Here is a 56679-nt window from a genome sequence, read left to right on the forward strand (position 1 = left end):
CGCTTCCTCCGCCGCGGGAATGGTCGTGCTAGGTTCGGCATTATGGTTGATCAGCGTCGATTTATCGCTGGCGAACGCGTCGTAGGCGAAGTCATCAACGGTGAGCATTTCCAGCACTTTTGTTTCAAACTCGCGCATGAACGCCGCATCGTCTTCGCTAATCAGGCCTTTTTCCACGCCGGCCTCGATACGCTGCTCCGGGTGTAGCGCCGTCTGGGGCAATTCGCCCTTGGCGTAGGCTTTGTTGAGAGTACGGTAGATCGTTTCGGCGCGCTCGTAATCGTGCAGCAAGGCGTTGTAGCGGGCCAGCGGGTTATTCTCGTCGCCATCGTCTTTATCCCAAGTATTATCCAGCAGCTTAGCGCGCAGGGCTGAGTCGGTGGACACACGCTTGGCGATAGCGCGGGCAAAGTCGTCGTGGGGTTTATCCCAGCGGCGCCCGGTGGGCATCACCATCACTTTTAGCGTTTTGCCCAGCGCCCGATTGGGCAGGTTAGCGAAAATCTCGACGAACGCCTGCTCGGCGCGCTGGAGTAAGAAGCGGCAGCTGTAGTGCAGCAGGGCTTCTTCACCCTCTACGTGTCCACCCTCTGCTTGCTGCCCCGCTTGCCACTGCTTGAGCACCATGGAGGCCAGGTAAAGGTTGGAGAGCACATCGCCCAAGCGCGCGGAGAGCATTTCACGCTTTTTCAAGGCGGAGCCCAGGCTTGCCATGGCCGCATCGGCACACAAACCAAAGCCGGCGGAGAGGCGAGCGATGTCCTGGGCGTACGCTTTGGCGGGGCCTTCAAAGGGAACGGCCGGTTTGCCTAGTCCGAACCCTTGGGTAAAGGCTCGCGCGGCGTTACCGAAGATCAGGCCCGCGTGGCTAAAGAATGCCTTATCGAACGCTTGCATGTCGTTGGCATCTTTCGCGGCGAGCTCGTTGAGAACGTAAGGGTGGCAGCGAATGGCGCCCTGACCAAAGATCATCAAGTTACGCGTCATGATGTTGGCGCCTTCCACCGTGATCGCCACCGGATTGGCGCTATAGCCAATACCCAGATAGTTACGCGGGCCCAGCGTGACCGCTTTACCGCCGTGAACGTCCATCGCGTCGCTTAACAGGTCGCGCTGGAACTCGGTCAGCTGGCTTTTCAAAATTGCCGACGGTACGGCGGGTTTCTCACCGTGATCGATCAGGTTCGCCGTTTGATAGACGGTGGCGGCCGAGATATAGGCCAGAGACGCCATGCGCGCCAAGGGCTCCTGCACCCCCTCCATCTCCGCGACGGGCACGTTGAACTGGCGACGAATGCGGGTAAAACCGCCGCTCCAGCCCAGGGCGTAACGGGCGGTGCCGGCGGCACCGGAAGGCAGCGTGATGCAGCGCCCCACCGAGAGACACTCCACCAGCATGCGCCAGCCTTCGCCGATCATTTTCTCTCCGCCGATGATGGTCGTGAGCGGGACAAATACGTCTTTCCCCTTGATCGGGCCGTTCATGAACGGGCTGCCAATCGGAAAGTGTCGACGACCGATTTCCATGCCCTCGGTATCGCGCGGAATCAGCGCGAGCGTAATGCCGCGATCCTCTTCGTCGCTCAGCAGCTTTTCAGGGTCGAAAAGGCGGAAGGCGAGGCCGACCACGGTGGCGATCGGGGCCAGCGTGATCCAGCGCTTTTCAAAGTTGAGCCGCACGCCGAGCACCTCTTTGCCGTCGATCGTCTGCTTGCAGACCATCCCGGTATCGGGGAGCGAGGTGGCATCAGAGCCCGCACGCGGGCCGGTTAAGCCAAAGCAAGGAATTTCTCGGCCATCGGCTAAGCGTGGCAGGTAATGATCTTTCTGCGCTTGAGTGCCGTATTTCAACAGCAGCTCGCCAGGGCCGAGCGAGTTAGGCACGCCCACGGTCACCATCAGCGTTTCGCTGACCGCGAGCTTTTGCAGCACCAGGGACTGTGCTTTGGCGGAAAAGCCCAAGCCGCCGTACTCCTTCGGGATGATCATGCCGAAGAAGCCCTCTTTTTTCAGGTAGTCCCAAAGCGCTTGAGGGAGATCGGCGCGCTCTTGGGCAATGTTCCAGTCGTTACACATGCCGGCGGCCTTGGCGCATTGCGTCTCAAGAAATCCTTTTTCGTCGTCGCGTAAGCCATCATCCGTAAACGCCAGCAGCTTCTCCCACTGAGGCTTGCCCGAGAAAAGCGCGCCATCCCACGAGACGCTACCCGCTTCAAGCGCGGTGCGTTCGGTATCGGAAACTTTGGGCGCGACTTTCTTGAACAGCGCAAACAGGCGCGGGGTTAGCCACCGGCGGCGCAGGGTGGGTAGGCCGGTAACCGCGATAGCGGCCGCGCCTATCAAGAGCAGTATGGCGATTATGGTGGCATCAACCATCAGGCCAACAACGCCTAGCACGGCGAGTACCGCCAACGCGGCAGCCGCACCCGCCTCGCGGCGCATCACCATCAGCAGGCCGGCAGCGGCCAGGACAATCAGTAGTAGGGTGAACATAGCATCACTCCTTTGTATGTATCATTATGAGGGAGCGCGTTGAGGTGGCACACGCTTTTAAACAGATGTTTGAATACTGGCAGACCGGCGCCATTTAGTGCAAGCGTTGTGTGAGGCTGATGCGCATAAAAAAACGCCGTGGCAAAGGCCACAGCGTTTTGAGGTCGGCGCTAAACGTTAGCGCTGTCGAGCGGGGGCGCCATCGGCAACATAGTAGTCGACGTTGGCGCGGGGCAGCGGGTCGCGGCCTCTGATCCGGTCGGCGATTTTTTCCGCCAGCATAATGGTCGGCGCGTTGAGGTTGCCGGTGGGAATCACGGGGAATAGCGAGGCATCCACCACGCGCAGTCCTTCCAGACCATGGACCCGACCCTCGCCATCGGTGACGGCCATCTCGTCTTCGCCCATCCGGCAGCTGCCGCAGGGGTGATAGGCGGTTTCGGCGTGCTGCTTGACGAAGTTATCAAGCTCGGCATCGCTTTGCACCTCCGGCCCGGGGGAGATTTCGCGGCCGCGATAGGGGTCAAACGCCGGCTGTGCCATGATCTCGCGGGTAATGCGAATCGCATCGCGAAATTCTTGCCAATCTTTGTCCGTCGACATGTAGTTGAACAGAATGCTGGGCGCGGCGTGGGGGTCTTTGGACGTCAAGCGAATTCGCCCACGGCTATCGGAGCGCATGGAGCCGACATGCGCCTGAAAGCCGTGCGCCTGTACCGCGCTTTTGCCGTTGTAGCTAATCGCGATGGGCAGGAAGTGGTACTGCAGGTTGGGCCACGGCTCTTCATCGCTGGTCCGAATAAAGCCACACGCCTCGAACTGGTTGCTAGCGCCGATGCCGGTGCCCTTGAGCAGCCACTCGGCGCCGATTTTGGGCTGGTTGTACCACTTAAGCGCCGGATAGAGCGAAATAGGCTCTTTGCATTCGTACTGAATGTACATTTCCAGGTGGTCTTGCAGGTTTTCCCCAACGCCGGGCAGTGCGTGCACCACCGGGATATCCAGGGCGTTGAGGTGTTCGGGGTTACCCACGCCCGAGCGCTGCAGGATTTGCGGCGAGGCAATGGCACCGCCACAAAGCAGCACTTCTCGCCGCGCAAACGCCTTTTGCGGCTGGCCTTTGCGTTCATAGCGCACGCCGACGGCGTGTTTGCCGTCAAACTCGATCACATCGGTGACCGCGTGGGTCTCGATGGTGAGATTATCGCGCTGCTTAGCCGTGTCGAGATACCCGCGCGCCGTGGAGGCACGGCGCCCGCCGGGCGTAACGAAACGGTCCATGGGGCCAAAGCCCTCTTGCTGGTAGCCGTTCACATCCTCCGTTTCGGGGTAACCCGCCTGCTTGCCGGCTTCGATAAAGGTGCGATACAGCGGGTTGTTCCCCTCTTTGGGCGTGGTGACGCTCACCGGGCCTTCGCCGCCGTGATAAGCATTGGGGCCAATATCGCGGCTTTCGCTTTTTTTGAAGTAGGGCAGACAGCTTAAGTAATCCCAATCCTCAAGCCCTGGCGCTTTCGCCCAGTTGTCGTAATCCAGGGCATTGCCCCGGATATAGCACATGCCGTTGATCAGTGAGGAGCCGCCTAAGCCTTTGCCGCGACCGCACTCCATGCGGCGGCCGTCCATGTGCGGCTCCGGGTCGGTTTCAAACGCCCAGTTATAGCGCTTGCCCTGTAGCGGGTAGGCAAGCGCGGCGGGCATTTGGGTGCGAAAATCAAAGCGGTAGTCCGGCCCACCGGCTTCCAGCAGCAGTACGCTAACGTCGTGGTCTTCGGTAAGGCGTGTGGCCAGGACGTTACCCGCTGAGCCCGCACCGATAATGATGTAGTCGAATTCGCGTGATTGCGACATAAAAGCTCCTTAAAACAGACGTCTTAAAACACCGACTCAAACGGGCCCATTTCGATCTGCACGGATTTGGTCTGGGTGTAGTGGGCAAGTGTCTCAACGCCGTTCTCACGCCCAATACCGGACTCCTTATAACCACCGACCGGCATTTCGGCGGGGGACTCGCCCCAGGTATTGATCCAGCAGATGCCCGCTTCCAGCTGATGAATGACGCGGTGCGCGCGGTTAAGGCTTTCGCTGAAGACACCGGCGGCCAAGCCGTACGGGGTATCGTTGGCGCGGCGGATCACCTCGGCTTCGTCGTCAAACGCCAAGACTGACATCACCGGGCCGAAGATCTCTTCGCGTACGATGCGCATATCGTCGCTGCAGTCGGTAAAGACGGTGGGGGCGGCCCAGGCACCATTCGCGTAGTGGCCGCTGTTCCACTCATCGCCACCGACCAGTACCCGCGCGCCTTCCTCTTTGCCCAACGCAATGTAGGAGAGCACTTTTTCCTGATGCTCAAAACTCACCAGCGGGCCGAAGTTAACCGCGGGGTCCATGGGGTCGCCCGCTTGAATGCGTTCAACGCGCGCTTTGATTTTGGCTTCAAACGCCTCTTTGACGCTTGCCTCGACAAAGACGCGGGTGCCGTTGGTGCAAATTTGTCCGCTGGAGTAAAAATTGGCCATCATGGCGGCGTCCGCTGCGCGGTCAAGGTCGGCATCATGAAAGACGATCAGCGGTGACTTGCCGCCCAACTCCATGGTGACGTCCTTGAGCGTCGAACTCCCGGCGGCGGCCATGACTTTCTTACCGGTGCCCATCTCGCCGGTGAACGTCACTTTGGCGATGTCCGTGTGCTCGGTAAGCATCGCGCCGACGCGGCCGTCGCCTTGCACGACGTTGAACACGCCATCCGGCAGGCCCGCCTCGGTCAATATCTCGGCAAGCTTCATGGTGGTGAGCGGGGTGACTTCGCTAGGCTTGAATACAATCGCGTTGCCGGCGGCCAAGGCGGGCGCGGCTTTCCAGCAGGCGATTTGAATCGGGTAGTTCCACGCGCCGATGGCGCCAATCACACCGAGCGGCTCACGGCGGGTATAGACAAAGGAGCTATCACGCAGTGGGATCTGGCTGCCCTCGATGGCGGGAGCAAGGCCGGCGTAATACTCCAGTGCGTCGGCGCCGGTCACGATGTCCACACTCGCGGTTTCGCTAATCGGCTTGCCGGTGTTGCGGGTTTCAAGTTCCGCTAGCTCATCGTTGCGCTCACGCAAAAGCGCCACGGCGCGCAGCAAAATGCGCGAACGCTGCATACCGTTCATCGCGGCCCATTCGCGCTGGCCACGCTTGGCGGCTGCCACGGCGCTGTCGACGTCAGCTTGGCTTGCTTGGCCTACCGTCGCCAGAAGGCTGCCGTCAAAGGGGTTGGTGATGTTAAATGTCTCACCAGAGGTGGCCTCTACACGGCGGCCGTCGATGTAAAGCGGAAGGGTGTCTTGTGCAGCCATGCGGTGCTCCTTTTCATGTAAAAAATAGGGGGTACGGCGAAGCCTTAAACGCTTTCAAGCCGTTGGCTGAGCGGATGTTTGAGACAACAACTGATCGAGATAGGCGTGGGCCAGCGTGCGCGCTTGTTCAGCGTCCAAGCCTTCTGGCGTTAGCGCGCCGCGCAGCCACAAGCCGTCGATCATGGCGGCCAAGCCGCGTGCCGCGTTACGCGCTTGAGCGCGTGGCATGACGCGTCGAAACTGGTAACAAAGGTTGGCGTAAAGGCGTCGGTCGTTGACGTTTTGCAGCCGCTGAAGCATCGGCTTATGCATGCTGCTGGCCCAGAAGGCGAGCCAGGTTTTGGCCGCGGGCCCGGTCACCTGGGTGCGGTCAAAGTTGCCTTCGATGATGGCGCCAATGTGCGCGCGTGGTGAGTCTTCGCTGAGTACGCGACGACGCGCCGCTACCGCTTCGCTGAGGTCGGTCAGAATCTGGCGCATGGTGGCTTCTAAAAGTCCGTCTTTGCCGCCAAAGTAGTGGCTAATAATGCCTGCCGAGACACCCGCATGACGGGCAATACGCAGCACGGTGGCTTCAGCGAGCCCCACCTCGTCAATCGCGGTCATGGTCGCGTGAATCAATTGCTGGCGGCGGATGGGTTCCATTCCAATTTTCGGCACACTGTTCTCCTGATCAACGTTCGGCAGCAGCGATTATCTGTTCGGTATCGTGAGTGTGTCAGCGTTAAAGGCGCACTAACGGACTTGAAACTCACCTTGAAGCGTGATTACCTGTGTAGTGTGACATTTTTTTATTGAACGTTCAATCAATAAAAAGATTTCAGTAGATGAATCGCTCGGCGTGCCACGCTGGGTCGCTTGCCAACTTGTTTAAGGAGTTTGATATGACACTGCTATCTTCCCGCTATCGTTTGATGGGTACGCTGCTGGTTGCCGCCGGCCTACCGATTACCGCTCAAGCCAACCAGTGTGAAACGGTACGTTTTGCCGAGGTGGGCTGGACCGATATCACCGCCACGACAGCGGTGGCAAGCGAAGTGCTTGAAGCGCTGGGATACGAAACCCGTGTTGATACGGTTTCCGTGCCGATTGCGTATTCGGGAATGAAAAACGGCGATTTTGATGTCTTCTTGGGCAATTGGATGCCGTCAATGGCGTCGATCAGCGACCCCTATGTGGAAGAGGGCAGCGTCGACCGGTTATCCGCCAACCTAGAGGGCGCCAAGTACACCCTGGCCGTACCCCAGTATGTCTATGAAGCAGGCGTGACCTCGGTGGAAGACTTGGACGAGCACGCCGAAAAGTTCGACAGCCAAATTCACGGCATTGAAGCGGGTAACGACGGTAACGAGCTGATTCAGCAAATGATCGATGACGACGCCTTCGGTCTAGGCGATTGGAGCCTCATTGATTCCAGTGAAGCCGGGATGCTGGCTGAGCTGCGCGCGCGAGTGCCCAATGAAGACTGGATGGTGTTTCTGGGCTGGGAGCCGCACCCGATGAACACCAACTTCGATATCGCCTATCTTTCTGACGCCGATGACTACTTCGGCCCGGACTTGGGCGGAGCGACGGTGTATACCAATACTCGCGGTGGCTATGCCGAAGAGTGCCCCAATGTCGGCAGCCTACTCAACAACATGACGTTCACCCTGGAGATGGAAAACCAGCTGATGGGCGAGATCATGGATGAGGGCGAAGACCCGCGCGACGCGGCACGCGACTACCTTCAGGCCCACGATGAGCTTCTGGATGAGTGGCTTGATGGCGTGACCACCATCGACGGTGAGCCGGGCGCGTCGGCTGTTCGCGCTGCTTTGCAGTAAGACCGACTGAGCTTATCGCGTAATGCAGAAAGGCAAGCCAATATCCGGCTTGCCTTTATCTACCAAGATAGGCATAATCTGCACCCGCTGTGACGGAAAGGCTACGTAGCTCAGTTGGTTAGAGCACATCACTCATAATGATGGGGTCCCCTGTTCAAATCAGGGCGTAGCCACCACGTCAAGCGTTTAAGCGCCTGTTTAAGCACAGGGCGCGACTATGGTGGCCCCTTAGGTCCTCCCGCAACGCTAAACTGCAAACCCCGCCAGGCCCGGAAGGGAGCAACGGTAGTGGTGGACGCGTGTGCCGGGATGTGGCTTTTGGGGCCGCCTCCATTTTTGTCGTTTCTCACCTGCCTCACATGAATTCTCCGCTTTTTGACATTAATTGCTTTTCCCGTGGCGTACCTGCTTCCATTTCGACTGCTCTTCCATTGCCATGGCTTTGCTCATCAGTTTTCAAAGCAGTGGCTTATCAGGGATGACGTTCATGCGGGATTTATGTTCTGGTTGATACGAAAGAGATCAGCAGCATGAGAAGGCTCATCCTTTTTCTTGGCACAGTTGCTCACTATTAAAGCGATAAGAGTAGATGATGTCCTTCATAAGAAAGCCGTAACGAGACAGAACCTGTTTCCAATCGCCGTAGTTTTTTAGCTCCCTAAGTTCCCCGTTCACTGCATCGCGTAGCTCTCTGGCATCGTGAGGGAAGGCGAAGCCACCCCAGTAGCGCACCTCCTCACCGTCGATGATAGGGTCAACGAAATTGAATTCCGCCTCCACTGCGGGGCTCATATCCTCCATTTTCGCTACGGTCATGCCGGTGCCGGCGAAGGCATCAACTCGGCCTCGTGTTATGGCATCAACAGCTTCCTTGAGACTCTGCACAATCAGAAGGCGATCCGGGGCGATCCCCATGGCCTTGAACATAGCTTGAGTGGTGGTCCCTTCCTGAACGGCGACCTTGATGTTGTCCGGCCTTTCGATGAAATCTTCGTACGCTATGATGCGGTTGGGGTTTGCGGCGAGTACCAGTAACCCTTCACCGTAAGAGGTGTTGGGATTGGAGAAGAGAACGCGTCGGCAGCGGTGGGGCATAATGGCCATCTCTGCCGCGGCCATGTCGAAACGTCCCACCTCTAGCCCAGGTATAAGGTTCTTAAAGTCCGTTTGCACCCATTCGATACGCTCTATACCAAGACTCTTGAGTATGCGTGTAGCCACTTCCGGCCCCACTCCGAGAGCCTTGCCTTCCTTGTTAAGGTAGCCATACGGCTCTTCGCCAGCGATAGCGATGCGAATAACACCACGGTCTCGTATCTCTTGGAGAGTGGCTGCTTGTGCCAAAGCAGCAAAGGTAAATATGTAAAGCAGAAGGCTTATGAATCCAATGGAAAAAGCCCGGCGGAGTATGGTTGGATAAATCATTGTTATTGCTCCCAAGTATCGGGCGACCCGCCGTTTGTTGTAGGCGGCACTTCTGGTGTCGGATGACGGTGGCGGAGTGCGCCATTATTTATGTCTAGGTATTAATTTTGATTTGTTAAAGCCTTGTTTTGTTATATTCCTATCGACTCTTTTAAGTCGATTCATAAAGCGTAGAACAGCGGATAGAAAAAATCTTTCGGGTGAAAAGCTAAATGTATATGTCAGGTTGAGTGTAATTATAAGCCCCACTTTCGGGCACAAGCTGTGAAGGTAGTTAATCACCAATGTATGTTTATAACGCTACTACTTGCTGTAACAATAGCGTGTCACTTTATTTTAGTTGTATAAGTTGCTGTTTTTTTTAAAAATTTTCGAAATATTAAGTGTTTTCCCAATATAACCGTTTCATAGATGAAGCATTTACACGCCATTGACAAAGATATGTGCCAATGTGTTTTGCATCTTCAAGTGTCAGTCATTTAAATATATTTAACGTTTACAATTAGTTGCAAAGATCAAAGTTTCAGCTGGCATGGATCATGCTCATGAGATGGTGGCTGCGAGCAAGACGCGTTATTCAAGGGCGGGAATTAGCCATTAGGGATAGTGGGTGAGTTCGCAGGCTGCAGCAGACAACTCAAATGGAGATATGGACATGAAAAAGTATCTTATTGTAGCAGGCACGCCTCTGTTGGCCATGGTGATGGCTATTTCAACGGCGCATGCCAATCCAAGTGCAGGATTCGCCGAAGAGGTGGATCAAAACGTGGACGCTCAAGCGACAGCGACTGGAGGCAGCAGTGGTGACGCCAACGGCGGCAAAGGATATGGCAAGGGCTATGGTGGTAGTGTCTATGCCAACGTCGACGGCGAATTCGATGAGAGTTCCGATAACAATACGCTCACCAGTGGTACCGGTACTGGCGGCGCCGCTACCGGCACTGGCACGGGTGGAGCGGGTGGCACTTCAGGCCGGGGCGGTGATGCCTGGGCGATGAGTGAGTCCTACAACACTTCCACTAATGTCATCTCAATGCAGGAGATGAGTTCCGCAGTCAGTGGTGCTCGTATCAATGTCTATGGCGGCAGGGGAGCAGCCGGAGCCGAGGGTGGTGCCGGTGGTGACGCTTATGCCGATAGCTATGGCGAAGGAACCGGTGGCGATGGCGGCAAAGGCCGGGGCGGCTACGGTGGTGAGGCGACTGCCGATGCTGGCGATGGCTATGAGGGTGGCAAAGGTAAAGGCTACGGCAAAGGGTACGGTGAAGGCTTTGGCGAAGGCGGTGACGCTGATGGCACCAATGGAAACACCGATGCCCAAGGTGGTACTGCCCAAGGCTATGCGTCCGTCGCAGCCGACGACTTTGATGACGACAACGCGAATACGGCCACCAATGGTGATAGCACCAATGGCGACGCTACGGCGAGTTCCACAGTGGCGGGTGGAACCGCGGGTAACGGCTCTGGCAGTGGCTCCGGCAGCGGTTCCGGCTCTGGCACCGGCGGTGATGGTGGCGACGGTGGTCAGGCCACGGCTAATAGCGGCAATGGCGGTGCTGGCAGCGGTGGCAACGGTGGCAACGGCCAAGGGACTGGCGGTAGCGCCTCCGCAGTGGCCGGTAACGGTGGAGTGGGTGGCAATGGCGGCAATGGCGGTGCTGCAAGCCTGGCAACCGGTGCGGCCAATGTGTCTGTGGCGGCAGGAGTGTTCGGCGGTATCAACAACATGAACGTCTCCACTGGCCTCTACAACTCGCAGGTGGCGGGTACCAACGTCGCGGCTCACAGCGGCGTGAGTATCGGCAACTGATTAAGGGCGCTAAAAGCGCTTTGCTTTGATGAGCCGGGAGCCGGTGGGGGCGAGTTGATCTCCACCGGCTACCTCAATGCAATAGCCATAGGGACAGGATACGTGGAGCCAAGGCCATGAAAGTGTCAGCAGTCCATTCAGTTCAGTCGACATTAATACGACCCCGCATGCCGTTAGTTGCGATCACACTCATCGTTGTGTTGATCGCTTTCGGGATGACAACAACAAATAGCCACGCCAATGAGCGCCATACGCTTGAGGCGGATGGCTTCGCCACCCTGGAGCGGGTGGATCTTGAGGCAATGGATAAGGCGAGGGCCAGGGAAGGTGAGGGAGTCGTCAATTTCAATACGGTGAAAAGTGTTCAAAACATGAAGGCCTCGGTGACTGATACCGACTTTAATATCGGAGGCGACATGATGTCGGGCAACATTAACTTTGCCTCAGACGCACTGGGAAGCTATAGCGGTACAGGCATCTTTAGCGCCGTGACTGGCAACGGAAACTCTATCAACAATGCCGTAGGCATCAGTGTTTTTATCGCCAATTAAGCCGCGGTAATGCTTGGCACCACCACTTTCTGGCCAAAAGGAAGACTTGCCATGAAATCGATCCGACAACTTTGCTGTGGCATGGCGTCTCTCTCTATCATTGGGGGCGCTCTGATCGCCACTTCACTCGCCCATGGCGGGCAGGTTGCCATCGCCAATCGTTTCGGTAGCTTTCAGGTCGAGGCCAAGAGTCTGCAGGAGAAGGGCTTGGAAAGGGTGGTTTTGCAGCAGTATGACTTCAGTTGTGGTTCTGCGTCTGTTGCGACTCTGCTGACTTTTCATTACCAGCGTGAGACGACCGAGGCAGAAGTCTTTGAGAGTATGATTCGTGCTGGCGATGCTGAGCAGATTCAACGTCATGGCTTTTCCATGCTCGATATGAAGCGGTACTTGGATGCACAGGGGCTTAATGCTGATGGGTTTAAAATCAGTTTGGATGACTTCATTAAAATTGGAGTGCCAGCGATTACCATGGTGGATACAGGGGGCTACAAGCATTTCGTCGTTGTAAAAGGTATCGATGCTAATAATATTTTGGTGGGCGATCCCGCAGTGGGCACCCAGGTGGTGCCCAGGGAGCACTTTGAGTCCATTTGGAACGGCACGGTTCTTGGGGCGCGCGAAGAGATCGAGACTGCCCAGCAATATTTCAACCATGAGCAGGATTGGGCTGTGCGTCCCGATTCACCGCTGGCGAGCGGGGTGAACCGCTCCAACATCGGTGCTAGCCTGCTGACGCTGCCCGCCAGAAATGAGATGGGCCGTTGATAAGGAGATAGAAAATGCCATCTCACACTACGAGTCTGCACAGGCGCATTGGAACACGATGGATTGGGACTATGCTCATGATGGCGGCGGCAGGCACTCAACCTGCTCTGGCAGCAAGTGATGTTGCATTAAAAAAAGACTTATCGTATTGCTTGTGTGATCAATCACCTGTGACTCTCTACACTGAAGTTTTATCATCACCTGCTATAAGAGATGACTTCCATCAAGGCATTGTCATCGCCGAGGCTGAGCTCGATCAGATGCGTGCAGGGTTTAATATCGGTGGGCTCGATGTTGACTTCGGAGCGAGGTTGCAGACGCGCATCGATAACAGTATTGAGCTGGTGTCGGTCGTCAATTTCACGAAAGCGGGAGCCGATATTGTCTCCCAGACATTTCGTAACCCCTCCGGGGCGGCTAGTCAGGTGGGGCCCGGCACGGGGTTATCGGTGACCGATATGACCCCCGCGGGTGTGGAACTCGCGGGACTGGCAGATTTTTCCGGCGCTATTATCAACGACCTCAAGGGGTTCACGGCGGCGCTCCATAATATCACTCAGAACGCTATCGTTAGTGGGGTGGTGAGCAATGCATCCGGGCAAAATATACAACAACGGATCGATATCGATGTGCGGTTAAACAATATTGGAGCACTGCAGGCGGCCAAGCAGCGGGCGGCTATAGTTGACTCCTTTGCAGGTATACTTCGTTGAGGAGGGCTAGCAGATTAATGGCACTGCTTAGCTGACGGGATACTGATTGTTTTGGAGCTGGTGAAGTAGGTGAAGCTGACGTAACGACTGTCTGCAAAGGCAGCCGTTACGTTTTTGCTGATTGGTTAAAAGACGTTCATGCCGATGGGAATGCGCAGCGTTAGGGTGGTATCCGGGGCGTCATCGGTGACACCCAACTCCAAGCCTAGGTTGATGGAGACATCTTGATTTAGTTGATAGGACCAGCCCAGCAAAAGGGAGCCAACATTCAAGGTGTTGGAGTTAACGCGCGTGGTGTTACCGGTGCTGGTATTAAAATATTCCGTCTTGGTCTCGCCAATGAAATCGTTCTTATAGCCTAGGGTAAAGGACGTTTTGGGGTTAATAGAGTAAGCCATACCGAAACTCAGCCGAACGGCATCGCCAGGGTCTACATTGCCTATGCGCAAGTTTTCATCGTCTTGAGTCACTTGTTGGTTGACGTCATCCTCAAGGTGAAAAACGTAACCTAAATTGGCAAAGTAGACGGCTGGGGCAGAGGGAAACAGCACGGTGACGCTGGGTTCGACGGAATGAAAGCCCGTGCCGGTGGTTAATTCAAGGGGAGAGCCGGCACTGTTACGGCGAATATCGAACGGGCCTTCACCGGTGGTGCTTTTGTAGCGCAAATTGCCAATGAAGTAAGGCATTCCATTCAAGCCGCGATTGAGCTGATAGTGCGCGGCTAACTCAATATCACCGAGCGCATCATTAGAGAGTTCCCGATCTAGGGTGAAATCGGGGTCGACTTCAGACACCGTGACGCGGTTCGACTCGTCCCGATAAACATAGGGTACCTTCATCTCAAGCTCTAGGCGGTCGGTAAAGCCCATCCGCCCGGTCAAAGAGGCCGAATAGTTATCCCGGTCAACATCTTGTGCCGTAAAGACCCCGATCAGCAGGGTACTTAATACTTCTACACCTTCGAAGGTCATCCGGTTGATGCTTTCGTGAGAGTATTGAAACTCTGGCTCCAGTACCAGCCTCCCTTTTGGTGTTAGTACACCGCCATACTCTGCCATTGTCTGAACGTCCGGTTGGAGCTCTATCTGCTCGGGTTCCTGACCGACCATCTGGATCTGCATGTCTTGATCTGTTTGCTGGGCAAGTGCCGGCGGGCAACCGATCAAAGATACCAAGCCAATGGTGCAGAGAGTGTTTTTGCCTTGTGAGATCATGGTTCCCTTCCTTTTTTCTTTTTTGCGTAGTGCCTCGCCCTAGCGGGAGAGGTTGGGTTTTGTTCCAGGCGCAATATTTGTTTTGTGTATTAGCAAGATGGGAGAGCTGGCGCCTGTACCGGTTTTTACCATTTTGAGTTAGGTTGCGCGTATGCGGAAATTGCTGGGAATACCCTCTTGCCATCATCGAAACCGGGGGTTTTGTCGATACAATGTTTTTCGAGTAACCGGTATAGCGTCACGCGGGAAACCCCTAGCTCTCGCGCTGTACGCAGCACATTGTGTTTATTGCGTATCAGGGCCGCCTTGATGGCTTCACACTCCGCCATGTCACGCACTTGTTTTAGGGTATCGATATCGCGGAAAAGCATATGACGTCTTTCAAGCCCCATATCGGCAGGTGTGATGAGCCTATGCTCGCACATCACCATGGCGCGCCTGACCCGATTGACCAGTTCGCGTATATTGCCCGGCCAGCAGTGCTGCTTCATGACATTGATACATTCATGGCTGAACCCACGGACCTGAGAGGGTTTTTCGGCGGAGAACTTTTGAAAGAAAAAGTGGGCGAGGGCTTCGATGTCCTCAAGGTGCTCTTTCAGCGCCGGTATCTTGACTTGAAGGACATTGAGCCGATGATAGAGATCCTCGCGAAACTGCTCTCGATCAATCGCTTTCTCAAGGTTAACGTGAGTGGCGGCTAACACCCTCACGTCGACCGCGATCTCCTGGAGCCCACCAACGCGTAGCACCCTGTGGTTTTCCAGAAAACGCAGTAGGTTGACCTGTAGGTTCAAGGGTAGGTCGCCGATCTCGTCGAGAAACAGTGTTCCGCCCTGAGAGTTCTCTATAATGCCGATCTTGCGCTGGCTGGCCCCGGTAAAGGCTCCTTTCTCGTGTCCGAAGAGTTCGGATTGGATAAGCCCCGAGGGTAGAGCCCCACAGTTGACGACATTAAACGGACCATGGCGTCTGGGGGAATGGGTGTGGATAGCGCGTGCTGTGAGCTCCTTTCCCGTTCCCGATTCTCCGGTAATCAAGACGGGTGCATTGGCAGCCGCCACCTTGTGAATAGTCCTATAAAGCTGCTGCATGACCGGACTTTCACCCACCATTTGATATTCATCATCTAGGCAAGAAAGCCGCGGTATCGGATGACCCTCATGGAGGCTTGCCATTGCAAGCGCACTTTGAAGTAGGGTGTCGACTCTTCTCACATCGATGGGATGTACTTGATAGGCATAGCAGGCGCTAAAAATCAGATCGCACGTTTTTACGTGACATAATTCGCTGTGCTTTACGATGGCCACCCATTGCACTAGTGATAAAAGGGAGTTGTTATTGATTTCCAAGGGAAACGCATGTGTGGAAGAGTCGATAGTGATCAGTCCGACTCGAAATACATCATGGTTCAATAACTCTATCGCCCTTTGGGCATTGTCGGCATAACGGATCGTCCAGCCGTAACCAGAAAGCTGTTTTAGGGTGTTCTGAATAGAAGCCGTGTTTCCTACTATCATGAGTTGCCTGGTTGGCTCCATCATCACGTTCCCTCATGGTTTGGCAATATTGCTGATAGTGATTGTCCTGCGAAAGGCGAATACTTTGCCCTGAGCCGGAGGTCTTGACCTTTTTTGTTCACCACCTGCAGCGTCTGCCTTGTTTGCTACTAAAAAAGAATCGCGTAAGGCTTCGAAACGTCGCAGCCATGGTGTGGCTGGAATGGACGGGATTAGTGTTGGTCGTATCAGGGCGATTGTAAAGAGATGTATCAAGCGCTGAAGCACTCCCGTAAGAGGATTAATCCTCCCGATAATTTTAAGAAATTCAAAGCTTAACAGGTGCTTGTAGACGCATTGGATGGCGTTATGGAGAGTTCAAACCGAAATATAAATTAAAAAAATGGTACTTCGACCGAGCAGCATGATCCTGTTGGGTAATGCCGCGGTATAGTTAAATGCGTTGAATGTCTATATTGGCCATCGCCGCGAAGCGCGCTACTGTATGGCGTCGGGTTAGCCAAAATACATCCCATGAAACGCGATGATAGAAAAAGAAGAGGAAACACTATGATGCGGCGTCGAATCCTTTCAGCGGTGCTGGGCTCCATGATGATGGCGGGCGTGGCCCAGGCGGATACCATTAATTTAGGCATTACACAGATTGTCGAGCACCCGGCGTTGGATGCCAGTCGACAAGGTGCGCTTGATGAACTTGCCGAGCGAGGATATGTCGAGGGTGAGAACCTTGATGTAGATTTCCAAAATGCGCAGGGCGATACGGCTATTGCGGCGCAAATCGCGCGCAAATTTGCCGGCGAAAGACCGGATTTAGTGCTGGCGATCAGCACCCCTTCAGCGCAAGCGGCGGCGTCCGCTATGCAGGATACACCGATCGTTTTTACCGCGGTGACAGACCCGCTGATCGCGAAGTTAGTGAGCAATATGGAAGCGCCCGGCGGCCATATCACCGGCGTGGTCGATGCACCGCCCCTAGAAGCACAGCTTCAGCTAATTCGCGATATGTTCCCTGAAGCGGAGCGCTTAGGGGTTATTTATAACCCGGGTGAAGCCAACTCCGTCTCCCAGATCGAGAAACTTCAGGCCATGACGCCGGGGCTTGGTTTTGACCTGGTGGAAGTGACCGCCTCGCGCACTTCAGAAGTGATGGGAGCCGCGCGCAGCCTAGCGGGACGTGCTGATGCGATCTATGTGCCGGTCGACAATACCGTTGTCTCAGCGCTTGAGAGCGTGCTTAAAGTGAGCTATGACGCTGACATTCCCGTGTTCACCGGCGATAACTCCTCCGTGGAGCGGGGGGCGCTGGCCGCCCTCGGCTTTAGTTATTACGATATGGGGCGTCAGACCGGTGAAATGATCGCCCGTATTCTCGAAGGCGAAAACGCCGGCGATATACCGGTCGGCACGGTCGAGAAGCTAGAGCTGATCGTCAACCGTGGCGCCGCCGAGCAGATCGGTTACGAGATTCCCGCCGAGTTCGAAGAGCAAGCCGTCGAGATCTTCGACTAAGGGAATTAGGAAGTACCGATGAGTCTTATCGCTTTTCTTGGGGCCATTGAACTTGGCCTCATTTTTGGGTTTGTGGCGCTTGGCGTCTATCTCTCTTTTCGTGTGCTGGAGTTTCCCGACCTCACCGTCGACGGCAGCTTCCCTCTAGGGGCTGCCGTGGCGGCGGTTTGGATTGTTAACGGGGGTAACCCTTGGGTGGGAACGGCGCTTGCCGTCGTTGCTGGGGGGATGGCCGGTACCGTCACCGCATGGATGGCGGTGAAGCTCAAGATTCTCAATCTATTGGCATCGATTCTGTCGATGATCGCGCTCTACTCGATCAACCTGCGGATAATGGGGCGGCCCAATATTGCCTTGCTGATGGATGACACCATCTTTACCCCGCTGGAAGCGCTGCCGATAAGCCGCTATATCGTCTTTCCGATCGCCATTCTTTTGGGGTTGGCCGTTGTCACGATGCTGCTCAACCGCTTTCTTAACAGCGAAGTGGGCCTGGCCATGCGTGCAACCGGCGAGAATGCCCGCATGGCCTCGGGTAATGGCATCAATACCTCGGTGATGGTGTTGGCTGGCATGGCGCTCTCCAATGCGTTGGTGGCATTGGGTGGTGCGCTTTTTGCTCAAAGCCAGGGCAGTGCCGACGTCACCATGGGGGTGGGCACCATCGTGGTCGGCTTGGCGGCGGTTATCGGCGGCCAATCGCTGATTCCAGGCCGGACGATTTTGGTGGCGACCCTGGCGTGTATCTTCGGCTCTATTCTGTACCGCCTAATGGTGGCGGTGGCACTGAACGCCGATTTTATCGGTCTCAAGGCGCAGGATCTCAACTTGGTGACCGCACTGCTGGTCGGTTTTGCCTTGGTACTGCCTCGGCTTAAGATGGGGAGGCGCGCGGCATGATCGAACTCCAAGATATTCACGTCACCTTTAACCCCGGCACGCCGCTGGAAAACCACGTGCTGAAGGGCGTCAACCTCGCCATCGAGGAAAGCGAGTTTGTCACCGTGATTGGCGGCAATGGTGCCGGGAAATCAACGCTACTCAATGTATTGGCCGGCGAGATCATTGCCCAACCCGGAAAAGTTTTGATCGGAGGCCGCGATGTCACCCGCTTGCCGGCGTTTAAGCGCGCTGATTTGGTCGCGCGGGTCTATCAAGATCCGTTAGCCGGCACCTGCAGCACCCTTACCCTTGAAGAGAACATGGCGTTGGCCTTTTCACGCGGGCGGCGCAGACGACTAGGCCGTGCGCTGGATCGTGCCCTGCGCAGCCGGTTGCGCGACAATCTCGCCCGTTTGGGCCTGGGGCTTGAAAATCGCCTCAATGACAGTATCGGTCTGCTTTCCGGCGGCCAGCGCCAGGCGGTGAGCCTGCTGATGGCGGCGCTACAGCCCATGGAGATTCTGCTACTCGATGAACATACCGCCGCTCTTGATCCGCGCATCGCCAGCTTTGTTCTGGATCTTTCGGCAGAGATCATCCGTGAGCAGCGTCTCACGGCGCTAATGGTGACGCACAGCATGCGCCAGGCATTAGACGTGGGCAGCCGAACCATTATGATGGATCAGGGAGAAGTGGCGTTTGATGTGAAGGGCTATGAGCGCGAGGGCGTTGACGTGCCGGATCTGCTCAAGCTCTTTGAGCGTGCCCGGGGGCAAGAAGTCGACGACGATTCGCTGCTGCTGGGGTGAGTCAAATGGGTGATTAAAAAATGACCCAAGGCACGTTGCGCCATCATAGCATGGTGCGGTGATACAGCGGCAATCGTGTTTGTAGTAGGCTAGTGGGGCTCGTCGGCAGTGGTCGGCGAGCTTTTTTCATCGAAGCTACCAGGATAGGTGTGCGGGAATGCACGATCTAAATTCTGCCCAAGAGGTTGCCGAGCCGGCGTTGCAGCTTGCACTGCCGAAGCGTTTGCAAGCGAAGCTGAATGAGGGATCAAGTTTGCCGTCGATGCCGGCAGCAGTGGGGCGCGTGCTAAGCGTGGCAAGACAGCCCGATGCGGGGTTGGCCGATTTTGCCCGGGCGATCGAAAATGATCCCGCGCTCACCCTGCGTCTACTCTCGCTTGCCAACAGTGCTTTCTATTCGCGCCACCAAATGAAGCTGCATACCTGCTATGAAGCGGTGTCGCGCATAGGGTTGGATGCCACCCTTGCGGCGGTGATGAGCTTTGGCTTATCGCGCACCGGCCATCAAAGCAGTCATTTGGCGCTTTTATGGCAGCGCGCCACGGTCGCGGCCCTGGCCGCCCGCTATCTCGCCCAGCAACTCTGCCCGGTTCAGTCGGGAACCCTCTTCACCATGGCGCTGCTGCAAGATATCGGCGTGTTAGCCCTGGACTCGATTGCCCCCCAAGAGGCTGAAAGGCTCTATGCTAATGTCGTCACTGACCACTCGGCGCTGGAAATAGAGGAAGCCACGCTATTTGGCTCAAACCACGCCGTTGTAGGCGCATGGCTGGCGCAGCGCTGGGGCGTGCCGGAACACCTGGTCAGCGGCATTGAGCAGAGTCATGGCTCGCTTGCCCAGATTCCGGTGGATCTGCTGTGTTTGCGTCTGTCAGGGCCGATCGCCGATGCGTGGCTTTCACCGTCGCCAGCCAAAGCCTTGGTTAACCTGGTGTATCAATTCAAGCTAGTGGATGGCGCGGAGAGTATTTCGATTCATCAGCTGTTAAATGATATTCAAAATCAGCTGCCGGCCATGGCGAGTTTGTTGGATGTCACCGCGCCACCGCAGCACGATAACGAACAGATGCTGCAAGAAGCGCAGCAGCATCTGTTTAAGCAGACGTTAACATTGAGCGCCAGGCTCGATGAGCAGCAAAACGAGATGGACGCGTTGCGCAAGCGCCAGGATGACCTTGAAGCGCTTAGCCGCCAGGACGCGCTAACCGGATTGGCGAACCGGCCATGGCTCGAAGAGCAACTACAGCAACGCTTTACCCTTTGCCAAGCACAAACCCGCACCATGTCGATCGTCTTTATCGACCTTGATCACTTTAAAGATCTTAACGACGAATACGGCCATCAGGTGGGCGATAGGGTGCTGGAGCGGTTTGGCACCTTGCTGAATGCCACCATCCGCGAAGGCGATCTTGCGGGCCGTTATGGCGGCGAGGAGTTCTTGGTGATTCTGCCGGATGAAAATGCCGCCGGGGCCAGAGTGATGGTGGAGCGCTTGCTTAAACGCTTAGCCGAGGAGCCGGTGATCCATGTCCAAGGGAAGCCGCTGTATGTATCGGCATCCGTGGGTATTGCCAGCCACGCGGAAGGCGCGTTCGCCAATATTCGCGAGCTGATCGATGCTGCTGATCAGTGCATGTACGGCGTTAAGCGCTCGGGAAGAAGCGGCGTGGCCATTTACGGCGGTTAACGTAGGCTTATTTTGCCTTCTCATCGGTGTAGCGCTGCATGATGGCGAGTGTTTCGTCGCTCACGTGATGCTCCATGCCTTCGGCGTCAATGCGCGCGGTGGTATCGCTGACGCCAAGTGCGCGCAAAAAATTCAGCACAATGCCGTGGCGTTCGCGTGACGCATTCGCCATGGCTTGCCCTTCCGGTGTGAGAAAAAGCGATCGATAGGGCTGACTTTTCACTAAGCCGAGTTCGTTTAGGCGGCGGATCATTTTCGAGACCGTTGCTTGGCTGACGGCCATGCGGCTGGCGATATCCGCCGCGCGCGCCTCCCCGCGATGTAAAAGCAAATCCCCGATGAGTTCGACATAATCTTCGATAAGCTCCGTCTCGTGGGCGTTACGCACCGTTTCATATTGGCGGGCGTGCTGCTCTACGGGGGGGAGGGCATCGCCGCTTTGCAAAGGCGTTTTTGAGGCCTGTTGTGAAGAGGGTATAGAGTGGCTCATTAGGTAAACGTATCATGATGAATGAAAAATGCTTATTGGCGTTACAACCGTAGCTTAATGCATTATTGTTTGCCAAGGCTAAACTATTTGCACTAAGCTTTTCCAGTAGGCTAAAGTGCTCTTCCATAAAAGCGTTGAACAGCGGAGATTCATCATGCCCCAGCGCCGCCTTTGGATGTGGACTTCTCTAACACTCACACTTGCCACTGCTTCATTCGGTGCGCACGCCCAGTCATCGCTGCAAATCGCGGTGACATTTTCCGTGCTTGGCGATGTCGTGAAGCAAGTCGCGGGCGATGCTGCCGAGGTGTCGGTACTCACGCCGGTGAATGCCGAGGTACACGAGTGGGAGCTCACGCCGCGTAACTTCGCGCACTTAGAGCTTGCCGATATCGTTTTCTATAACGGCTACCAACTAGAGCAGTGGATGGGGCAGGTCGAGTCGACCGTGCGCGATGGCGTGCCTCTCATCGCGGTAGCGGAAGCCTCGGGGTATCCCACACAATCGATTGTCACCGGTGAGCTCTCCGGTGACGTTGATCCGCACTTATGGATGGACCCGCGTGCGGTGGCAGCTTACGCCGAGGTGATTGCAGACACCCTCGCCGACGTCGAGCCCGGACAGGCGCAGGCGTTTGAGCAGCGCGCGCACGCTTTAAGTGAGTCCCTTGATGCGCTCTATGAGGATATCACGCAAACGCTTGCCCCCATCGACGAAGACCAACGCTTTCTGCTCAGCAGTGAGGCGGCTTTTACCTACTTTGCCGATGCGTTCGATTTTGATCATACCGGTATCTGGGGCAACAACGCGGAGTCGGAAGGCTCCCCTAGGCAATTGATGGCGGTGGTGGATAAAATCAACGCGCGCCAGCCCGGGGCGATTTTTTGGGAGAGCACGATTTCCGATCGCCACGTGACAAGCATCGCCCGCGATACCGGCGTCTCGGTTGCCGGCCCGCTTTATGTCGACTCGCTCAGCGAGCCCGACGGCCCAGCCAGCAGCTACCAAGAGATGATGCGCTACAACGCTGATCTGCTGCGCCGCTATCTAGGCTCGGAAGCCGATGATGGCGAATAACGCAGAGAGCGGTGCGATAGCGGTAAGCGGCCTGTATGCCGCCTACCAGCGCCAACCCGTGTTAAGTAATATCAGCGTTCGCTTTCCCAAGGGGCAGTGGACGGCGATTGTGGGTCCCAATGGCGCGGGGAAGTCGACGCTTTTTCATGTCCTGACCGGCAGCATGAAAGCGCTTAGAGGCGAGGTCACGGCGTTCGGCGAGCCCATCGCTAAGCACCGTCGCGCCGGCAGGATTGCCTATATGGCGCAGCGTGATGCCATCGAGTGGGACTTTCCCATTTCCGTTTGGGAAACCGTGATGACCGGGCGCTTTGGCCACATTCGCCACGATGCGTGGTGGCGACGCCTTTTGCCCCTGCGCTTCACCCATCCGCGCCATGCTCGCGCCGTCACAGAGGCGCTTGACGCCGTGGATATGCTGGCCTTCTCCCATCGTCCGATAGGGGCGCTTTCCGGCGGCCAAAAAAAGCGCGTGCTGCTTGCCCGCGCACTGGCCCAACAAGCCGATACCCTGCTACTCGATGAGCCGCTTGCCGGCGTTGACCCGCCCAGTGAGCAGCTGATTTTGGCGGTGCTGGCGAAGCAGCGAAGCGCGGGGCGAACGGTGATTATGGTGACCCACGATATGCCGGGGGCGCGCCGCTTTGTCGATCACGTAGTGCTCATCAACCGTACCATCCGTGGCGAGGGAAGCCCCGAGGAGATGCTTAGCGACGCTAAGCTCGCCGAATTAGCGGTGGGCGCGCCATCCGAATCTTAACACCTATCGACCTGCTAGGAGCTACCGTTGCCAGCGCTGATTGACTCGCTAATCGCTACGTTCATGGCCGGCCTGATGGCGGTGGTGGGCGTGCTGCCCGACAGTGTTGCCGAGGCGTTCCAGTACGCCTTTATGCAGCGGGCGCTTTTGACCTCGATGCTCGTCGGTGCCATTTGCGGCCTGCTCTCGTGCTTTGTGGTATTAAAGCGCTGGTCGCTTTTGGGGGATGCGATTTCTCATGCGGTGCTTCCCGGGGTCGCCGTGGCGTACCTTTTGGGCTGGCCGTTTTTTATCGGCGCGTTCATTACCGGCGCCTTAACGTCGTTAGGGATTGGCGCGATTGAGCGCCATACGCGGATTAAATCCGACGCGGCGATGGGACTGATGTTCACCGGCGCTTTTGCTGTCGGGATTGTGATCGTCAGCAAGATCGCCTCAAGCACTCACCTGTTGCATATTCTCTTTGGGAATGTCTTGGGCGTTCAGCCTTCAGCGCTACTGCTCACCCTGGTGGCGGGTGTCATCACGCTGTTGGTGGTGTGGCTTGCGTATCGCCCCTTGATGCTTTACGCCTTCGACCCGCAACAGGCCCAAGCCCTGGGGTTTAATACCGGTGTGATTCATTACGGGCTGATTTTACTGCTAACGCTGACCATCGTGGCAAGCCTTGAAACGGTGGGGATTATCCTGGTGGTCGCGATGCTGATCACACCCGGTGCCACGGCGCATCTGTTAACCGACCGCTTTGCCACCATGTTGGCGATTTCGGTGATGGTGGGGGTGAGTGCGGCGGTGCTGGGGCTGTGGCTTTCGTTTGTGCTGGATGTGGCCTCAGGCGGCACGATCGTGCTCGTGGCAACGGGGTTATTTTTCTTGGCCCTGCTGTTTTCGCCCAAACACGGGGTGATCATGCGCCAGTGGCGGCGCCGGCGCATGATGTCGTAAGTGCGTACTTAATAGCTGGCCATAAATAAAAAACAGTAATTAAACGCAGATGCCATGCTGTGGGGCGAGGCCATGAAGTATGAGAGTGGAGTAGTCAACAACGCCTACCACTTGGTGTTGTTGATCAATAACGGGAGCAAGCGCTAAACCGAACTGATCGAACAAACGTGCGCAGTAACGAACATTCATCTCGGGCCGAACACCGATCACGGGTTTGCTCATGATCTCATAAAGGTTAATGCGTTCTGCCGCTCGGTTGGGCGCAAGTACTTTTTTCGCAATATCGGACGGCAACACGATGCCATACTCGTCGTTGTCATCGCGTTTTCTTATGATTAAAACGCTTGCCCTGTGTTCACACAACAGCTTGATACCATCCGCCACCGTGGCAAAGCCGTCAACGAGACAGTATTGTTGGTGCATGATGTCTCGGGTAGTGATCGTCTTTTCTTGAGTCGACATTGGGGCTTTTCCTTATATTGCTTGATTAACCGTATCGGAGAGTGATTTGATTTGATGACTCACACCTACGGCGTCTTCGACATCGATTTGAAAAGCGATACCGGTCCCCGATGTTTCGTCAAATTCTCCCACTTCTGCAATCGCCTCAAGGATGGTACGACTGCGGTGCTCTTCGACTAGGAACAACAGCACATCGCGCTGTGCGTTAATTGCCATTCCTAAAATACCTCGTGCTTTCTTTAAGCCTTCTCCACGGGCATTGTTAATCACCGTTGACCCTGTTGCGCCCGCATCACGGGCTGACTCGAGAATCGCATCGGTTCGCTCATCGTCAACGAGCGCCACAATTAGCTTAAAACGCATTCTATTCTCCTTGTAACGCAGGCCCCGGTTAGGCGTACGTATGTTAAGTCGTTTGGTCTGAATGAGTGCTGGTCAGCGCTGGCGAGGTCTTTCTTTTTGCTTTCCATTCAGCAATTTGGGCATACCCCATGACGGTGATAATGGGGAATAGGCAAGCGAGCGCGATCATGCCAAAGCCATCCATAATGGGGCTTCGGCCGGGAATTGCACTGGCGAGCCCCAAGCCTAGCGCGGCAATAATAGGCACGGTGATAGTCGACGTGGTGACCCCGCCTGAATCGAAAGCTAAGGGGATGATGCTGCGAGGGGAGCGGAATGTCTGGACAATCACGAGAATATAAGCCCCCAGGACAAACCACTGCAGCGGCCAGCCCATCACGATCCGCCAAGTGCCCAAGGTAATGCCGAACGCCATACCGAGTGCCACCGAAATGCGCAGCATAAACGGATCAATGGTACCGCCGGAAATTTCACCGGCTTTAAGCGAAACAGCGATAAGCGAAGGCTCGGCAATGGTAGTGCTAGCACCAATCGTGAAGGCAAAAAGATACACCCAATAATAGTGGCTCCAGTGTCGCTCCATATCGGCCGCAAGCTCGGGTAAGAAAGCACTATCTGTGAGCTGTGTAGCCATTAACTCGCCCAGGGGGAAAAGCGCTTGCTCTAATCCGACCAAAAAGAGTGAGAGGCCCACCCAAACCATGAAAAATCCGATCAAAACTTGAGGAAGGTGCTTGATACGCTTGCGAATGACTAAGTATTGAAAGCCAAAGATAATCGCGGCAATTGGCAAAATATCGAGCAGCGTATTCCAGAAAATGGCGATTAAGGTCATTAGGCGCTCCCTGCAACAAAGTTAAGGCCAAAAATTCCGAAAAGCAGCACGAAGATAATCGGCATGACGGAGGCAAATGCAATTAAACCAAAGCCATCCAGCATGGGGTTGCGCCCTTTGATAGCGGTGGCTAAGCCTACACCAAGCGCGGTGACTAATGGGACAGTAATGGTCGAGGTGGTGACCCCGCCTGAGTCGTAAGCGATGCCGATAATTTCACTCGGGGCGAGTAGCGTAAGCAATAGCACCAAGACATACCCACCGATAATCATTAAATGTAATGGCCAGCCTTTGAGTATCCGTACTACCCCTACGACGACCGCCGTGCCGACGGAAACCGCCACTACCATGCGTAAAATAAAGGCAAACGATTGTTGAGCCGATTCGCTACCGCCAATCAGTCCCCCTTGCGATACCACTTCTCCTGCTCGTGCGGCAACGGCAATGAGCGCCGGCTCGGCGACCGTAGAGCCAAACCCTAGCGCAAAGGCAAAGAGTATCAACCAGGAGACGGAGCCTTTTTGCACAAAGGCGTGGGCCAAGTTTTCACCGATGGGAAAGAGCCCGAGTTCTAGGCCCTTAATAAACAGGGTTAACCCCATCACCACGAATACCAACCCCAAGACCAGGTCGAGCAGAGCCAGCGAATCGGGCAAGGGTTGGCGCACCACGACAAGCTGAAAGAACCCCATCACGAGTACGACCGGGGCCAAGTCGCGTAAGCTCTCCTTTAACTGCCGAGAGAGTGAGATAAAAAAGTCCATCGATTGTCCACAAAAGTTAAAGTGAGTCGTTCGTTAAGCTGTCACGATTAGGTGCCATGATGCCTTATGTGATGTCTGCCTGTTTTGACATCACTCATGTTTAGTGCTGCACTGCAGCGTTACAATGTCAGCTTTCATGGGGAGATATTCATGACGCAAGCATTTTCTATGCAGGGAAAAGTCGGCATTGTAGCCGGTCTTGCCAACGAAGACAGTATTGCTTTTGGCTGTGCTCAGGCACTGCACAATGCTGGGGCCGAGTGCATCGTGACCTATGCATCGCCCAAGGCGGAACGTTTTGTCACCCCACTTCTGCCTGACATGGGGGAGCCCGAGCTGATGCTCTGCGATGTGCAGAAGGAAGACCAGCTTGATGCCCTGTTTGAGCGCGCCAACGAGCGCTGGGGACGGGTCGATTTCGTCATCCACTCGATTGCCTTTGCCCCACTTGACGACCTTCACGGCAGGGTCACCGATTGTTCAAAGGAAGGGTTCAATCTGGCGATGGACGTGTCTTGCCACTCCTTTATCCGCATGGCCAAGCGTGCCGAGCCGTTGATGAAAAACGGCGGTGCCCTGCTCAACATGACCTATTATGGTGCCGAAAAGGTCGTCGATCATTACAACATGATGGGCCCGGTAAAAGCGGCGCTGGAATCAACCACCCGCTATATGGCCGAGGAGTTGGGGCCGAAAGGCATTCGCGTCAATGCCGTTTCGCCTGGGCCGATTCGCACCCGTGCCGCCTCTGGCCTTGAGGCATTCGAGGAACTAGCACGAGATGGTGAAAAGCGCTCACCACTGCGCCGGTTGGCGAGTACTCGCGATGTCGGCAACGCTGCGGTGTATCTGGCCTCCAGTGCCGGTGCGGCGATCACTGGTATTACCCACTATGTCGATGCTGGCCACCATATCCGCTTTTAAACGCTTAACGCTATCTATTAAAGGGAGTGCAGAATGAGCGATCTGGATGAGGTGATTGAGAACCGCACCTTTGATGAAATTAGCGAGGGTGAAGAGGCGCACTTAGAAAAGCGCCTGACCATGGAGGACATCAAGCTTTTTGCCATCATGTCCGGCGATGTTAACCCGGCGCACGTGGATGATGCCTTTGCCAAAAGCAGCCGCTTTCAGGAAGTGATCGCCCACGGCATGTGGGGAGGGGCGCTGATTTCGACCGTGCTCGGCACACAGTTACCTGGCCCGGGCACGGTCTATCTTGGGCAAACGCTGCGTTTTAAAGCGCCAGTGCGCCTGGGCGATGTGCTCAAGGTATCGGTTAAGGTGCTGGAGAAAGACGCTGAGCGTCACCAGATCACCTTTGCCTGCCGCTGCGAAAACCAGCGTGGTGACGCGGTGATCGAAGGGGAGGCGCGGGTACTCGCCCCCACCAAAAAGATCCGTCGCCCGCGTACCGTGATGCCCAAAGTGCGCTTGACCGAGCGCGGTCGCTTGCATGAAATTCTGACCGCGGCGGATCACCCTGATCCCATGCGCACCGCGGTGGTTCACCCCGTGGATGAAAGCGCTATTCGCGGGGCGGTGGAGTCCGCCGAACAGCGGCTGATTATCCCGGTATTGGTGGGGCCAGAGAGCAAGATTCGCGCCGCTGCCGATAAGGCCGAAGTGAATATTAGTGATTTCGAGCTAATCGATACGCGCCATAGCCACGCCGCCGCCGAAAAAGCCGTGGCGCTTGCGCGTGAAGGCCGCGTGGATGCACTAATGAAAGGCTCGCTGCACACCGAAGAGCTTCTTCACGAGGTGATGAAACGCGAAGGGGGGTTGCGAACCGAGCGCTGCCTAAGCCATGTAATGGCCTTCGATGTCCCCACCTACCCACGCCCACTTTTGATTACCGATGCGGCGATCAATATCTATCCCAAGCTGGATCAGAAGCGCGACATCGTTCAAAACGCCATCAACCTTGCCCATGCGCTGGGTAACATGGATCCGAAAGTGGCGATTCTTTCCGCCGTTGAGACCATCAACCCCAAAATTTCATCAACCCTGGATGCCGCCGCGCTGTGCAAAATGGCCGACCGGGGCCAGATCACCGGCGGCACCTTGGATGGCCCCTTGGCGTTTGATAATGCCGTCTCGGAGTCTGCGGCCAAAACCAAAGGAATTGTTTCGGACGTGGCGGGATGCGCGGATATTCTGCTCGCGCCCGATCTGGAAGCCGCCAATATGCTCATGAAACAGCTTAGCCATCTGGCCGATGCCACCGGTGCCGGTTTGGTGGTGGGGGCTCGCGTGCCGATTATTCTGACAAGCCGCGCCGATGATGCGTTGACCCGCATGGCGTCGAGTGCGCTGGCGCTGCTGTTGGCGGATTATCAGCAGCGCAGCGCGATGTCCATCGCGCCAGGAGAGTAAACGCCATGAACGAGATTTTGGTACTCAATAGCGGCTCATCCAGCCTAAAGTTTGCCCTGTATGCCGCTGAAGATGCGCCTGAAAGTAATAGCGTCCCGGCCCTCAAGGCGCTTGCACTTCACTATAGCGGCCACTTCTCGGGGATAGGCACGAAGGAAGCCGCGGTTTCACTCAAGGAGGTCGCGGAGAACGGCGAGACACGCAAAAGCGATGATGAGGCGCTAAACGCCTGCGGTTTGCGCGCCGCCGATAACCACAACGATGCAATTACCCAGTTAATGACGTGGCTTGAGAGCCGCGATGATGCGGCGCCCCTAAAGGGGATCGGGCACCGCGTGGTTCACGGCGGGCAGCGTTTTCGTGAAGCCGTGGTGCTTTCCGAGGATGATGTCGCTGAGCTGGAGACGCTCTCAAGCCTGGCGCCGCTTCATCAGCCCCACTGCCTGGCACCGGTAAAGCTCTTGATGCAGCGCTACCCCGATGTACCGCAAGTGGCAAGCTTCGATACGGCGTTTCACGCCGATCAGCCCTGGGTGGCCAAGCAGTTTGCGCTACCTCGCGAGCTAACCCAAAAGGGGTTGATTCGCTACGGCTTTCACGGCTTATCGTACGACTATATCAATCGCACGCTGCCCGATGTCCTGCCCGAGGACGCTGCGCGAGAGCGGGTGATCGTAGCGCATCTGGGTAACGGCGCCAGTCTGTGCGCGATTCATAATGGTAAAAGCGTGGCCTCCACCATGGGCTTTACCGCGCTTGAAGGGCTCGTTATGGGTACGCGCTCGGGTACCCTCGACCCGGGGCTGGTGATGCACTTGATCGAGCAAGAGGGGATGTCGACACAAGAGGTCTCGACGCTTTTATATAAAAAGTCGGGTCTTTTGGGAGTTTCCGGTATCAGCAGCGATATGCGCGAACTTTTGAAAAGCGACGCGCCCGAGGCGCACGAGGCAATCGAACTCTACTGCTACCGCATCGCGCGTGAGATCGGCAGTTTAGTCGCCGCGTTAGGCGGTCTGGATCAGCTGATCTTTACCGCCGGCATTGGGGAACACGCCGCCCGCGTGCGTGAACGCGTTGCCGCTCAGTGCGCGTGGTTGGGCGTGCAGCTTGATAGCGAGGCCAATGCGCGCGACGAGCAGGGCATTGCCAGCGCTGAGAGCCGCGTCGGGGTGTGGGTGATTCCCACCGATGAAGAGCGGGTGATTGCCAGCGACTGCTTAACCCTGCTCGCCTCCGATTAAGCGTGTTTGGCGCTCTAGCGGTGCTTCGCTGATAAACCAGTGCAGCGCCGCCGACCAGCCTAGCCACTCCAGTAACCCCAGCGTGCCGGGTAGCCTGGCGAACTGCCCAAACGAGCCCGCTGCGCTAACAATCCCCATCGCTATGCTGCGCTTCTCGGGGGGAATCGCGCGCCCCTGCTTTGCAAGCGACAAGCTCAGGCCCTTCGACAGGCTCAGGGTGATCGGGTGCTGTGCCATTGAGTGACTCACTGCAATAACCCTGCTTGGGTGTTGTGGGAGGTTTTAATAGTTCTAAGGGTTGAGAGCAGCAAAGAGGCGGGTAAAAGTGACGAGACAGAAGAGAGTTCGAGGATTATTTGCTGGCTTTGGCTTTTTAACGCCGCGCTATCTGCTAAAATCCGGCGCTTTTGCGTTCGCGTTGACTCGTACACTCACTGACTCTTCTAGCTGGGAAATCTCATGAATGCAGTAATTCTTGCCGTACTGGTGATGGTGGCGCTATCGCTGGCGCGCGTCTCCGTGGTTTTTGCGCTGGTGGCGGGCGCCTTGGTCGGCGGTGTGGTTGGCGGTTTATCGCTTGAGCAAACCCTGGCCGCCTTTAACGAAGGGGTTGGTGGCGGCGCTCAGGTCGCTCTGGCGTATGCAACCCTCGGGGCGTTTGCGGTGGCTATTTCCCGCTCGGGCCTGCCAGATATGCTGGCGAAACGCTTGATCGCGCTACTAGGTAGGGAGGCGAGCCCATCGCAGCAGTCGCGGGTAAAAACGCTGCTGTTAACGGCGGTGTTGCTGGTGGCGATTTCATCACAGAACCTGATTCCCGTGCATATCGCCTTTATTCCCATCTTGATTCCGCCGCTTTTAAAGGTAATGAATCAGCTCAACCTTGACCGCCGAGCGGTGGCTTGCGCGCTGACCTTTGGTTTGACCGCACCCTACATGCTGTTGCCAGTGGGTTTTGGCGCTATCTTTTTGAACGATATTCTGCTTGCCAATTTGAATAGCGCCGGCGAGCCGCTGGGGCTTGAGATTTCACGCGGCATGGTGCCGCTTGCCATGGCGATTCCCGTGGGGGGGATGGCCCTTGGGTTGCTGGTGGCGATTTTCTTTAGCTATCGCAAGCCGCGCCATTACGGCAGTGCTGATGTGGTGGTGGCCAATGCCCATGAAGGGCACTCACACCCACAGGAGCCGCACACCCTGGGTTTGGTGATGTCGGGCGTGGCAATTGCTGCGGCATTGGGGCTGCAGCTTTATAGCGGCTCGATGATCCTAGGCGGTTTGGTCGGCGTGGCGCTGCTGTCGCTGGGCGGTATTTTCAAGTGGCGCGAGGCCGATGATCTCTTCACCAGCGGTATGCGCATGATGGCGCTGATCGGTTTTATCATGATCTCCGCCGCCGGCTTTGCCGAAGTGATGAAAACCACCGGTGAGATTGATGCGCTGGTGGAGGGGGCTTTTGCGCTTTTCGGTGATAATCGTGGCTTGGCTGCCTTGGTAATGCTGCTGGTGGGGCTGTTCATCACGCTGGGGATCGGTTCGTCGTTTTCGACGATCCCGATTATCGCGGCGATTTTTGTGCCCTTAGCGGTGCAGTTTGGCTTTTCGCCCATGGCGACAGTGGTGCTGGTGGGGACCGCGGCGGCATTGGGCGATGCCGGCTCTCCCGCCTCGGACTCCACCCTCGGGCCCACCTCAGGGCTAAACGTCGACCGCCAGCACGACCATATCTGGGATAGCGTCGTGCCGACCTTTATTCACTATAACCTTCCGCTTATCGGCTTTGGCTGGCTCGCCGCCATGATGCTATAACGCGGATTGAGGTGCTTAACGGTAGGGGCTCACTCTTTTGGAGTGGGCTCATAAGGTAAGTGCGCCTCGACAGCACTCAAAAAACCGCGCAGCAGCGACAGCTCGCGTCGCGAGAGCTCCGCGCGGGAGAATAGCGCCTGCAATTGCTCTTCGGTACGCGCGTGGGGCTGAGTGATAAAGCCGCTTTTGTGCATGACTTGGCTTAAGTGCTGTTGAAAATAGCCAAACTGCTCGCGACTTGGCGGCGTTGACTCGCTGGGGGCTTGGTAGACAAAGCCGCTGTCAGGGCGTTTGCGAAAGCAGCGATGCACCTCGTAGGCGAGAATCTGCACCGCCTGAGACAGGTTTAGAATGCCATACTCAGGGTTGGCGGGAATGCTGACCTGATGGGTACAGGCCCGTATTTCCTCGTTGGTAAGCCCCGAACGCTCGCGTCCAAACACCAGCGCAACGGGGGCTGCTGTCGCGTTTTCCACCACGCTTTCGGCCATCGTGTCGGGTTCATCAAAATGCGGTAGCGGCATGCTGCGAAGCCGTGCGCTGGCGCCGACGACCTGAACACAGTCACTGACGGCGTCATTTAGCGAGTCAACCACGCGGACGTTTTCCAGTACATCGGTGGCGCCGGCGGCGAGGCGCGTTGCTTCGTCATCGGGGAAGGAGCGCGGGTTGACCAAGACGAGGTTTTCAAGCCCCATGGTTTTCATCGCGCGCGCGGTGGCGCCGATATTGCCGGGGTGGAAAGTCTGCACCAGGATAATGCGAATATTGGAAAGCACGAGTTTCAAACCCTAAAGAGGTGGTGATTAACGCAAGAACCCCGCCGAAGCGGGGTTCTTTGACGTATAGCGTCAAATGAGCGTGTGCTCAGGCAGGCCTTACATCATGCCGCCCATACCGCCCATTCCACCCATGCCGCCCATGTCCGGCGCGGCTTCTTTTTCGTCCGGGTCGTCGGCGATCATGCACTCGGTGGTGATCATCAGGCCGGCGACGGAGCCCGCAGACTGCAGCGCGGTACGCGTGACCTTGGCCGGATCCAGAACACCCATCTCGAACAGGTCGCCGAATTCGTCGGTCTGCGCGTTGTAGCCGAAGTTGCCTTCGCCATCTTTTACGCGGTTGATCACGACCGCCGCTTCGACACCGGCGTTGGTGACGATGTGGCGCATCGGTGCTTCCATGGCGCGGAGGGCCATGTTGATGCCGTGGTTTTGGTCTTCGTTGTCGCCGGTGAGACCTTTCACCTTGGTGAGTACACGGATCAGTGCGGTACCGCCACCGGGCACAACACCCTCTTCAACAGCGGCGCGGGTTGAGTGCAGCGCATCTTCAACGCGAGCTTTCTTCTCTTTCATTTCCACTTCGGTGGCCGCGCCGACGCGGATAACGGCAACGCCGCCTGCCAGCTTCGCCACGCGCTCTTGGAGCTTCTCTTTGTCGTAATCAGAAGAGGTCTCTTCGATTTGCGCGCGGATCTGGCCAACGCGGGCTTCGATGTCGCCTTCAGCACCGGCGCCATCGATGATGGTGGTGTTCTCTTTGGACATGGTCACGCGCTTGGCGGTACCCAGGTGATCCAGGGTCGCTTGCTCAAGCGTGAGGCCCACTTCTTCAGAGATCACGGTGCCGTTGGACAAAATGGCGATATCCTGCAGCATGGCTTTACGACGATCGCCAAAGCCGGGCGCTTTCGCCGCCGCCACTTTCACGATGCCGCGCATGTTGTTGACAACCAACGTAGCCAGCGCTTCGCCTTCGATATCTTCGGCGATGATGACCAGGGGCTTACCGGCTTTCGCGACGGCTTCCAGTGTCGGCAGCAGTTCGCGGATGTTGGAGATCTTCTTGTCCACCAGCAGGATGAACGGATCTTCCAGTTCCACCGCCATGGTGTCCTGGTTGGTCACGAAGTAGGGCGAGAGGTAGCCGCGGTCGAACTGCATACCTTCCACGACTTCCAGCTCGTCTTCAAAACCACGGCCTTCGTCGACGGTGATAACGCCTTCTTTACCCACTTTCTGCATCGCTTCGGCGATGATTTCACCGATACGCGCATCGCCGTTGGCGGAAATAGTACCGACCTGAGCAATGGCTTTTGAGTCGGTGCAGGGCACGGAGAGTGACTGAATCTCTTTCACGGCAGCGTTGACCGCTTGGTCGATGCCACGCTTGAGATCCATCGGGTTCATACCCGCGGTTACGCCTTTCAGGCCTTCGGTCACAATTGCTTGGGCCAGAACGGTAGCGGTGGTGGTGCCGTCGCCTGCGGCGTCGGAGGTTTGTGAAGCGACCTCTTTCACCATTTGCGCACCCATGTTCTCGAACTTGTCTTTGAGTTCGATCTCTTTGGCCACGGAAACGCCGTCTTTAGTGACGGTCGGGGCACCGAAGGACTTCTCTAGCACCACGTTACGGCCTTTCGGGCCGAGGGTGGCTTTTACCGCGTTGGCCAGAACGTCCACGCCGCGCGCCATGCGCTTACGTGCATCATCAGAGAACTTAACTTGTTTAGCTGCCATGTTCTTCACTTCCTAACGGTTAAATACGGGAACTATAAAACGGGTAGCCAGTCGCCGGATTAGCCTTCGACAACGGCCAGAATATCGGCTTCGCTCATGATCAGGACTTCTTCGCCGTCGATTTTTTGCTTCTCGACGCCAAAGCCTTCCTTGAAGATCACGGTATCGCCTACTTTGACATCCAGCGCGCGGACATCGCCGTTTTCAAGAATCCGGCCGTTACCGACAGCCAGGACTTCGCCACGTGTGGGCTTTTCCTGGGCGCTGCCCGGAAGCACGATGCCGCCAGCGGTGGTCTGCTCTTCTTCAACGCGACGGATAACGACGCGATCGTGCAAAGGACGGATATTCATGCTCACGTTCTCCTGAGTATCGTTTTGAGCCCTTATGGGCGGTTTCCAAAGAAAGCTTCTCGTGGCGTGCCTTGAACGCGTTGCCGACAAGAAGTGAAGGTGTTGTCCCTTCGTTGTTAATGGCGAACGCCGTCAGCGTTCGCCGAACTTGTGTGCTGCCTCAAAAGTGGGGGCTGGCGGCATCCTTTCAAGGGGGAAGATGAAAAAAAATGACTTTTTTTATCATCGTCTTAAAAGCCCGCTTTTAGCGACGTTGGTGAGGCTCCTCACGGCTAATGAAGTCACCTTCAAGCGGGGCCTCTTGATGGTCGCTAGTCGATGATGTCGAGCCTGAGTCGGCGCGCTTTTCGCCTCGCCATTCGCTGTGGGAGTGCTGCTGAGAGTGCACGCTGGCTTTAAGCCCAAACCATGTCAGTAGCTTGAGCATGAGTCGGCGCGCGTTGGGCAGTAAGCACGCCAGGCCAATGGCGTCGGAGAGAAAACCCGGCGCCATCAACAGGGCGCCGCCAAAAATCAAGGCGGCACCGGTTAATAGCTCGCTTGACGGGATCTCGCCCGCGTTCATTTTTTCGCGTGCGCGCGCCAGCGTCGAAGCGCCTTCGCGACGAATAAGGTGAAGCCCGCCGATGCCGGTAACCAAAATCAATAACAAGGTAGCAAGCAAGCCAATTTGGCCACCTATTGAAAAGAGGACCACAAAATCGAGCAGCGTGAATAGGGAGATAAAAAGAAGTACGGGCATGGTTGGCTCCAACAATGTGCAGAAGGGAATATGGAGACGCTTTGGTGCTAAAGCAAGCGTCAAAACATGCCAGCCCGCCATTATAGCGGAGCCATCTATAGGTGCGTTTCATGCGTCGGTGCAGGCGATTTTTTGCCGGGTGCTATGCTGCAATGCAATATAGATGCTATGTTGAGTACCCAAACAGCTTAAAAATTGGTGCGTTGGTTAACGCATCGACTCCTATTAATGCTGTTTTAATCCCTGATCAATGCTTAAAGGTGGTGACATATGGAACTCAATAACCAAATTATTGCGATTACAGGCGGCGCCCGAGGCCTTGGGTTTACCACCGCTAGGCGTCTTGGCCAGCAAGGCGCGAAGCCCGCGCTGTTGGATATGAACGCAGAAGCGCTGGACAGCGCTGTCTCAAAACTTGCCAGTGAGGGAATAGACGCCAAAGCGTTTATCATCAATGTGGCCGATGAGGCCTCCGTTCTCCAAGTGTTCGCTGATATCGAAAGGCAGATGGGGGCTATCAGTGCCTTGGTCAACAACGCGGGGATTACTCAAGATGCGCTGCTGGTGAAGGCCAAAGATGGCGAAGTGCATAAGCGTATGTCGCTGGATGCCTGGCAGAGCGTGATTAACGTAAACCTTACAGGCGCTTTTCTGTGTGGCCGTGAAGCCGCCACGCAAATGATCGAAGCCGGGAAAGAGGGCGTTATCGTCAATGTTTCCAGCATTTCCCGTGCCGGCAACATGGGCCAGAGTAACTACTCGGCGGCCAAGGCGGGCATTCATGCACTGACAGTGACCTGGGCGAATGAACTGGCGCGCTATGGTATCCGTACCGGTACCGTGGCACCCGGCTTTATCAATACCGAAATGACCGCCGCGATGCGCCCCGATATGCTGGAGCGCATTGCCTCAAATGTACCGCTTAAACGCCTGGGTGAAGCCGATAATATTGCGCATAGCGTTGAGTTTATTTTAGCCAATGATTACTTCACGGGGCGCATCATCGAGTGCGACGGCGGTCTGCGCTTGTAAAGCTCGCGCGGCGTAGCGTAAGAAAAATAAATGTGCTCTTCCAGAGGGTGGGCAAGCCGTATGGCTTGCCGCAAAGGGGGAGGGCATTAAAAATAGTTACGCTGAATCTGGCGCTGAAAATACATTTCAAGCCGTAACGTCATGGCCCAACGTGGCTCGTAGCTCGATTCCCTTGGGAAGTGGAGCTCAGGAATCACATCGGCAAACAGTACCCCTTTATGCACATCTCGGCGGTAACGTGTCTGCAGATAGTAATTGGTCATATGCGGATTGGAGGCGCTTTCGCCGATAGCGATCGCCGAATAACGCAGAGCGCTACGCTTATTGAGTCGGTGGTTGAGCTCCGCTATTTCGCTGTACTCCAGGGTGTCTTCTTCTTCGCGCCACTGAAACGTGGTGATAAAGCGTAGATGCTGAGATGCGCTCAGCGGTCTACCCACATCCCAGCGCGTTCGCGCAGAGTAACCTTCGTTGTTGAACCAGGAAAGGCGGTTGCTGGATTCCAGTTGCCACGGGCTTTCTCCTAAATCCCACAGCCGCTCGCTAATAAAGCGCACATAAGGATCAAGCGGCAGCCGTAGGCGAACCCCGGCGCTAATATCATTGCTCCAGTGTTCACGCTTATCGCGGTTTTCCAACCACGTTAAGCCTAAAATCGAGTCGCGGTTATCGCGCTGGTCGTTAGCGAGGCGCCCGGAGCCCTGTTCTTCTAATGTGCCTTGTGTCTCTTCGGGATCGCTTTCAATAATCAGTCGTAGGCGCTCTTCTGCCGTTGGCAGATCAATGCGATAGCGCAGATTCACTTCCCCGTCGATACCATCGCCTTCCATCCAATCAAACTCTTGGCCAAGACGTAGATACGAATCGTTTTCGACGTTCATGCCATCACGAGTGCCGAAGAAGCTGTCGATCCTGCGTGAGGTATTATCCACCCAGGTGCCGACCCGTTCACGGGTGGGCTCGATGCGCTCGTTGGCCCATTGGGGTAGGTCGCTATCGTCGTCATTGGCTATCGCCGCATTCATTAAAACGGCGCTGCTAAATACGCTCAGCCAGCCAAGGATCACAGTTTTTTTCATGGGCGAGGCCTCAACGCATACATACTAAAAATAGCTTATTTCACGCTATTTCAGCATAGATCCAACGGGATAGCGATACGCTTCATAAGCGAAATTGGGGATAGAAGACGCGCCAATATTGTGCAAAATCGTTATTCGAACAGAGGTAAACGATGCTGGAGTTGCAGGGCTTGAAATGGTAAACAAAGGGGAGGTATATGATGCGTGTTTAAGCCGCTTGTCACACTTAAGTCTTATGCGGTAGGGGGAAGACTTAAAGCTTAATACATCAAGTTGGTGCGGATGGGGAGACTTGAACTCCCACGCCTTACGGCACTAGAACCTAAATCTAGCGTGTCTACCAATTCCACCACATCCGCAGAACTGGCGCGTATACTATCAGCTCGCTTGATAAAGTCAATAATCGACGCGTGAAAAATCCAGGGAAGGAGTGAAAATGCCAACGTCGCGGCGGGGTCGTAGTGTGATTCAATGGATAGAGCGGCAGCTGCGTTTGGGGCTGCCCGGCTACTGCGCTTTCTGCTTGGGTGAGGTGAAGCCTGGGATGGCCTGGTGTGGGCCATGCTTTGCTGCGTTGCCTTGGAATCACCATGCTTGCCGGCTATGCGCCGAGCCGCTGACTTTTACGGCGGCAACGAGGTGCCGTGAGTGCCTGGCTTTGCCCCCCGCCTTTGCAAGAGCGCACGCGCCGCTTCTGTATCAAGAGCAGATCCGCCCGTTAATGCACGCGTTCAAGTTCAATGGCGAGCCACGCGCGGGGTTACTGCTTATGATGCTTTTTATGCAGACCTTGCAGGGCTGCCCGTCTGAGGCGTTGTTGCCTGTCCCTTTGCATCTCAACCGTTCCCGCGAGCGTGGTTTTAATCAATCTCAGTGGCTAGCGAAACAGTTACACAAAGCTTGGGATCGGCCACTGATGAATGCCAGGCGTGTCGTCGATACCCCTAGCCAACGGCTTTTGGGGCGTTCGGCGCGGCGGCGTAACCTGGAAGGCGTGTTTGCCGTGACCAGTCGTCTGCCAAAGCGCGTGGCGATCATAGATGATGTCCTAACAACAGGGGCGACGGCTCATGCGCTGGCGCTGGCGGCGAAGGAAGCGGGGGCCGAGGAGGTGACTGTTTATGCCTTGGCGCGAACGCCGCGTGGTTAAGAAACGGGTGAATAGACGCTATGCCGAGTTATCCGACTTAGCTGATAGAATGAGCTTCCATCGAAAAGGAGGTCTCTATGTCGCACCCTTATCGCGCACTATCGCCCAATGTGGTGATGTCGGCTATTGAGTCCACCGGCATTTGGCCCGCCGGGGAGCCTTTCGCCCTCAATAGTTATGAAAATCGCGTGCTGCTGTTTCGCGACGATGAGCGCCGCGGCTGGGTGGTGAAGTTTTATCGTCCCGGGCGCTGGTCGAAGGCGACGATTCAAGAGGAGCATGACTTCCTACACGAGCTCAAAAACGCCAAGGTGCCGGTGGTGGCACCTTGGCGAAATAGCGACGGGCACTCGTTGCACCACTTTGAGGGGTACGATTTTGCGCTCTTTCCTCAGTGTGTGGGGCAAGCGCCCGAGTTGGATAATCCCGCCCACCTCTTTGCTTTAGGTGGTTTACTAGCGCGGTTGCACCGCGTGGGGGAGAAAAAAACGTTCCTCCACCGCGGTACGCTGGATATGCCCGAGGGGATTGCTCAGGCGCGTGAGCGAATATTGACCAGTGACTGGTTAACGGTACATCAGCGTCGCGCCTATGAGCGTGTGACGACCCAGTTGCAGGAGCAAGTAGCACCTTATCTGAAAAAAGAGATCGCCATAATCCGCTGCCACGGAGACTGCCATCTGGGCAATATTTTAGGTCGCGAGGAAACGTTTACCCTCGTCGACTTCGATGACTGCTTGATGGCACCGGCGATACAGGATATCTGGATGCTGCTTGCAATGGATGACCCGCAAACCTGGCGAGCGCAGCTTAGTGAAATTTCAGAAGGGTATGAGGAAGAGAGGGCTTTTCCCCATGATCAGCTGACCTTGATAGAGCCATTGCGAAGCTACCGTTTGGTACGCCACAGTGCCTGGCTGGTGGATCGCTGGAGTGACCCTGCGTTTCCGCAAGCCTTTCCTTGGGTGGCGGGTAGTGGTTACTGGGATCAGCATATTCGCCAGCTAGAGCAGCAACGGCTCCAGCTGGCGTCTCCCCGTTGGCTTGCATGAGTGGCTAAGGCAGATTACTGGCTTTCGGGGTCGGGGCGCTCAGACGGGATCGGGTTGGCGACACCATCGCCACTCGCTTGGCGGCGCTGCTCGTTGATTTCCGCCGAGGGATTATCCTGCGCCTCGATTTCTAGTACCTCGCTTAAGGTAAGCAAGAAGCTGCGCCCAGGGGAGGTAGCGCAACGGTCGTTATCGCAGGCCAGCCCATATTGGCCGTCGCTGTCGTAAACACTGGCGTTAATCGCGCCTGAAAAAATGGCGCTGTCCTCGTTATCCGTTTCGATACAGGTGACATCATGCGCGGTAATGCGCATGCGGTTGTCCGAAAGCTGAGCATCGGCGATCAAGACGCAGTACTCAGGCAGTGTATGCGACGCGTTATCGTGATCGCTTGGGCGGAGCAGGATGCTGTCTTGACGTGTTTCTCCTTCGTCGAAAGCGATCGTTTCGACGAACTCGACACCGACGGTGGCGTTATTCGGCAAGGTAAGGGTTTCTTCGGCGGCGTAAAGCGGCATCGCCAGAAACGGTGCAGCTAGCGCGGTGAACCAGGTGGTTGTCAACCTAAAAGTCGGTCTAAATGACATAGCGGGCTCTCGCTGGATGGATAAGGTCTTACTGTGAAAACGCTTACTGGGAAACCTTGCTGGGAAGCATAGTGTAAGCGTTATCAGTGAACGCTCATTCCACTATAACATAGCGCCAACCCACCAGGCTGCGCCAGCGTGTCACTCTGCCACAGGGGTTATATATAAATAATTATTGGTCATCAAGTAAGGCGCCGCCACTAACGAGGCGCTGCCATGACGGTACGGGTGCGATAAAATAGAATCTAAACTGATTTTAGTTGTACATGGAGTTTTAATTGTATACATTTTGTAATGAATTTTGAGTGTTGAAAAGCCGATACCATGGCTTGTGAGTCGAGGTTTACGAATCAGGCGGCCTTTGAGTTTCAGCCGTTTCACTTTTTGTGGCTATGCAGCCGCTATTAACACACAAAACACCCCTGACCGGCTGGCCGACTAACCGAGCAGATCCAACGCCACTAAGCGAGCCGAACTTTACACACGAGGCTGAATATGACCGATGATATCGCCCATCATTACCGCCAAATTATTGGACAGTTAGGCGAAGACCCCGACCGCGAAGGGCTACGCGACACACCCCAGCGCGCCGCCAAAGCCATGCAATTTCTCAATGCGGGTTACCACCAGTCGTTGGAAGGCATTGTTAATGGCGCGGTGTTTGAATCTCAAACCGACGAAATGGTGTTGGTGAAGGATATCGAGCTCTACTCAATGTGCGAGCACCACTTACTGCCTTTTATCGGTAAATGCCACGTCGCCTATCTGCCTAACGGCAAGGTGCTGGGATTATCGAAGTTTGCCCGTATCGTGGACATGTATGCGCGGCGAATGCAGATTCAGGAGAATTTGACGCGCCAGATCGCCGAAGCGGTACAACAGGTAACCAGCGCGCGGGGCGTGGCGGTGGTCGTGGAAGCGCGGCATCTGTGCATGATGATGCGCGGCGTGGAGAAACAAAATTCCAGCATGACCTCATCGGTGATGCTAGGTGATTTCCGCGAAAACCAGGCGACGCGGCAGGAGTTTCTCACCCTGGTCAGCTAGAATAAAGGGAGGCATTCGCTTTTTAATGCGCAAATTTGTCCTTGGTACTTGGTCAAATGAGGCTTTTCGTCTTAGCATGATTTTCACCATTTACCCATGGGGCCATCATTTGGTCAGGAGTTAGTCATGGAAGCGCTAAAAGAAACGCAGCTTTACTGCCCATTTGCCTATATTGATGGCAGTTGGGTAGCCGCCGATAGCGGTGAGCAGATCAATGTCGTTAACCCGGCAACGCAAGAGTTGGTCGGGGACATGCCGCGCTTGGGCAAAGCCGAAACATTACGCGCCGTGGATGCCGCTGACGCGGCACTGCCCGCTTGGCGGGCGATGACCGCCCAGGAGCGCGCGGACCTGCTGATCAAATGGCACGATTTAATGCTGGAGCATCAGCAAGACTTGGCCATGCTGATGACTTTCGAGCAGGGTAAGCCACTGAAAGAAGCGGAAGGCGAGATCGCGTATGCGGCAAGCTTTTTGCGCTGGTTTGCCGAACAAGGACGGCGCATTTATGGCGAAACGATTCCTGCGGCGAAGGCCAGTCAGCGGATTGTGGTGACCAAGCAGCCGGTGGGCGTTGTGGGGGCCATTACCCCATGGAACTTCCCCGCTGCGATGATTACCCGCAAAGCCGGGGCTGCCTTGGCGGCAGGCTGCACGATCGTGGTAAAGCCCGCCAGTCAAACGCCTTTCTCCGCCACCGCCTTGGCCTTTTTAGCCGAGCGTGCAGGAATTCCACGTGGGGTGTTTAACGTCGTGCCGGGGCAAGCCCCCGAGATTGCCCAAGCGCTTACCTCATCGCCCAAGGTGCGCAAAATTACCTTCACGGGTTCGACCGAAGTCGGGCGCAAGCTGATGGCGCAAGCCTCGGAACACATCCAAAAAATCTCTCTGGAGCTTGGCGGCAACGCGCCCTTTATCGTATTTGAAGATGCGGACTTGGATGCCGCGGTCGAAGGTGCGATGGCGGCCAAGTTTCGCAATGCGGGGCAAACGTGTATCTGCACCAACCGCTTTTTGGTCCAGTCCAGCGTGGTGAATGCCTTCTGTGAAAAGTTGGCCGTCGCCATGAACAGCGAGCTGCACGTGGGTAATGGCAGCAAGCCCAATATCAATATCGGGCCGCTGATTGACCAAGACGCCGTACAAAAAGTGAGTGAGCACGTTCAGGACGCGGTCGATCGCGGCGCGGAGCTACTTCTCGGCGGCCATCCCCATTCGCTGGGCGGCAATTTCTTCTCGCCAACCCTGATTAGCTTTGCGACCAGTGAGATGAAGGTTGCCAAAGAAGAGACCTTCGGCCCGCTAGCGGCGGTATTCCCCTTTGATGATGAAGAAACCGCGATCTCAATGGCCAATGACACCCAGTATGGCTTGGCATCCTACTTCTACTCAAAAGATCTCGCGCGTGTGTGGCGCGTCTCTGAAGCCTTGGAGTACGGCATGGTCGGTGTTAACACGGGGTTAATCTCAAACGCGGCGGCACCTTTTGGCGGCGTGAAAGCCTCCGGCATCGGCCGTGAAGGCGGGCATCAAGGGCTTGATGAGTTTCTGGAAACCAAATACGTGTGTATCGACCTGGGGTAAGCCTGGACTCGCTTATGAGAGAAAAAGCCAGCGATGTAACGTCGCTGGCTTTTTTGCGGGCATAAAGCGCGCTTTCGTCAGTGACGGAAGTGACGCATGCCGGTGAATACCATGGCAATGCCGGCTTCGTTGGCGGCGTCGATCACTTCTTGGTCGCGCATGGAGCCGCCGGGCTGAATCACGGCCGTGATGCCTGCCGTAGCGGCGGCGTCGATACCGTCACGGAAGGGGAAAAACGCATCCGACGCCATGACGGAGCCCGGCACCGAAAGCCCTTCGTCGGCGGCTTTAATGCCGGCAATTTTGGCCGAGTAGACCCGGCTCATTTGTCCCGCGCCGACGCCAATGGTGTGACCATCCTTGGCGTAGACAATCGCGTTGGATTTAACGAATTTCGCCACCCGCCAGGCGAAGGCGAGATCCCGAAGTTCCTGCTCGCTGGGCGCGCGCTCACTGACCACAGTGAGATCGTTACGCTCCACCATGCCCTGGTCACGCTCTTGCACCAGTAAGCCGCCGTTAACGCGTTTGAAGTCGAATGCCGGCTGCGGGTCGCCTGGCCAGTGGGCGCTAACGTCGAGCAGGCGTACGTTCTGTTTCTTGGCCACGATGGTGGCGGCGTCATCGCTCACCCCGGGGGCGATAATGACTTCCACAAACTGGCGCTCGATAATCGCACGGGCGGTGTCGGCGTCAAGCGGTGTGTTAAAGGCAATGATGCCGCCGAAGGCGCTGGTGGGGTCGGTGGCAAACGCCTTGTCGTACGCCTCAAGGGCGGTTTGGCCCACGGCGACCCCGCAGGGGTTGGCGTGTTTCACAATTACGCAGGCGGTGTCGTCAAAGGCTTTGACGCACTCAAAGGCGGCATCGGTATCGGCGACGTTATTAAACGAGAGCGGTTTGCCTTGCAGCGTGCGGGCGGTCGCCACACTCGGCTCTTGGGCTGTCGGGTCGACATAAAACGCTGCGTTCTGGTGCGGGTTTTCACCGTAGCGCATGTCCTGCTTTTTGTGTAATTGCAGGTTGAAGGTGCGCGGGAACAGGGCGTCGGAATCACTGACTTGGCGGCCTAAGTAGTCGGCAATCGCGCCATCATAACCGGCGGTGTGTTCAAACGCTTTCACCGCCAGGTCAAAGCGGGTGGTCGCACTGACTTGGCCCGCGTGTGTCGCTAGCTCGTCGAGGATGCGCGCGTAGTCGTCGGCATTCACCACGATGGTGGTGTAGGCGTGGTTTTTGGCGCAGGCTCGCACCATCGTGGGGCCACCGATATCGATGTTTTCGATGGCGTCTTCCAGCGTGCAGTCGTCTTTGGCCACCGTGGCAGCAAAGGGGTAAAGGTTCACCACGACCATATCAATGGGAGCAATGTCATTTTCCGCCATGACCGCGTCGTCCTGCCCGCGGCGGCCCAAAATACCGCCGTGAATTTTCGGGTGCAGCGTTTTGACCCGGCCATCCATGATTTCGGGAAAGCCGGTATGCTCAGAGACTTCTTTAACCGCAATGCTATTTTCTTGCAGTAGGCGGAAGGTACCCCCCGTCGAGAGCAGTTCAACGCCTTGCTCGGTTAAGCCACGAGCGAAGTCGACAATGCCGGTTTTATCAGACACGCTTAGTAAGGCGCGGCGAACGGGGGTTGCAGTGCTATCAGCCATGGGTGTGCTCACGTTGAGGGTCGGTCAATAAAAGCAGCAACGCCCCGATTAAGGGGCGTCACCTTCAAAAAGGCCTGAGTCAAGAAGGCCATAGCATTTCAGTTTTTTGCGCAGGGTGCCGCGGTTTAAGCCGAGCAGGGTGGCGGCTCGGGTCTGGTTGCCTTCGGCATAAGCCATCACCGAGGCCAACAGCGGCGCTTCGACTTCCGCGAGTACCATGGCATAAAGGTCGCTGGTATCGCCGCCATCGAGATGCTCGAAATAGCGCTGCATAGAGACTTCGACGGCTTCGCGCAGGGGTTGCGGCGAGCCAGTCGTATCGGTTGCAGGTTCAGCCGATGAGGTCATCGCGTCACTTGCCGGGTACTGGGATAAAAGATCGCGTTCATTCATGCCGCATGGCTTCCTTTGGCGAAAAGACGCGTGGCTGCATCGCACGCCATGGCGTCGTTGATCCATTCACGCTGAGATTGGGCAGATTCTAACCCATTGAACTGGCGTTTGAGCGTGCGCTGCTCGGTCTCGTCAAAGCGGCTATCGGCACTTAAATACCAGCCGATATGCTTGCGCGCGATTCTGGGACCCATGACAGGGCCATAGAAGGCGTGCAGCTCGGCCAAGTGTTGGCTGAGCACCGTGTGGCGCTCGCTTAACGAGGGTGGAGCCAAATGTTGGCCGTGCGCCAAGAAGTGGGTGATTTGCTGAAAAATCCAGGGGTTACCTTGAGCGCCCCGTCCCACCATGACCGCATCGGCTTGGGTATGGCGAAGCACCTCGGCGGCTTTTTCCGCACTGGTGATATCGCCATTGGCAAATACCGGAATATTAACCCGTGACTTGATCTCGGCGATGGTGTCGTACTCCGCGTGCCCCGTGTAACGCTGCTGACGATGGCGCCCATGCACGGCCAGTGCTTGAATGCCGGCGTCTTCGGCAAGTCTTGCGATGCGCACGCCGTTATTGCTCTTGGCGCACCAGCCAGTGCGAATTTTTAGCGTCACCGGTATCTCGACGGCCGCCACTACCGCGTTAACAATGTCGGCAACCAGGGCCTCGTCGCGCAAGAGCGCCGACCCCGCGGCTTTGTTGCAGACCTTCTTCGCCGGGCAGCCCATGTTGATGTCGATGACCTCGGCCCCAAGCTCGGCGTTGAGGCGGGCGGCCTCGGCGAGCATACGCGCGTCACCGCCGGCGATCTGTACCACTCGGGGAGAAGGCTCCCCGCTATGGTCCATCCGCTGCTGAGATTTGCGGGTGTGCCATAGGCTGGGGTCTGAGGTGACCATCTCGCCGACGACCCAGCCGGCGCCTAAACGGCGACACAACTGGCGAAAAGGGCGGTCGGTGACCCCTGCCATGGGCGCCAAAATCGCGCGATTCATCAGCGTATGGTGGCCAATCGACGGCAGTGGAGAGCGTTCGGTCATAGCAGTGCGAGTCGTGGCAGTGAATCAAATTCGATAAGGGCAGGTATGATACGCCGACTCGCCGCTAGGGTGAAGGCCGACGCGGGGGATTTGCTGATGGCGGGCGATAACAACATTATAACGGCCGCGTGCCGGTCAGTCGCACCCAGCCATCGCGCAGGGCGGGCGCTTGCATCCGCAGGCCTTGGGCCTGGTAGGCCTCCAAGACGTTATCGGCTTGGTTGGCCAAAATGCCCGACAGCGCAAGGTGCCCACCGGGGGCGACATGACCTGCAATCGTCGCGGCCAGTTCTACCAGTGGGCCCGCGAGAATGTTAGCGGTCACCACCGGATACGTGCCGGAAGGCAGCTGTTCGGGGTAGTAAAGCGAAAGTTGCTGCGCTTGAATCGCATTGCGCTCGGCGTTGTCGCGGCTAGCTTGAAGCGCCTGCGGGTCAATATCGGTGGCATCGGCATGCCGAGCACCGAGCTTAAGCGCGGCGATGGCGAGAATCCCCGAGCCGCAGCCCACATCGAGCACCTTTTTATCGGCGAGCGTGCCGTCGACCGCCAAACTATCCAACCACTCTAAACATAGCGCGGTGGTGGGATGGGTGCCGGTGCCAAAGGCCAGGCCTGGGTCTAAAATGAGGTTGACCGCGCCGGGTTGAGGCGGCGTATGCCAGCTCGGCACAATCCACAGGCGCTCGCCCATCGGCAGCGGCGTGAAATCCTCCATCCACTCGCGCTCCCAATCGCGGTCGGCGAGAAGCTCGTATTCAATCTCGGGGCAAGGCTCGCCGGGTATCTGCTGCGCCCAAGCGGAATGAATGCGGCCGAGCATGGCGTCGACCCCTTCGAGATCGTCGTAAAGACCGGTTAATATCGTGTCTTGCCATAGGGGCGTCGTGCCACGCTCCGGTTCAAATACCGGGTCGTCGTGAGCGTCCTGTAAGCCAATCGCGGTGGCGCCTTCCTCTAGCAAAAGCTCTTCTAAAAGCTCGGCTTGCTCGGGGGCGACGTGAGCTTTGAGTTGCAGCCAAGGCATGGTGCGGTCTCCACTGAGTGGGGGTTAAAGGCGAGTCGTGATGCTGAAGTCGGTGAAGCAAGCAAAACGGGGCGGCATGGCCACCCCGTTTTTATGCCGTCTTTGCTGCTCGTTATCAGGCGATTAACCGAGCTTCTTTTCCAGGTAGTGGATGTTAACCCCGCCTTGGCGGAAATAGCTGTCGCGCACCAAATCTTTCTGCAGGTCGATATTGGTTTTGATGCCTTCCACAAGTAGCTCGTCAAGGGCGTTGCGCATGCGAGTCAGGGCAATATCGCGATCCTCACCCCAGGTGATGAGCTTGCCAATCAGCGAGTCGTAGTGCGGCGGCACGGTATAGCCGGTATACAGGTGCGAATCCATCCGCACGCCGAGGCCGCCCGGGGCGTGGTAAAGCGTGACCTTGCCCGGAGAGGGCATGAAGGTGCGCGCGTCTTCGGCGTTAATGCGACACTCAAACGCATGCCCGCTCAGCTTCACGTCTTCTTGCTGGATGGACAGCGGCATGCCGGAGGCGATGCGCAGCTGCTCTTTGACGATATCCACGCCGGTGACCATTTCGGTGACCGGGTGCTCCACCTGGACGCGGGTGTTCATCTCGATAAAGAAGAATTCACCATCTTCGTAGAGAAATTCAAAGGTACCGGCGCCGCGGTAGTTGATTTCCAGGCACGCCTCCCGGCACGCATCCAACACGTTGGCGCGCGCGGCGGGGTCAATGCCAGGGGCCGGGGCTTCCTCGAGCACCTTTTGATGGCGACGCTGCAGCGAGCAGTCGCGGTCATAAAGGTGAATCGCGTTGCCCTGACCATCCGCTAGCACTTGTACTTCCACGTGGCGCGGTTTTTCTAGAAATTTCTCCATGTAGACCGTGCCGTCGCCAAACGAGGAGTGCGCCTCGGTGCGGGTCACGTTGATAGCGGAAAGCAGGTGGCCTTCGGTGTGTACCACGCGCATGCCGCGACCACCGCCGCCAGCGGCGGCTTTGATGATGACGGGGTAGCCAATGCGCCGGGCGGTGGCGAGGTTGATTTCATCGTCTTCGCCAAGAGGCCCGTCGGAGCCGGGCACAGTGGGAACGCCCGCTTTTTTCATTGCCTCAATGGCGCTGACCTTGTCGCCCATTAGGCGGATCGTGTCCGCCTTGGGGCCAATAAACGTGAAGCCCGAGCGCTCGACCTGCTCGGCAAAGTTGGCGTTTTCCGAAAGAAAGCCGTAGCCGGGGTGTATGGCGCTTGAATCGGTGACTTCCGCGGCGCTAATAAGCGCCGGGATGTTGAGATAAGAGAGCGCAGAAGAGGCCGGGCCGATGCAAACGGCTTCATCAGCGAGGCGCACATGCATGAGTTCGCGGTCGGCTTTTGAGTGTACCGCCACGGTTTTAATGCCCAGCTCTTTGCAAGCGCGCAAAATGCGCAGGGCAATCTCGCCGCGGTTGGCGATAAGTACCTTGTCCAGCATGGAGAAGTCCACCCGTGTCAGTAAAAGAAGATCAGGCAATCACGATCATGGGTTGATCAAACTCGACCGGCTCTCCGTCCTCAACCAGGATCGCCTCAATGGTGCCATCGCGGTCAGCTTCGATTTGGTTCATCATTTTCATCGCTTCCACGATGCAGATGGTGTCGCCTTGCTTCACGCTGTCACCCACTTCGACGAAGGATTTCGCTCCCGGCGCCGGGCTGCGGTAGAAGGTGCCTACCATGGGCGAGCTGACCGCTTCACCGCGATATGTCATCGCCGTCTCCGCGGGCTCTTCGCTGGCTGCCGGTGCCGCTTGCGGAGCGGGGGCATGGGTGGGTTGTGGTGCGTATTGCGGCATTGCTGGCGCTGGTTGAGCGCTACCGTTGGGGTGACGGCTAATACGCACGGACTCTTCGCCTTCCTGGATTTCGATTTCGCTGATGTTGGACTCTTCCAGCAGCTCAATGAGTTTTTTGACTTTGCGAATATCCATGAGGTCGCCTTATGGGTTAAAGAGAATAAATAATCGAGAAAACGAATGAATAAAAGCTAGCAAATAGCAGGGCGCTCGGCGTGTGGCCAGCGCCTACTGGTGCAGTAAACCTAGATCAAAATATAAGAGAACGCGACACGTTAGCGCACGTTACCCCTATGCTGGCCGTTTTAGGCGTTACATTTTGACCAATATGCGCAGGAGTGTGCCGAAAAAGGCGGTGCTTGTCCAGCAGAGGCATGGATGCGCCTTGCGGCACGTGTTTAAACGAATGTTTGACGATGTTCGCGGCATAAAGCCCCGTTGGCGGGGCATGAAGCTTGAGGGTCAGCTGGCAAGCCAGTCGCTGAGCGTCTGAAGGTGCTGCTCTAATTGGGCCGCGTTGACTTCCCCTTGAATACGGGCCTCAAGAATTTCTTCGCCTTGGTAAAAAAAGAGCAGGCTCGGCGGGCCAAAGAGACGATAACGCTCAAGCAGCGCGCGACTGTGTTCATTGGTTTGGGTGACATCGGCCTTGATCAGGGTGTAATCCTGAAGGGCGCGTGTGACATCGGGGCTTGGGTAGACCTCACGCTCCATCTGCTTGCAGGTGATGCACCAGTCGGCGGTGAAGTGAACAAAAGCGGGTCGGCCCTGGTCAGTGGCGTCGTTGAGTGCGGCGTCTAACGCGCTAAGCCGATCGACCTCTTGAAACGCCAGCGTTTGCTCGCTATTTGCTTCTGGCGTAGACGCGCTGAATTGCAGCGGGCGCAGCGGGTTGCTGCCGCCCTGCGCAGCGCCGATCACCAGGGCAAGCCCCCAGGCAAGCAGTAAAATACCCAGCGTCTGACGGACCCGTGCCCACCCTTGTGGCTGATTAAGCTGTAGTGCGCCAAGGGCGAGGGCGGTGCCAATGGCAAGCGCTGCCCATAGCAGTAGCGCCACCGTGGCAGGCACCAAGCGCTCAATCATCCAGATCGCCACGCCCAGCAGCAGCAGGCCAAAGGCAATTTTCACCCCGTTCATCCAGGCGCCTGAACGCGGCAGCAGTGTCGCGCCAAACGTGCCCACCAGTAGCAGCGGCACGCCCATGCCGAGGCCCAAGGCAAAGAGGACGGCGCCGCCCAATGCCGCGTCGCCCGTGGAGGAGATAAAAACGAGCGCCCCGGCGAGCGGTGCGGTGACACAAGGCGAGACGACTAGCACCGAAAGTGCCCCGGCAAGCGCCAGCCCAAGGGGGCCGCTTTGCTGGGCGCGTGCTTGCCAGGCATCCACTCGGCCCGCCAAACGCGGTGAAAGGCGCAGGTCAAAGGCGCCAAACATGGCGAGCGCAAAGAGCGTAAACAGCAAGGCGAAGACGGTAAGCACGGGTGCGGATTGCAGGTGCGCTTGCAGGTTCAGTCCGGCGCCAAACAGCCCCATGAGAATGCCCACGAGGGCGTAGGTAGCCGACATGCCCAGGACGTAGCTTACGGAGAGCACGAAAGCGCGCGGTTTTGTCGGGTTTTGCCCCACTACAATCGATGACAAAATCGGAATCATCGGCAGAACGCAAGGGGTGAAGGTTAGCCCGAGCCCGGCGATAAAAAAGAGCCCCAATGCCAGCGGTAGGCTTGCCTCGTTTAACAGGGCGGTAAAGCGACGATCATCGCTTTGCGGGCCGTCAAAACGGCTTGCCTCTGTGGGCTCTGTGGGCTCTGCTGCCGGGTCGCCACCGTTCCAGTCGGCAAAGGCGGGCGGTGCTTCGGACTGTATTGCCTCAAGGGCGGTACGCTCCGGCGGGTAGCAGAGCCCCGCGTCCGCGCAGCCCTGAAACGTCAGCTCAACGGGCAGCGGCCCGCTATGCGCTGGGTCAAACGGCACCTCCAGCACCACCTGCTGGCGGAAGATATACACATCGCCCAGAAACTCATCGGTGGTGAAGCTGCCTTCGGGCAGTTTTGGCGCTTGAAGCGCTACGCCTTGAGTTTGGCTTTCAACGGCGAATTGATGGCGATAGAGGTAGTAGTCGTCAGCGATTTCCATGCCGATAAAGAGCGTCTCGCCATCGTGCCAGGCGCTGGGCTGGAAGGCTTCCATCACCGGCAGAAATTCACCCTCCTGCTCAGAGGAGGAGAACCACTGCGCGCTGGCCACCAGTGGGATCATCAGCAACGTTAGCCAGAGGCTAAGCACGAGCGAGCGTTGACGCGACAGCACAGAATCTCCTCAAATTATCCGTTAGCGTGGGAAGGCAGGAAAAGGGCGCGCCCCTGGAGGGGAGCCGCCAATGCGACAGCTTAACGTAAACAGACTCCCCGCGCGGTGGCTGCGGTGACATGACGCGGGATTTCATCGCAACTTAATGGTCTGCAAAATATAAACGGGCCGCCGTGAAAAGGCAGCCCGTTGGAGGACGATGATGCGTCGGCGTGGTTACGCTTTTTGGTACGCCGCCACCGATTTATCAATCGCTTTACGCGCGGCATCGGCGCCTTCCCAGGACTCCACTTTCACCCATTTGCCTTTTTCGAGGTCTTTGTAGTTTTCGAAGAAGTGGGCGATTTGTTGGCGCAGCAGTTCTGGCAGGTCGGTCACTTCCTGAACGTCGTCGTAAAGGGCTGAGAGCTTGGCGTGGGGGACACACACCAGCTTGGCGTCTTCACCGGCTTCATCGGTCATGTTGAGTACACCCACCGGGCGGGCGCGGATGATACTGCCCGGCTGAACCGGATGCGGAGTGACGACCAAGGCGTCGAGCGGGTCGCCATCGTCGGCCAGGGTGTGCGGGATAAAACCGTAGTTGGCCGGGTAGAACATCGGTGTTGCCATGAAGCGATCAACCAGCAGTGACCCCATGTCTTTGTCGATCTCATACTTGATCGGCGCATGATGGGCCGGGATCTCAATGACCACGTAAATATCGTTGGGCAGATCCTTACCGGCGGGGATGTTGTCAAAGTTCATCGTAATTTCCTTGAGCGTACTTGAAAAATCGTACTGAAAAGCGTGCAACTGGCTGATCGGAAATAAGCCAACATTTATGGCGTGGGATTATACGAACAAGACTCGCGAATTACCAATGCGACCTACGTTTCTAAAACGTAGGTCGGTGGCCATTGTGTAGGCGAATGAGCGCCGCTGTGTTTATGATAGCGCCTGTATTACAGCGAGCGGTATCATAGCGGACACGTAATGCACTAGCCGGTAGGGCATTCGCTTTTGCCCCTTGACCCTCGGTTATCACGCTTTCCAGGAGGAAAACTTGGCGCACGCCCAATTGCTCATCAGTTATGGCCAAGGTTTTGTGGCGCCCGACCGGCGTCAGCACCGCAGCTCCATGTCGGTGCAGATTCCCGAGGCGCCGCTTTTAAAAGCGAAGGGTGGCTGCGCGGTGATTAGTGACTCGATATCCCGCAATACCATGGCGAAGCAGGCGGGCGATCTCAGCGTAAGGGGGTTCTTGGCGGACTACTTCTCCACTCCCGACCACTGGGATGTCAAAACGTCGGCCACCCGCGTGCTACGTGCCCTTAATAGCTGGTGCTATAGCCAGAGCCAGCACGTGCACGAGGGGAGTTTTGTTTCATCGGTGTCGGCACTGGTGTTTCGCCACCGAGAAGCGCACCTGTTTCACATGGGCGATACCTTGGTGTTTCGTCTGCGCGGCGCCGAGTTTGAACAGGTATCGCGGGATCATGTGACCGACCTGGGCGGTTATCGCTACCCCTCGCGGGCCTTGGGGCTGGATGGCAGCGTCGATATCGACTATACCCAGCTCCCCCTCAAGCAGGGGGATATCTTTCTTTTCACGACCCAAGCCGTGCGCGGCACGCTTTTGCCTTCGGACTACGTGCGCTTGATCCGCCTGGATGCCAGCGACTTGGACGCCGCCTGCGAGCGCTTGGCCAATGAGGCCAAAACCCGCGCCCAGGAGCGGGGCTACGGCGGGGATCAATTCTGCTTTCAACTGGTGCGTATCGACGAGCTCCCCGAGGAGGCAAGCGACCATCCCGGCCAAGTATATGGCGATTTGCCTATCCCGCCCGAGTTGAGCCCGGGGGAGCGCTTGGACGGCTTTGAGATTCTGGAGGTGCTATCGCGCACGGCGCAGTCGCGCGTTTATCGAGTGCGCGATACCACTACCCACCGCACCATGGTGATGAAAGCGCCAAGCCCGGAGCTATCGTTGCGCAACGCCTATTTAGAGCATTTTTTGCTGCAGCAGTGGGTGGTCGAGCGGGTGAATTCGCCCTTCGTTGTGCGCGTGGTGGAGCCCTCGCGGCCGCGGCGCTATCTCTATTATCTGATGGCCAATGTGGAAGGGGAGACGCTGCGCCAGTGGGCCGAGCGCCATCCGCAAGCGACACTGATTCAGCGCCTGGAGATCGCCAACCAGCTAGGCAAAGCGGTGCAGGCGCTACACCACCGCGATGTGCTGCACCAACAAGTCAATCCCGATAACGTGCTGATCGATGATCACGGCAAGCTCGTGCTTACCGACTTTAGCGCCTGCCATGTGCGGGAAGTGGATGGCCATCGCCACTCGGGCGAGCTGCTGCAACAAGTGGGCTTTAGTGAGCATACCGCACCGGAGTACGCCCTGGGCGATAGCGTTGGCCGGCGTAGCGATCAATATTCGCTCGCCTCTACCACCTATTGGCTGCTCACCGGACAAATGCCCTATGCGTTGACGCCCGACCGATTGCGTAGCCATACCGATCTGGAAGAGTTGAGCTACCGCAGTGCGCGCGCCGCCAATCCAGAAATATCGCCCGAACTCGACGATGCCCTACGTCGGGCGCTAGACCCGCAACGAGGGCTGCGTTTTCGACGCATGTCGGAATTTTTGCACGCGCTACGTGTGCCGCTAGGGCGGTCGCGCCGGGGCAGTCGGCAAGAGATACGCAGCGATTCCCGCCGTTTTTGGCAAGGGGTGGCGGGAATCTTGCTGCTGCTGTTGGTGCTTTCTTGGCTGCTACGTTAGCGCGTAGCGGCTTAAAGTGTGCCAGTGGTTAAAGGGTGAAAACCGGTAAGCGCTTTTCCACCTTGGCGAGAGTCAGCTTGGCCACCTTGGGCAGGCCGTTCTCAAACGGCGGGAAATCCTCTCCCTGAATCAGCGGCGAGAGGTAGCGCCGGCAGTCCGGGGTGATGGCAAAGCCGTCTTCGCTGATGTAATCCCGCGGCATGAATTTTTCTTGGTTGGCGATCTCGCTTAGCGGAGCCGAAATCACATCCCACTGGTAAGGGGCCTCCGAGGTGCGGCGAATCGCGGGCATCATCGAGTTCTTACCCGCCAACGCCAGCGCCACTGCCTCGCGGCCCACGGCGTAGGCGTGCTCGACATCGGTTTTGGACGCCAAATGGCGCGCGGCGCGCTGCAGGTAGTCAGCCACGGCCCAGTGGTATTTGTAGCCGAGGTCCTGCTTGACCATGCCGGCCAGCGTCGGGGCGACGCCGCCGAGCTGACGGTGGCCAAACGCATCGGTATTGCCCGCGTCGGCCAAGAAAGTGCCGTCTTCGTAGCGTGCCCCCTCGGAAACCACGATGACACAGTAGCCATACTCCTTCACGCACTTATCCACCCGCGCCATGACCGCTTCGCGGTCGAAGGCGATCTCCGGGAAGATGATCAAGTGCGGCGGCTCCCCTTCGCCTTCGCCGGCAAGGCCTCCGGCAGCGGCGATCCACCCGGCGTGGCGGCCCATGACTTCCAGCACAAATACCTTGGTGGAGGTGGCGCACATGGAGGCGATATCAAGCGAGGCTTCGCGGGTGGAGGTGGCGATATACTTGGCCACGCTGCCGAAACCGGGGCTATTGTCGGTCACCGGCAGGTCGTTATCCACGGTTTTGGGCACATGGATCGCGGTGAGGGGATAGCCCATCTTTTCGGAGAGCTGGGAGACTTTCAGGCACGTATCCGCGCTATCGCCGCCGCCGTTATAGAAGAAGTAACGAATGTCGTGGGCTTTAAACACCTCGATTAAGCGCTCGTACTGGGCGCGGTGGGTGTCGATGTCCTTGAGTTTATAGCGGCAAGAGCCAAAGGCGCCGCCGGGAGTATGGCGCAGGGCGGTAATCGATGCGTCGCTCTCTTGGGTAACGTCAATGAGGTCTTCGGTTAACGCCCCGATAATGCCGTTATGGCCGGCGTATACCTTGCCTATTTGATCGGATGCTTCGCGGCAGGCTTCAATAACGCCGCAGGCGCTGGCGTTGATAACGGCGGTGACGCCCCCGGACTGGGCATAAAAGGCATTGTGCTGGGCCATGGAAACGCTCTTTCTCCTGGAAAGGGGCTGATAATTGGAAAGTAAAAAAGCCTGCCCCTCGAAAAGCGCTGAGGCTTTGAGGCGGCGGGCGTGTGCGGTTAACGCAACGTTTAACCTAAATATTTAACGCGCCATTTTAGCGTAAAGGGGCGGTGGCTGCATCTGTGGGGCTCAATCGTCGGCGCGGTCCATCTCTTGTTCGCGCTGGGCGAGTCGCCAGCCGCCAAGATCCTTATAGCGGTTGACCATGGCGCAAAACAGCTCGGCGGTGCGTTCGGTGTCGTAGCGCGCTGAGTGGGCGGCTTTATTATCGAACTCGATCCCCGCCGCACGGCAGGCGCGTGCGAGCACCGTTTGGCCATAGACCAAGCCCGCAAGCGAGGCGGTATCAAAGCTGGAAAAGGGGTGGAACGGATTGCGCTTGACCCCGCAGCGCTCGGCGGCGGCGTTTAAAAAGCCGTGATCGAAGGCGGCATTGTGGCCCACCAGAATCGCGCGGGTACAGCCATGCGCCTTGATCGCTTTTCGCACCGGGCGAAATATCTCGCCCAGGGCCTCGGCTTCGGTCACCGCGATTTGCTGGCGCAGCGGGTCATCCAGCTTGATGCCGGTAAAATCCAGCGCCGCTTGCTCGACGTTAGCGCCCTCAAACGGTTTCAGGTGATAGGCGTAAGTGGCGTCGGGCAGCAGGTTGCCTTCCGGATCCATGGTGAGCGTTACGGCCGCGATCTCCAGCAGGGCATCGCGCTTGGCGTTAAAACCACCCGTCTCTAAATCCACCACGACGGGTAGGTAACTGCGAAACCGCTGGGCCATTAAATCGCGGGCAATTGCCTCGCTCATGCAGCTCTCCTTGTAGCAAATCGTCAATAGCGAGCAGGTAATAGCGCATCATTCTATCAGCTTTAGGCTCGACACGCCGCCGAAGGTATTCGTTGAGGTGTCAGAGCGCTATACTCAGCGTTTCACTGTTTGGCGCATGCGCAAGCGGCGCCGCGTTAGATTAACGAGGAGCTTAGAATGTCCGATGTCAAAAAGGTGGTGCTGGCGTATTCCGGCGGCCTGGATACATCCGTAATCGTCAAGTGGTTGCAAGAGACCTACAACTGCGAGGTGGTGACTTTTACTGCCGACATCGGTCAAGGCGAAGAAGTGGAGCCTGCGCGGGCGAAGGCGGAGGCGCTAGGCGTTAAAGAGATCTATATCGAAGATCTGCGCGAAGAGTTTGTCCGCGACTATGTCTACCCGATGTTTCGTGCCAACACGATTTATGAAGGCGAATACCTGCTCGGCACTTCCATTGCCCGCCCGCTGATCGCCAAGCGCTTGATCGAAATCGCCAACGAAACCGGCGCCGACGCGATCTCCCACGGCGCCACCGGCAAGGGCAACGATCAAGTCCGCTTTGAGCTGGGCGGCTATGCGCTCAAACCCGGTGTAAAAGTGATTGCCCCGTGGCGCGAGTGGGACCTGACCTCGCGTGAAAAGCTGATGGCGTACTGCGAGCAGCACGACATTCCGGTGGATTTCTCCAGCAAGAAGAAAA

The 56679-nt window shown here is 56.8% G+C and carries 52 protein-coding genes, 2 tRNA genes and 1 other RNA gene (2 of these 55 only partly in view); 25 read left to right on the forward strand and 30 right to left on the reverse strand.

Translation table 11 applies throughout. The annotated features are described in order from the left end of the window. The 4 genes from BQ9846_RS12010 to betI form a co-directional block, all read right to left on the reverse strand. Nucleotides 1-2493 carry the 5' portion of an acyl-CoA dehydrogenase gene (locus BQ9846_RS12010; protein ID WP_075881195.1) on the reverse strand. The gene continues 12 nt to the left of window position 1, outside the view, so 2493 of the gene's 2505 nt are visible here — the first part of the coding sequence; it begins with the start codon at nucleotides 2491-2493; its stop codon lies beyond the left edge, outside the window. Nucleotides 2494-2670: 177 nt separating this feature from the next. After that, complete coding sequence (betA, locus tag BQ9846_RS12015; RefSeq protein WP_075881196.1) at nucleotides 2671-4344, reverse strand: choline dehydrogenase; 1674 nt, start codon at nucleotides 4342-4344, stop codon at nucleotides 2671-2673. A gap of 23 nt (nucleotides 4345-4367) precedes the next feature. Next, on the reverse strand, nucleotides 4368-5837 hold the full coding sequence (betB, locus tag BQ9846_RS12020; RefSeq protein WP_075881197.1) for a betaine-aldehyde dehydrogenase: 1470 nt from the start codon (nucleotides 5835-5837) through the stop codon (nucleotides 4368-4370). 54 nt (nucleotides 5838-5891) lie between these two features. Beyond that, nucleotides 5892-6497 carry a transcriptional regulator BetI gene (gene betI, locus BQ9846_RS12025; RefSeq protein WP_210433189.1) on the reverse strand — a complete coding sequence of 202 codons (606 nt, stop codon included), beginning with the start codon at nucleotides 6495-6497 and terminating at the stop codon, nucleotides 5892-5894. 224 nt (nucleotides 6498-6721) lie between these two features. Here betI and BQ9846_RS12030 point away from each other — a divergent pair, with 224 nt between their 5' ends. The 3 genes from BQ9846_RS12030 (at nucleotide 6722) to ffs (ending at nucleotide 7987) form a co-directional block, all read left to right on the forward strand. Further along, complete coding sequence (locus BQ9846_RS12030; protein WP_083651611.1) at nucleotides 6722-7663, forward strand: choline ABC transporter substrate-binding protein; 942 nt, start codon at nucleotides 6722-6724, stop codon at nucleotides 7661-7663. A 99-nt stretch (nucleotides 7664-7762) separates the two neighbouring features. Continuing rightward, nucleotides 7763-7839, forward strand: a tRNA-Met gene (locus BQ9846_RS12035). A gap of 51 nt (nucleotides 7840-7890) precedes the next feature. After that, an RNA gene (gene ffs / locus BQ9846_RS12040) (signal recognition particle sRNA small type) lies at nucleotides 7891-7987 on the forward strand. A gap of 216 nt (nucleotides 7988-8203) precedes the next feature. Here ffs and ehuB read toward each other — a convergent pair. Then, complete coding sequence (gene ehuB, locus BQ9846_RS12045; protein ID WP_075881199.1) at nucleotides 8204-9088, reverse strand: ectoine/hydroxyectoine ABC transporter substrate-binding protein EhuB; 885 nt, start codon at nucleotides 9086-9088, stop codon at nucleotides 8204-8206. A 655-nt stretch (nucleotides 9089-9743) separates the two neighbouring features. Between ehuB and BQ9846_RS12050 the strand changes: the two genes are divergently transcribed. From BQ9846_RS12050 to BQ9846_RS12065, 4 genes are all read left to right on the forward strand, one after another. Next, entirely contained in the window at nucleotides 9744-10898 is a 1155-nt protein-coding gene (locus BQ9846_RS12050; protein WP_075881200.1) for a hypothetical protein, read from the forward strand. 116 nt (nucleotides 10899-11014) lie between these two features. After that, nucleotides 11015-11449 carry a hypothetical protein gene (locus tag BQ9846_RS12055; RefSeq protein WP_075881201.1) on the forward strand — a complete coding sequence of 145 codons (435 nt, stop codon included), beginning with the start codon at nucleotides 11015-11017 and terminating at the stop codon, nucleotides 11447-11449. A 51-nt stretch (nucleotides 11450-11500) separates the two neighbouring features. Then, the gene (locus BQ9846_RS12060) at nucleotides 11501-12217 is read left to right on the forward strand and encodes a C39 family peptidase (protein WP_075881202.1); all 717 of its coding nucleotides are present in this window, start codon (nucleotides 11501-11503) and stop codon (nucleotides 12215-12217) included. A 71-nt stretch (nucleotides 12218-12288) separates the two neighbouring features. After that, entirely contained in the window at nucleotides 12289-12930 is a 642-nt protein-coding gene (locus BQ9846_RS12065) for a hypothetical protein (RefSeq protein WP_144049420.1), read from the forward strand. Nucleotides 12931-13055: 125 nt separating this feature from the next. On the opposite strand, the gene BQ9846_RS12070 is transcribed toward BQ9846_RS12065, so the two are convergent. Then, on the reverse strand, nucleotides 13056-14147 hold the full coding sequence (locus BQ9846_RS12070; protein WP_075881204.1) for a hypothetical protein: 1092 nt from the start codon (nucleotides 14145-14147) through the stop codon (nucleotides 13056-13058). Nucleotides 14148-14272: 125 nt separating this feature from the next. Next, nucleotides 14273-15691, reverse strand: a complete 1419-nt coding sequence (locus tag BQ9846_RS12075) for a sigma-54 dependent transcriptional regulator (protein ID WP_075881205.1) — start codon at nucleotides 15689-15691, stop codon at nucleotides 14273-14275. Between the two features lie 525 nt (nucleotides 15692-16216). On the opposite strand from BQ9846_RS12075, the gene BQ9846_RS12080 reads away from it, so the two are divergent. The 4 genes from BQ9846_RS12080 (at nucleotide 16217) to BQ9846_RS12095 (ending at nucleotide 20554) form a co-directional block, all read left to right on the forward strand. Next, nucleotides 16217-17176, forward strand: coding sequence for an ABC transporter substrate-binding protein (locus BQ9846_RS12080; RefSeq protein WP_235818957.1), 960 nt, complete (start codon nucleotides 16217-16219; stop codon nucleotides 17174-17176). Between the two features lie 18 nt (nucleotides 17177-17194). Continuing rightward, nucleotides 17195-18076, forward strand: coding sequence for an ABC transporter permease (locus BQ9846_RS12085; protein WP_075881206.1), 882 nt, complete (start codon nucleotides 17195-17197; stop codon nucleotides 18074-18076). After that, nucleotides 18073-18867, forward strand: coding sequence for an ABC transporter ATP-binding protein (locus BQ9846_RS12090; RefSeq protein WP_075881207.1), 795 nt, complete (start codon nucleotides 18073-18075; stop codon nucleotides 18865-18867). Before BQ9846_RS12085 ends, BQ9846_RS12090 begins: the two co-directional genes overlap by 4 nt. A gap of 157 nt (nucleotides 18868-19024) precedes the next feature. Further along, complete coding sequence (locus BQ9846_RS12095; protein ID WP_075881208.1) at nucleotides 19025-20554, forward strand: sensor domain-containing diguanylate cyclase; 1530 nt, start codon at nucleotides 19025-19027, stop codon at nucleotides 20552-20554. Between the two features lie 7 nt (nucleotides 20555-20561). Here BQ9846_RS12095 and mntR read toward each other — a convergent pair whose 3' ends face one another. Next, nucleotides 20562-21044 (reverse strand): manganese-binding transcriptional regulator MntR, encoded by a 483-nt coding sequence (gene mntR, locus BQ9846_RS12100; protein ID WP_075881209.1) that lies wholly within the window; start codon nucleotides 21042-21044, stop codon nucleotides 20562-20564. A 154-nt stretch (nucleotides 21045-21198) separates the two neighbouring features. Here mntR and BQ9846_RS12105 point away from each other — a divergent pair, with 154 nt between their 5' ends. The 3 genes from BQ9846_RS12105 (at nucleotide 21199) to BQ9846_RS12115 (ending at nucleotide 23827) form a co-directional block, all read left to right on the forward strand. Further along, on the forward strand, nucleotides 21199-22122 hold the full coding sequence (locus BQ9846_RS12105) for a metal ABC transporter substrate-binding protein (protein WP_075881210.1): 924 nt from the start codon (nucleotides 21199-21201) through the stop codon (nucleotides 22120-22122). Continuing rightward, a complete protein-coding gene (locus tag BQ9846_RS12110) occupies nucleotides 22112-22882 on the forward strand; it encodes a metal ABC transporter ATP-binding protein (RefSeq protein ID WP_075881211.1) in 771 nt (256 codons plus the stop codon). Before BQ9846_RS12105 ends, BQ9846_RS12110 begins: the two co-directional genes overlap by 11 nt. 63 nt (nucleotides 22883-22945) lie before the next feature. After that, nucleotides 22946-23827 (forward strand): metal ABC transporter permease, encoded by an 882-nt coding sequence (locus BQ9846_RS12115; protein ID WP_075881748.1) that lies wholly within the window; start codon nucleotides 22946-22948, stop codon nucleotides 23825-23827. Nucleotides 23828-23866: 39 nt separating this feature from the next. Here the strand turns inward: BQ9846_RS12115 and BQ9846_RS12120 are convergent, their stop codons facing one another. The 4 genes from BQ9846_RS12120 to BQ9846_RS12135 are packed head-to-tail and all read right to left on the reverse strand — an operon-like array spanning nucleotide 23867 to nucleotide 26251. Further along, the gene (locus tag BQ9846_RS12120; protein WP_075881212.1) at nucleotides 23867-24289 is read right to left on the reverse strand and encodes a CBS domain-containing protein; all 423 of its coding nucleotides are present in this window, start codon (nucleotides 24287-24289) and stop codon (nucleotides 23867-23869) included. A gap of 12 nt (nucleotides 24290-24301) precedes the next feature. Further along, a complete protein-coding gene (locus BQ9846_RS12125) occupies nucleotides 24302-24652 on the reverse strand; it encodes a P-II family nitrogen regulator (RefSeq protein ID WP_075881213.1) in 351 nt (116 codons plus the stop codon). A gap of 43 nt (nucleotides 24653-24695) precedes the next feature. Continuing rightward, a complete protein-coding gene (locus BQ9846_RS12130; protein WP_075881214.1) occupies nucleotides 24696-25487 on the reverse strand; it encodes a DUF1538 domain-containing protein in 792 nt (263 codons plus the stop codon). Beyond that, on the reverse strand, nucleotides 25487-26251 hold the full coding sequence (locus BQ9846_RS12135) for a DUF1538 domain-containing protein (protein WP_075881215.1): 765 nt from the start codon (nucleotides 26249-26251) through the stop codon (nucleotides 25487-25489). Before BQ9846_RS12135 ends, BQ9846_RS12130 begins: the two co-directional genes overlap by 1 nt. Nucleotides 26252-26401: 150 nt before the next feature. Between BQ9846_RS12135 and fabI the strand changes: the two genes are divergently transcribed. The 3 genes from fabI to BQ9846_RS12150 are packed head-to-tail and all read left to right on the forward strand — an operon-like array spanning nucleotide 26402 to nucleotide 29874. Next, the gene (fabI, locus tag BQ9846_RS12140; RefSeq protein ID WP_075881216.1) at nucleotides 26402-27175 is read left to right on the forward strand and encodes an enoyl-ACP reductase FabI; all 774 of its coding nucleotides are present in this window, start codon (nucleotides 26402-26404) and stop codon (nucleotides 27173-27175) included. A 33-nt stretch (nucleotides 27176-27208) separates the two neighbouring features. Beyond that, nucleotides 27209-28630 carry a bifunctional enoyl-CoA hydratase/phosphate acetyltransferase gene (locus BQ9846_RS12145; protein WP_075881217.1) on the forward strand — a complete coding sequence of 474 codons (1422 nt, stop codon included), beginning with the start codon at nucleotides 27209-27211 and terminating at the stop codon, nucleotides 28628-28630. 5 nt (nucleotides 28631-28635) lie between these two features. After that, a complete protein-coding gene (locus BQ9846_RS12150) occupies nucleotides 28636-29874 on the forward strand; it encodes an acetate/propionate family kinase (RefSeq protein WP_075881218.1) in 1239 nt (412 codons plus the stop codon). Here BQ9846_RS12150 and BQ9846_RS17030 read toward each other — a convergent pair. Next, nucleotides 29851-30111, reverse strand: coding sequence for a hypothetical protein (locus BQ9846_RS17030; RefSeq protein ID WP_075881219.1), 261 nt, complete (start codon nucleotides 30109-30111; stop codon nucleotides 29851-29853). The genes BQ9846_RS12150 and BQ9846_RS17030 overlap by 24 nt on opposite strands. Before the next feature lie 222 nt (nucleotides 30112-30333). On the opposite strand from BQ9846_RS17030, the gene BQ9846_RS12160 reads away from it, so the two are divergent. Beyond that, on the forward strand, nucleotides 30334-31683 hold the full coding sequence (locus BQ9846_RS12160) for a Na+/H+ antiporter family protein (protein WP_075881220.1): 1350 nt from the start codon (nucleotides 30334-30336) through the stop codon (nucleotides 31681-31683). Nucleotides 31684-31712: 29 nt separating this feature from the next. Here BQ9846_RS12160 and BQ9846_RS12165 read toward each other — a convergent pair whose 3' ends face one another. The 4 genes from BQ9846_RS12165 to BQ9846_RS12180 all read right to left on the reverse strand — a co-directional run bounded on the left by BQ9846_RS12165 (nucleotide 31713) and on the right by BQ9846_RS12180 (nucleotide 35300). Further along, nucleotides 31713-32462 (reverse strand): RNA methyltransferase, encoded by a 750-nt coding sequence (locus tag BQ9846_RS12165; RefSeq protein ID WP_075881221.1) that lies wholly within the window; start codon nucleotides 32460-32462, stop codon nucleotides 31713-31715. A 99-nt stretch (nucleotides 32463-32561) separates the two neighbouring features. Further along, a complete protein-coding gene (gene groL, locus BQ9846_RS12170; RefSeq protein ID WP_075881222.1) occupies nucleotides 32562-34205 on the reverse strand; it encodes a chaperonin GroEL in 1644 nt (547 codons plus the stop codon). Nucleotides 34206-34264: 59 nt separating this feature from the next. Next, complete coding sequence (locus tag BQ9846_RS12175; RefSeq protein ID WP_075881223.1) at nucleotides 34265-34558, reverse strand: co-chaperone GroES; 294 nt, start codon at nucleotides 34556-34558, stop codon at nucleotides 34265-34267. 244 nt (nucleotides 34559-34802) lie between these two features. Then, complete coding sequence (locus BQ9846_RS12180) at nucleotides 34803-35300, reverse strand: FxsA family protein (RefSeq protein ID WP_075881224.1); 498 nt, start codon at nucleotides 35298-35300, stop codon at nucleotides 34803-34805. Between the two features lie 270 nt (nucleotides 35301-35570). Between BQ9846_RS12180 and BQ9846_RS12185 the strand changes: the two genes are divergently transcribed. Next, nucleotides 35571-36332 (forward strand): SDR family oxidoreductase, encoded by a 762-nt coding sequence (locus BQ9846_RS12185; protein WP_075881225.1) that lies wholly within the window; start codon nucleotides 35571-35573, stop codon nucleotides 36330-36332. 86 nt (nucleotides 36333-36418) lie between these two features. Here BQ9846_RS12185 and BQ9846_RS12190 read toward each other — a convergent pair whose 3' ends face one another. After that, nucleotides 36419-37357: a hypothetical protein gene (locus BQ9846_RS12190; RefSeq protein ID WP_422821895.1), complete on the reverse strand. Its 939-nt coding sequence runs from the start codon at nucleotides 37355-37357 to the stop codon at nucleotides 36419-36421. A 328-nt stretch (nucleotides 37358-37685) separates the two neighbouring features. Continuing rightward, nucleotides 37686-37770 (reverse strand) — tRNA-Leu (locus BQ9846_RS12195). A gap of 77 nt (nucleotides 37771-37847) precedes the next feature. Here BQ9846_RS12195 and BQ9846_RS12200 point away from each other — a divergent pair. Further along, the gene (locus BQ9846_RS12200; RefSeq protein WP_075881227.1) at nucleotides 37848-38561 is read left to right on the forward strand and encodes a ComF family protein; all 714 of its coding nucleotides are present in this window, start codon (nucleotides 37848-37850) and stop codon (nucleotides 38559-38561) included. 77 nt (nucleotides 38562-38638) lie between these two features. After that, nucleotides 38639-39613, forward strand: coding sequence for a serine/threonine protein kinase (locus BQ9846_RS12205; RefSeq protein ID WP_075881228.1), 975 nt, complete (start codon nucleotides 38639-38641; stop codon nucleotides 39611-39613). A 14-nt stretch (nucleotides 39614-39627) separates the two neighbouring features. Here BQ9846_RS12205 and BQ9846_RS12210 read toward each other — a convergent pair whose 3' ends face one another. Beyond that, complete coding sequence (locus tag BQ9846_RS12210) at nucleotides 39628-40200, reverse strand: TraB/TrbI/VirB10 family type IV secretion system protein (protein WP_075881229.1); 573 nt, start codon at nucleotides 40198-40200, stop codon at nucleotides 39628-39630. A 495-nt stretch (nucleotides 40201-40695) separates the two neighbouring features. On the opposite strand from BQ9846_RS12210, the gene folE reads away from it, so the two are divergent. Together folE and BQ9846_RS12220 are read left to right on the forward strand one after the other, a co-directional pair. After that, nucleotides 40696-41247, forward strand: coding sequence for a GTP cyclohydrolase I FolE (gene folE, locus BQ9846_RS12215; protein ID WP_075881230.1), 552 nt, complete (start codon nucleotides 40696-40698; stop codon nucleotides 41245-41247). A 126-nt stretch (nucleotides 41248-41373) separates the two neighbouring features. After that, the gene (locus BQ9846_RS12220; protein WP_075881231.1) at nucleotides 41374-42831 is read left to right on the forward strand and encodes an NAD-dependent succinate-semialdehyde dehydrogenase; all 1458 of its coding nucleotides are present in this window, start codon (nucleotides 41374-41376) and stop codon (nucleotides 42829-42831) included. A gap of 77 nt (nucleotides 42832-42908) precedes the next feature. Here the strand turns inward: BQ9846_RS12220 and purH are convergent, their stop codons facing one another. The 8 genes from purH to ppa form a co-directional block, all read right to left on the reverse strand. Continuing rightward, nucleotides 42909-44489: a bifunctional phosphoribosylaminoimidazolecarboxamide formyltransferase/IMP cyclohydrolase gene (gene purH / locus BQ9846_RS12225; RefSeq protein WP_075881232.1), complete on the reverse strand. Its 1581-nt coding sequence runs from the start codon at nucleotides 44487-44489 to the stop codon at nucleotides 42909-42911. A 48-nt stretch (nucleotides 44490-44537) separates the two neighbouring features. After that, on the reverse strand, nucleotides 44538-44882 hold the full coding sequence (gene fis / locus BQ9846_RS12230; RefSeq protein ID WP_075881233.1) for a DNA-binding transcriptional regulator Fis: 345 nt from the start codon (nucleotides 44880-44882) through the stop codon (nucleotides 44538-44540). Next, nucleotides 44879-45916: a tRNA dihydrouridine synthase DusB gene (gene dusB, locus BQ9846_RS12235; RefSeq protein ID WP_075881234.1), complete on the reverse strand. Its 1038-nt coding sequence runs from the start codon at nucleotides 45914-45916 to the stop codon at nucleotides 44879-44881. The genes fis and dusB overlap by 4 nt, the downstream gene beginning before the upstream one ends. 115 nt (nucleotides 45917-46031) lie before the next feature. Beyond that, nucleotides 46032-46943 (reverse strand): 50S ribosomal protein L11 methyltransferase, encoded by a 912-nt coding sequence (gene prmA / locus BQ9846_RS12240; RefSeq protein WP_075881235.1) that lies wholly within the window; start codon nucleotides 46941-46943, stop codon nucleotides 46032-46034. 123 nt (nucleotides 46944-47066) lie between these two features. Continuing rightward, the gene (gene accC, locus BQ9846_RS12245) at nucleotides 47067-48404 is read right to left on the reverse strand and encodes an acetyl-CoA carboxylase biotin carboxylase subunit (RefSeq protein WP_075881236.1); all 1338 of its coding nucleotides are present in this window, start codon (nucleotides 48402-48404) and stop codon (nucleotides 47067-47069) included. 31 nt (nucleotides 48405-48435) lie between these two features. After that, a complete protein-coding gene (gene accB / locus BQ9846_RS12250) occupies nucleotides 48436-48900 on the reverse strand; it encodes an acetyl-CoA carboxylase biotin carboxyl carrier protein (protein ID WP_075881237.1) in 465 nt (154 codons plus the stop codon). Nucleotides 48901-49227: 327 nt separating this feature from the next. Further along, nucleotides 49228-51078 carry a protein-disulfide reductase DsbD gene (gene dsbD, locus BQ9846_RS12255; protein ID WP_075881238.1) on the reverse strand — a complete coding sequence of 617 codons (1851 nt, stop codon included), beginning with the start codon at nucleotides 51076-51078 and terminating at the stop codon, nucleotides 49228-49230. A gap of 216 nt (nucleotides 51079-51294) precedes the next feature. After that, entirely contained in the window at nucleotides 51295-51825 is a 531-nt protein-coding gene (gene ppa, locus BQ9846_RS12260; protein WP_075881239.1) for an inorganic diphosphatase, read from the reverse strand. 298 nt (nucleotides 51826-52123) lie between these two features. Between ppa and BQ9846_RS12265 the strand changes: the two genes are divergently transcribed. Continuing rightward, on the forward strand, nucleotides 52124-53845 hold the full coding sequence (locus tag BQ9846_RS12265) for a bifunctional protein-serine/threonine kinase/phosphatase (protein ID WP_075881240.1): 1722 nt from the start codon (nucleotides 52124-52126) through the stop codon (nucleotides 53843-53845). A gap of 28 nt (nucleotides 53846-53873) precedes the next feature. Here the strand turns inward: BQ9846_RS12265 and BQ9846_RS12270 are convergent, their stop codons facing one another. Both BQ9846_RS12270 and rnt read right to left on the reverse strand, forming a co-directional pair. Continuing rightward, complete coding sequence (locus tag BQ9846_RS12270; RefSeq protein ID WP_075881241.1) at nucleotides 53874-55133, reverse strand: 6-phosphofructokinase; 1260 nt, start codon at nucleotides 55131-55133, stop codon at nucleotides 53874-53876. 171 nt (nucleotides 55134-55304) lie between these two features. Beyond that, nucleotides 55305-55976 carry a ribonuclease T gene (rnt, locus tag BQ9846_RS12275; RefSeq protein ID WP_075881242.1) on the reverse strand — a complete coding sequence of 224 codons (672 nt, stop codon included), beginning with the start codon at nucleotides 55974-55976 and terminating at the stop codon, nucleotides 55305-55307. A 177-nt stretch (nucleotides 55977-56153) separates the two neighbouring features. Here rnt and BQ9846_RS12280 point away from each other — a divergent pair, with 177 nt between their 5' ends. Then, nucleotides 56154-56679 carry the 5' portion of an argininosuccinate synthase gene (locus BQ9846_RS12280; RefSeq protein WP_075881243.1) on the forward strand. 695 nt of this gene lie beyond the right edge of the window, so only the first 526 of its 1221 coding nucleotides appear in the window; its start codon is at nucleotides 56154-56156; its stop codon lies off the right edge, out of view.

It is taken from the genome of Vreelandella massiliensis, assembly GCF_900155385.1.
In the GTDB taxonomy this organism is placed as follows: Bacteria; Pseudomonadota; Gammaproteobacteria; order Pseudomonadales; family Halomonadaceae; genus Vreelandella; species Vreelandella massiliensis.

Coding starts and splice junctions, on each gene's coding strand:
- purH (WP_075881232.1), bottom strand. CDS start 44,489: ATGGCTGATAGCACTGCAACCCCCGTTCGCCGCGCCTTACTAAGCGTG.
- BQ9846_RS12220 (WP_075881231.1), top strand. CDS start 41,374: ATGGAAGCGCTAAAAGAAACGCAGCTTTACTGCCCATTTGCCTATATT.
- accB (WP_075881237.1), bottom strand. CDS start 48,900: ATGGATATTCGCAAAGTCAAAAAACTCATTGAGCTGCTGGAAGAGTCC.
- BQ9846_RS12125 (WP_075881213.1), bottom strand. CDS start 24,652: ATGCGTTTTAAGCTAATTGTGGCGCTCGTTGACGATGAGCGAACCGAT.
- BQ9846_RS12065 (WP_144049420.1), top strand. CDS start 12,289: ATGCTCATGATGGCGGCGGCAGGCACTCAACCTGCTCTGGCAGCAAGT.
- dusB (WP_075881234.1), bottom strand. CDS start 45,916: ATGACCGAACGCTCTCCACTGCCGTCGATTGGCCACCATACGCTGATG.
- BQ9846_RS12055 (WP_075881201.1), top strand. CDS start 11,015: ATGAAAGTGTCAGCAGTCCATTCAGTTCAGTCGACATTAATACGACCC.
- BQ9846_RS12075 (WP_075881205.1), bottom strand. CDS start 15,691: ATGATGGAGCCAACCAGGCAACTCATGATAGTAGGAAACACGGCTTCT.
- BQ9846_RS12185 (WP_075881225.1), top strand. CDS start 35,571: ATGGAACTCAATAACCAAATTATTGCGATTACAGGCGGCGCCCGAGGC.
- BQ9846_RS12060 (WP_075881202.1), top strand. CDS start 11,501: ATGAAATCGATCCGACAACTTTGCTGTGGCATGGCGTCTCTCTCTATC.
- BQ9846_RS12090 (WP_075881207.1), top strand. CDS start 18,073: ATGATCGAACTCCAAGATATTCACGTCACCTTTAACCCCGGCACGCCG.
- BQ9846_RS12050 (WP_075881200.1), top strand. CDS start 9,744: ATGAAAAAGTATCTTATTGTAGCAGGCACGCCTCTGTTGGCCATGGTG.
- BQ9846_RS12130 (WP_075881214.1), bottom strand. CDS start 25,487: ATGACCTTAATCGCCATTTTCTGGAATACGCTGCTCGATATTTTGCCA.
- BQ9846_RS12210 (WP_075881229.1), bottom strand. CDS start 40,200: ATGTCATTTAGACCGACTTTTAGGTTGACAACCACCTGGTTCACCGCG.
- BQ9846_RS17030 (WP_075881219.1), bottom strand. CDS start 30,111: ATGGCACAGCACCCGATCACCCTGAGCCTGTCGAAGGGCCTGAGCTTG.
- BQ9846_RS12135 (WP_075881215.1), bottom strand. CDS start 26,251: ATGGACTTTTTTATCTCACTCTCTCGGCAGTTAAAGGAGAGCTTACGC.
- fabI (WP_075881216.1), top strand. CDS start 26,402: ATGACGCAAGCATTTTCTATGCAGGGAAAAGTCGGCATTGTAGCCGGT.
- folE (WP_075881230.1), top strand. CDS start 40,696: ATGACCGATGATATCGCCCATCATTACCGCCAAATTATTGGACAGTTA.
- ppa (WP_075881239.1), bottom strand. CDS start 51,825: ATGAACTTTGACAACATCCCCGCCGGTAAGGATCTGCCCAACGATATT.
- BQ9846_RS12080 (WP_235818957.1), top strand. CDS start 16,217: ATGATGCGGCGTCGAATCCTTTCAGCGGTGCTGGGCTCCATGATGATG.
- mntR (WP_075881209.1), bottom strand. CDS start 21,044: ATGAGCCACTCTATACCCTCTTCACAACAGGCCTCAAAAACGCCTTTG.
- BQ9846_RS12105 (WP_075881210.1), top strand. CDS start 21,199: ATGCCCCAGCGCCGCCTTTGGATGTGGACTTCTCTAACACTCACACTT.
- rnt (WP_075881242.1), bottom strand. CDS start 55,976: ATGAGCGAGGCAATTGCCCGCGATTTAATGGCCCAGCGGTTTCGCAGT.
- prmA (WP_075881235.1), bottom strand. CDS start 46,943: ATGCCTTGGCTGCAACTCAAAGCTCACGTCGCCCCCGAGCAAGCCGAG.
- accC (WP_075881236.1), bottom strand. CDS start 48,404: ATGCTGGACAAGGTACTTATCGCCAACCGCGGCGAGATTGCCCTGCGC.
- BQ9846_RS12150 (WP_075881218.1), top strand. CDS start 28,636: ATGAACGAGATTTTGGTACTCAATAGCGGCTCATCCAGCCTAAAGTTT.
- fis (WP_075881233.1), bottom strand. CDS start 44,882: ATGAATGAACGCGATCTTTTATCCCAGTACCCGGCAAGTGACGCGATG.
- BQ9846_RS12030 (WP_083651611.1), top strand. CDS start 6,722: ATGACACTGCTATCTTCCCGCTATCGTTTGATGGGTACGCTGCTGGTT.
- BQ9846_RS12145 (WP_075881217.1), top strand. CDS start 27,209: ATGAGCGATCTGGATGAGGTGATTGAGAACCGCACCTTTGATGAAATT.
- BQ9846_RS12205 (WP_075881228.1), top strand. CDS start 38,639: ATGTCGCACCCTTATCGCGCACTATCGCCCAATGTGGTGATGTCGGCT.
- BQ9846_RS12160 (WP_075881220.1), top strand. CDS start 30,334: ATGAATGCAGTAATTCTTGCCGTACTGGTGATGGTGGCGCTATCGCTG.
- BQ9846_RS12095 (WP_075881208.1), top strand. CDS start 19,025: ATGCACGATCTAAATTCTGCCCAAGAGGTTGCCGAGCCGGCGTTGCAG.
- BQ9846_RS12115 (WP_075881748.1), top strand. CDS start 22,946: ATGGCCGGCCTGATGGCGGTGGTGGGCGTGCTGCCCGACAGTGTTGCC.
- BQ9846_RS12190 (WP_422821895.1), bottom strand. CDS start 37,357: ATGAATGCGGCGATAGCCAATGACGACGATAGCGACCTACCCCAATGG.
- BQ9846_RS12070 (WP_075881204.1), bottom strand. CDS start 14,147: ATGATCTCACAAGGCAAAAACACTCTCTGCACCATTGGCTTGGTATCT.
- BQ9846_RS12180 (WP_075881224.1), bottom strand. CDS start 35,300: ATGCCCGTACTTCTTTTTATCTCCCTATTCACGCTGCTCGATTTTGTG.
- groL (WP_075881222.1), bottom strand. CDS start 34,205: ATGGCAGCTAAACAAGTTAAGTTCTCTGATGATGCACGTAAGCGCATG.
- betB (WP_075881197.1), bottom strand. CDS start 5,837: ATGGCTGCACAAGACACCCTTCCGCTTTACATCGACGGCCGCCGTGTA.
- BQ9846_RS12110 (WP_075881211.1), top strand. CDS start 22,112: ATGGCGAATAACGCAGAGAGCGGTGCGATAGCGGTAAGCGGCCTGTAT.
- BQ9846_RS12120 (WP_075881212.1), bottom strand. CDS start 24,289: ATGTCGACTCAAGAAAAGACGATCACTACCCGAGACATCATGCACCAA.
- BQ9846_RS12200 (WP_075881227.1), top strand. CDS start 37,848: ATGCCAACGTCGCGGCGGGGTCGTAGTGTGATTCAATGGATAGAGCGG.
- BQ9846_RS12270 (WP_075881241.1), bottom strand. CDS start 55,133: ATGGCCCAGCACAATGCCTTTTATGCCCAGTCCGGGGGCGTCACCGCC.
- BQ9846_RS12175 (WP_075881223.1), bottom strand. CDS start 34,558: ATGAATATCCGTCCTTTGCACGATCGCGTCGTTATCCGTCGCGTTGAA.
- ehuB (WP_075881199.1), bottom strand. CDS start 9,088: ATGATTTATCCAACCATACTCCGCCGGGCTTTTTCCATTGGATTCATA.
- BQ9846_RS12085 (WP_075881206.1), top strand. CDS start 17,195: ATGAGTCTTATCGCTTTTCTTGGGGCCATTGAACTTGGCCTCATTTTT.
- betA (WP_075881196.1), bottom strand. CDS start 4,344: ATGTCGCAATCACGCGAATTCGACTACATCATTATCGGTGCGGGCTCA.